Source organism: Shewanella sp. GutCb (assembly GCF_002836135.1).
Lineage (GTDB): Bacteria > Pseudomonadota > Gammaproteobacteria > Enterobacterales > Shewanellaceae > Shewanella.
The window spans coordinates 57,077-114,747 of record NZ_PJBL01000020.1; the positions used below are offsets into that span (position 1 = coordinate 57,077).

The 57,671-nt window shown below is 43.7% G+C and carries 55 protein-coding genes (2 of these 55 running past the window's edge); 42 read left to right on the forward strand and 13 right to left on the reverse strand.

Going from position 1 to position 57,671, the window contains the following annotated elements:
- The 10 genes from mlaE to CXF86_RS12150 all read left to right on the forward strand — a co-directional run.
- A protein-coding gene (gene mlaE, locus CXF86_RS12105) for a lipid asymmetry maintenance ABC transporter permease subunit MlaE (protein WP_101092604.1) crosses the window boundary here: on the forward strand, positions 1–91 show its 3' portion. The gene continues 695 nt to the left of window position 1, outside the view; 91 of the gene's 786 nt are visible here — the last part of the coding sequence; its start codon lies off the left edge, out of view; the stop codon is at positions 89–91.
- 61 nt (positions 92–152) lie between these two features.
- The gene (gene mlaD, locus CXF86_RS12110) at positions 153–623 is read left to right on the forward strand and encodes an outer membrane lipid asymmetry maintenance protein MlaD (protein ID WP_101092603.1); all 471 of its coding nucleotides are present in this window, start codon (positions 153–155) and stop codon (positions 621–623) included.
- Between the two features lie 17 nt (positions 624–640).
- Entirely contained in the window at positions 641–1,315 is a 675-nt protein-coding gene (locus CXF86_RS12115) for an MlaC/ttg2D family ABC transporter substrate-binding protein (RefSeq protein WP_101092602.1), read from the forward strand.
- Positions 1,315–1,608 (forward strand): STAS domain-containing protein, encoded by a 294-nt coding sequence (locus CXF86_RS12120; protein ID WP_101092601.1) that lies wholly within the window; start codon positions 1,315–1,317, stop codon positions 1,606–1,608. The genes CXF86_RS12115 and CXF86_RS12120 overlap by 1 nt, the downstream gene beginning before the upstream one ends.
- A gap of 13 nt (positions 1,609–1,621) precedes the next feature.
- Positions 1,622–1,873 carry a BolA family protein gene (locus tag CXF86_RS12125; RefSeq protein WP_101092600.1) on the forward strand — a complete coding sequence of 84 codons (252 nt, stop codon included), beginning with the start codon at positions 1,622–1,624 and terminating at the stop codon, positions 1,871–1,873.
- A 21-nt stretch (positions 1,874–1,894) separates the two neighbouring features.
- Positions 1,895–3,157, forward strand: coding sequence for a UDP-N-acetylglucosamine 1-carboxyvinyltransferase (gene murA, locus CXF86_RS12130; protein WP_101092599.1), 1,263 nt, complete (start codon positions 1,895–1,897; stop codon positions 3,155–3,157).
- 148 nt (positions 3,158–3,305) lie between these two features.
- The gene (locus CXF86_RS12135; protein ID WP_102039136.1) at positions 3,306–4,700 is read left to right on the forward strand and encodes a sensor histidine kinase; all 1,395 of its coding nucleotides are present in this window, start codon (positions 3,306–3,308) and stop codon (positions 4,698–4,700) included.
- The gene (locus CXF86_RS12140) at positions 4,700–5,338 is read left to right on the forward strand and encodes a response regulator (protein WP_101092598.1); all 639 of its coding nucleotides are present in this window, start codon (positions 4,700–4,702) and stop codon (positions 5,336–5,338) included. The genes CXF86_RS12135 and CXF86_RS12140 overlap by 1 nt, the downstream gene beginning before the upstream one ends.
- Before the next feature lie 192 nt (positions 5,339–5,530).
- Entirely contained in the window at positions 5,531–7,219 is a 1,689-nt protein-coding gene (locus CXF86_RS12145) for an Ig-like domain-containing protein (protein WP_102039137.1), read from the forward strand.
- Between the two features lie 212 nt (positions 7,220–7,431).
- Complete coding sequence (locus CXF86_RS12150) at positions 7,432–7,620, forward strand: hypothetical protein (RefSeq protein ID WP_102039109.1); 189 nt, start codon at positions 7,432–7,434, stop codon at positions 7,618–7,620.
- 299 nt (positions 7,621–7,919) lie between these two features.
- On the opposite strand, the gene degS is transcribed toward CXF86_RS12150, so the two are convergent.
- The 3 genes from degS to CXF86_RS12165 form a co-directional block, all read right to left on the reverse strand.
- Complete coding sequence (degS, locus tag CXF86_RS12155; RefSeq protein ID WP_102039110.1) at positions 7,920–9,005, reverse strand: outer membrane-stress sensor serine endopeptidase DegS; 1,086 nt, start codon at positions 9,003–9,005, stop codon at positions 7,920–7,922.
- A gap of 301 nt (positions 9,006–9,306) precedes the next feature.
- Positions 9,307–10,665 carry a DegQ family serine endoprotease gene (locus CXF86_RS12160; RefSeq protein ID WP_102039111.1) on the reverse strand — a complete coding sequence of 453 codons (1,359 nt, stop codon included), beginning with the start codon at positions 10,663–10,665 and terminating at the stop codon, positions 9,307–9,309.
- A 186-nt stretch (positions 10,666–10,851) separates the two neighbouring features.
- A complete protein-coding gene (locus tag CXF86_RS12165) occupies positions 10,852–11,202 on the reverse strand; it encodes a ZapG family protein (protein WP_101092594.1) in 351 nt (116 codons plus the stop codon).
- Positions 11,203–11,367: 165 nt separating this feature from the next.
- Between CXF86_RS12165 and zapE the strand changes: the two genes are divergently transcribed.
- The 9 genes from zapE (at position 11,368) to CXF86_RS12210 (ending at position 22,330) form a co-directional block, all read left to right on the forward strand.
- A complete protein-coding gene (gene zapE / locus CXF86_RS12170; RefSeq protein WP_102039138.1) occupies positions 11,368–12,477 on the forward strand; it encodes a cell division protein ZapE in 1,110 nt (369 codons plus the stop codon).
- A gap of 326 nt (positions 12,478–12,803) precedes the next feature.
- On the forward strand, positions 12,804–13,235 hold the full coding sequence (rplM, locus tag CXF86_RS12175; RefSeq protein ID WP_101092593.1) for a 50S ribosomal protein L13: 432 nt from the start codon (positions 12,804–12,806) through the stop codon (positions 13,233–13,235).
- Between the two features lie 14 nt (positions 13,236–13,249).
- Positions 13,250–13,642, forward strand: a complete 393-nt coding sequence (rpsI, locus tag CXF86_RS12180) for a 30S ribosomal protein S9 (protein ID WP_101092592.1) — start codon at positions 13,250–13,252, stop codon at positions 13,640–13,642.
- Between the two features lie 477 nt (positions 13,643–14,119).
- On the forward strand, positions 14,120–14,308 hold the full coding sequence (locus CXF86_RS12185; protein WP_101092591.1) for a DUF2065 domain-containing protein: 189 nt from the start codon (positions 14,120–14,122) through the stop codon (positions 14,306–14,308).
- 66 nt (positions 14,309–14,374) lie between these two features.
- Entirely contained in the window at positions 14,375–15,670 is a 1,296-nt protein-coding gene (locus tag CXF86_RS12190; protein ID WP_102039139.1) for an adenylosuccinate synthase, read from the forward strand.
- 466 nt (positions 15,671–16,136) lie between these two features.
- Positions 16,137–16,760 (forward strand): tetratricopeptide repeat protein, encoded by a 624-nt coding sequence (locus CXF86_RS12195; protein ID WP_101092590.1) that lies wholly within the window; start codon positions 16,137–16,139, stop codon positions 16,758–16,760.
- Positions 16,761–16,800: 40 nt separating this feature from the next.
- A complete protein-coding gene (rnr, locus tag CXF86_RS12200; protein WP_102039112.1) occupies positions 16,801–19,263 on the forward strand; it encodes a ribonuclease R in 2,463 nt (820 codons plus the stop codon).
- Complete coding sequence (rlmB, locus tag CXF86_RS12205; protein ID WP_102039113.1) at positions 19,264–20,013, forward strand: 23S rRNA (guanosine(2251)-2'-O)-methyltransferase RlmB; 750 nt, start codon at positions 19,264–19,266, stop codon at positions 20,011–20,013.
- A 226-nt stretch (positions 20,014–20,239) separates the two neighbouring features.
- The gene (locus tag CXF86_RS12210) at positions 20,240–22,330 is read left to right on the forward strand and encodes a prolyl oligopeptidase family serine peptidase (RefSeq protein WP_102039114.1); all 2,091 of its coding nucleotides are present in this window, start codon (positions 20,240–20,242) and stop codon (positions 22,328–22,330) included.
- A 188-nt stretch (positions 22,331–22,518) separates the two neighbouring features.
- Here CXF86_RS12210 and CXF86_RS12215 read toward each other — a convergent pair whose 3' ends face one another.
- Positions 22,519–23,262, reverse strand: coding sequence for a DUF481 domain-containing protein (locus tag CXF86_RS12215; RefSeq protein ID WP_101092586.1), 744 nt, complete (start codon positions 23,260–23,262; stop codon positions 22,519–22,521).
- 359 nt (positions 23,263–23,621) lie between these two features.
- On the opposite strand from CXF86_RS12215, the gene rpsF reads away from it, so the two are divergent.
- Genes rpsF through rplI form a run of 4 tightly spaced genes read left to right on the forward strand, consistent with a single transcriptional unit; the run spans position 23,622 to position 25,073 of the window.
- Entirely contained in the window at positions 23,622–24,041 is a 420-nt protein-coding gene (rpsF, locus tag CXF86_RS12220) for a 30S ribosomal protein S6 (RefSeq protein ID WP_101092585.1), read from the forward strand.
- An 8-nt stretch (positions 24,042–24,049) separates the two neighbouring features.
- On the forward strand, positions 24,050–24,355 hold the full coding sequence (gene priB, locus CXF86_RS12225; protein ID WP_101092584.1) for a primosomal replication protein N: 306 nt from the start codon (positions 24,050–24,052) through the stop codon (positions 24,353–24,355).
- An 11-nt stretch (positions 24,356–24,366) separates the two neighbouring features.
- A complete protein-coding gene (gene rpsR / locus CXF86_RS12230; RefSeq protein WP_005497284.1) occupies positions 24,367–24,594 on the forward strand; it encodes a 30S ribosomal protein S18 in 228 nt (75 codons plus the stop codon).
- A 26-nt stretch (positions 24,595–24,620) separates the two neighbouring features.
- Positions 24,621–25,073, forward strand: a complete 453-nt coding sequence (rplI, locus tag CXF86_RS12235; protein ID WP_101092583.1) for a 50S ribosomal protein L9 — start codon at positions 24,621–24,623, stop codon at positions 25,071–25,073.
- A gap of 299 nt (positions 25,074–25,372) precedes the next feature.
- On the opposite strand, the gene CXF86_RS12240 is transcribed toward rplI, so the two are convergent.
- The gene (locus CXF86_RS12240) at positions 25,373–27,592 is read right to left on the reverse strand and encodes a S46 family peptidase (RefSeq protein ID WP_101092582.1); all 2,220 of its coding nucleotides are present in this window, start codon (positions 27,590–27,592) and stop codon (positions 25,373–25,375) included.
- 122 nt (positions 27,593–27,714) lie between these two features.
- Between CXF86_RS12240 and dnaB the strand changes: the two genes are divergently transcribed.
- The 3 genes from dnaB (at position 27,715) to CXF86_RS12255 (ending at position 31,650) form a co-directional block, all read left to right on the forward strand.
- Complete coding sequence (dnaB, locus tag CXF86_RS12245) at positions 27,715–29,121, forward strand: replicative DNA helicase (protein ID WP_101092581.1); 1,407 nt, start codon at positions 27,715–27,717, stop codon at positions 29,119–29,121.
- A 93-nt stretch (positions 29,122–29,214) separates the two neighbouring features.
- A complete protein-coding gene (alr, locus tag CXF86_RS12250) occupies positions 29,215–30,291 on the forward strand; it encodes an alanine racemase (protein ID WP_101092580.1) in 1,077 nt (358 codons plus the stop codon).
- A gap of 69 nt (positions 30,292–30,360) precedes the next feature.
- Positions 30,361–31,650 (forward strand): BamA/TamA family outer membrane protein, encoded by a 1,290-nt coding sequence (locus CXF86_RS12255; protein ID WP_257985341.1) that lies wholly within the window; start codon positions 30,361–30,363, stop codon positions 31,648–31,650.
- A gap of 170 nt (positions 31,651–31,820) precedes the next feature.
- Here the strand turns inward: CXF86_RS12255 and CXF86_RS12260 are convergent, their stop codons facing one another.
- Positions 31,821–33,998 carry an OmcA/MtrC family decaheme c-type cytochrome gene (locus CXF86_RS12260; protein ID WP_257985342.1) on the reverse strand — a complete coding sequence of 726 codons (2,178 nt, stop codon included), beginning with the start codon at positions 33,996–33,998 and terminating at the stop codon, positions 31,821–31,823.
- Between the two features lie 403 nt (positions 33,999–34,401).
- On the opposite strand from CXF86_RS12260, the gene CXF86_RS12265 reads away from it, so the two are divergent.
- The 5 genes from CXF86_RS12265 to CXF86_RS12285 all read left to right on the forward strand — a co-directional run bounded on the left by CXF86_RS12265 (position 34,402) and on the right by CXF86_RS12285 (position 38,652).
- Positions 34,402–35,361 (forward strand): LysR family transcriptional regulator, encoded by a 960-nt coding sequence (locus CXF86_RS12265; RefSeq protein ID WP_102039117.1) that lies wholly within the window; start codon positions 34,402–34,404, stop codon positions 35,359–35,361.
- A gap of 1 nt (position 35,362) precedes the next feature.
- Positions 35,363–36,313 (forward strand): LysR family transcriptional regulator, encoded by a 951-nt coding sequence (locus CXF86_RS12270; RefSeq protein WP_102039118.1) that lies wholly within the window; start codon positions 35,363–35,365, stop codon positions 36,311–36,313.
- Positions 36,314–36,790: 477 nt separating this feature from the next.
- Positions 36,791–37,774, forward strand: coding sequence for a tRNA dihydrouridine(20/20a) synthase DusA (gene dusA / locus CXF86_RS12275; RefSeq protein WP_101092575.1), 984 nt, complete (start codon positions 36,791–36,793; stop codon positions 37,772–37,774).
- Positions 37,775–38,008: 234 nt separating this feature from the next.
- Positions 38,009–38,317, forward strand: a complete 309-nt coding sequence (locus CXF86_RS12280; RefSeq protein ID WP_101092574.1) for a hypothetical protein — start codon at positions 38,009–38,011, stop codon at positions 38,315–38,317.
- Positions 38,318–38,451: 134 nt separating this feature from the next.
- Positions 38,452–38,652, forward strand: a complete 201-nt coding sequence (locus CXF86_RS12285) for a PspC domain-containing protein (RefSeq protein ID WP_101092573.1) — start codon at positions 38,452–38,454, stop codon at positions 38,650–38,652.
- A gap of 184 nt (positions 38,653–38,836) precedes the next feature.
- Here the strand turns inward: CXF86_RS12285 and CXF86_RS12290 are convergent, their stop codons facing one another.
- The gene (locus CXF86_RS12290) at positions 38,837–39,574 is read right to left on the reverse strand and encodes an enoyl-CoA hydratase-related protein (protein WP_101092572.1); all 738 of its coding nucleotides are present in this window, start codon (positions 39,572–39,574) and stop codon (positions 38,837–38,839) included.
- 35 nt (positions 39,575–39,609) lie between these two features.
- On the opposite strand from CXF86_RS12290, the gene CXF86_RS12295 reads away from it, so the two are divergent.
- Genes CXF86_RS12295 through CXF86_RS12305 form a run of 3 tightly spaced genes read left to right on the forward strand, consistent with a single transcriptional unit; the run spans position 39,610 to position 41,826 of the window.
- On the forward strand, positions 39,610–40,089 hold the full coding sequence (locus tag CXF86_RS12295; RefSeq protein WP_102039119.1) for a copper chaperone PCu(A)C: 480 nt from the start codon (positions 39,610–39,612) through the stop codon (positions 40,087–40,089).
- A 13-nt stretch (positions 40,090–40,102) separates the two neighbouring features.
- On the forward strand, positions 40,103–41,074 hold the full coding sequence (locus CXF86_RS12300; protein ID WP_102039120.1) for a DUF2333 family protein: 972 nt from the start codon (positions 40,103–40,105) through the stop codon (positions 41,072–41,074).
- Positions 41,075–41,076: 2 nt separating this feature from the next.
- Positions 41,077–41,826 (forward strand): TIGR04219 family outer membrane beta-barrel protein, encoded by a 750-nt coding sequence (locus CXF86_RS12305; protein ID WP_101092569.1) that lies wholly within the window; start codon positions 41,077–41,079, stop codon positions 41,824–41,826.
- A gap of 71 nt (positions 41,827–41,897) precedes the next feature.
- On the opposite strand, the gene CXF86_RS12310 is transcribed toward CXF86_RS12305, so the two are convergent.
- Positions 41,898–42,335: a TIGR02444 family protein gene (locus tag CXF86_RS12310; protein WP_102039121.1), complete on the reverse strand. Its 438-nt coding sequence runs from the start codon at positions 42,333–42,335 to the stop codon at positions 41,898–41,900.
- A 52-nt stretch (positions 42,336–42,387) separates the two neighbouring features.
- On the reverse strand, positions 42,388–44,298 hold the full coding sequence (locus CXF86_RS12315; RefSeq protein WP_101092567.1) for an ABC transporter ATP-binding protein: 1,911 nt from the start codon (positions 44,296–44,298) through the stop codon (positions 42,388–42,390).
- 161 nt (positions 44,299–44,459) lie between these two features.
- Between CXF86_RS12315 and CXF86_RS12320 the strand changes: the two genes are divergently transcribed.
- Positions 44,460–44,669 (forward strand): YheV family putative zinc ribbon protein, encoded by a 210-nt coding sequence (locus CXF86_RS12320; protein ID WP_101092566.1) that lies wholly within the window; start codon positions 44,460–44,462, stop codon positions 44,667–44,669.
- Positions 44,670–44,797: 128 nt separating this feature from the next.
- The gene (locus tag CXF86_RS12325; RefSeq protein WP_102039122.1) at positions 44,798–45,478 is read left to right on the forward strand and encodes a DUF3313 domain-containing protein; all 681 of its coding nucleotides are present in this window, start codon (positions 44,798–44,800) and stop codon (positions 45,476–45,478) included.
- Positions 45,479–45,521: 43 nt separating this feature from the next.
- Here the strand turns inward: CXF86_RS12325 and CXF86_RS12330 are convergent, their stop codons facing one another.
- Complete coding sequence (locus tag CXF86_RS12330; protein WP_180961058.1) at positions 45,522–46,901, reverse strand: DsbA family protein; 1,380 nt, start codon at positions 46,899–46,901, stop codon at positions 45,522–45,524.
- A 358-nt stretch (positions 46,902–47,259) separates the two neighbouring features.
- Here CXF86_RS12330 and dbpA point away from each other — a divergent pair, with 358 nt between their 5' ends.
- The 6 genes from dbpA to CXF86_RS12360 all read left to right on the forward strand — a co-directional run bounded on the left by dbpA (position 47,260) and on the right by CXF86_RS12360 (position 55,335).
- A complete protein-coding gene (dbpA, locus tag CXF86_RS12335) occupies positions 47,260–48,636 on the forward strand; it encodes an ATP-dependent RNA helicase DbpA (RefSeq protein ID WP_101092621.1) in 1,377 nt (458 codons plus the stop codon).
- A gap of 172 nt (positions 48,637–48,808) precedes the next feature.
- Entirely contained in the window at positions 48,809–49,951 is a 1,143-nt protein-coding gene (locus tag CXF86_RS12340) for an HDOD domain-containing protein (protein ID WP_101092563.1), read from the forward strand.
- 520 nt (positions 49,952–50,471) lie between these two features.
- Positions 50,472–51,689, forward strand: a complete 1,218-nt coding sequence (locus CXF86_RS12345; protein WP_101092562.1) for an aspartate aminotransferase family protein — start codon at positions 50,472–50,474, stop codon at positions 51,687–51,689.
- A gap of 135 nt (positions 51,690–51,824) precedes the next feature.
- Positions 51,825–52,844 carry an arginine N-succinyltransferase gene (gene astA / locus CXF86_RS12350; RefSeq protein WP_101092561.1) on the forward strand — a complete coding sequence of 340 codons (1,020 nt, stop codon included), beginning with the start codon at positions 51,825–51,827 and terminating at the stop codon, positions 52,842–52,844.
- A 9-nt stretch (positions 52,845–52,853) separates the two neighbouring features.
- Positions 52,854–54,314: a succinylglutamate-semialdehyde dehydrogenase gene (gene astD, locus CXF86_RS12355; protein ID WP_101092560.1), complete on the forward strand. Its 1,461-nt coding sequence runs from the start codon at positions 52,854–52,856 to the stop codon at positions 54,312–54,314.
- Positions 54,315–54,537: 223 nt separating this feature from the next.
- Positions 54,538–55,335, forward strand: a complete 798-nt coding sequence (locus CXF86_RS12360) for a DUF1338 domain-containing protein (protein WP_101092559.1) — start codon at positions 54,538–54,540, stop codon at positions 55,333–55,335.
- A 130-nt stretch (positions 55,336–55,465) separates the two neighbouring features.
- Here CXF86_RS12360 and CXF86_RS12365 read toward each other — a convergent pair whose 3' ends face one another.
- From CXF86_RS12365 to CXF86_RS12375, 3 genes are all read right to left on the reverse strand, one after another.
- Positions 55,466–56,797: an ATP-binding protein gene (locus CXF86_RS12365; protein WP_102039124.1), complete on the reverse strand. Its 1,332-nt coding sequence runs from the start codon at positions 56,795–56,797 to the stop codon at positions 55,466–55,468.
- Positions 56,794–57,468, reverse strand: a complete 675-nt coding sequence (locus tag CXF86_RS12370) for a response regulator transcription factor (RefSeq protein ID WP_102039125.1) — start codon at positions 57,466–57,468, stop codon at positions 56,794–56,796. Before CXF86_RS12370 ends, CXF86_RS12365 begins: the two co-directional genes overlap by 4 nt.
- Positions 57,469–57,565: 97 nt before the next feature.
- Positions 57,566–57,671, reverse strand: partial view of a PepSY domain-containing protein gene (locus tag CXF86_RS12375; RefSeq protein ID WP_102039126.1) — the final stretch only. It continues 233 nt past the right edge of the window; 106 of the gene's 339 nt are visible here — the last part of the coding sequence; its start codon lies off the right edge, out of view; it ends in the stop codon at positions 57,566–57,568.

A 57,671-nucleotide genomic window follows, 5' to 3' on the forward strand; every position in this document is an offset into this window, starting at 1 on the left:
CAGCCGAGCAACAACCCAAACGGTAGTGCAGTCTAGCTTGGCGGTGTTGGCGTTAGATTTTTTGCTGACAGCGATGATGTTTGGCAGCTAGCGTAAGATTGCAAGCATGTTAATTATTGTTTAGATTTATTGAATAGAGTGGTAAATGAGTTATGTTGACACGGAAGATTGAGGTGTTAGTCGGCCTATTTTTATTGTCTGGATTGGCAGCGTTTTTAATATTAGTTTTCAATGTTGCCAATGTAGAAGTAAAAACGGGTGACAGTAGTTATTCCCTCCACGCCAAATTCAGCAATATTGGCGGTTTGAAAGTGCGTTCTCCAGTGAAGGTAGGTGGCGTGGTGGTTGGCCGAGTTAGTGCCATCACTTTGGACCCAGAAAGATTGGTCCCTATCGTTACGCTCTCGATGGATAAGCGCTATCAGTATTTCCCAGAAACGAGCACGTTATCGATCTTAACATCCGGCTTATTAGGCGAGCAGTTTTTAGGGCTGGCCCCAGGTTTTATGGATGACGATGTTGAGATGTTAGCCGATGGTGACAGTATTGACGATACCCATTCGGCATTGGTATTAGAAGAACTGATTGGCCAGTTCTTATATAGTGCAGGTTCAAAAGATTAGCGGTAGGAGTAATGGATATGTTGAATAAATTTTGTCGCGGATTGATGCTGGTTACAGTGGCGTTTATGAGTCTTAGCGTGCAAGCGGCTGATACCGAAAATAGTACCGATGTTGAGATAGATAAAACGAACCCTTATACAATGGTTGAGGCTGTTTCTAAAAAAACATTTGCGCGCTTTAACCTAGATAGGCAGTTGATTGCTGATAATCCTGAGCATTTAAAGGTTATTGTTACCGAAGAGTTGATGCCGTATATCGATTATAAATACGCCTCTTATAAAGTGTTGGGTCAGTACTTACGTGACACTACAAAAGATGAACGTACTCGCTTTGTTGAGGCTTTTAGAGGTTATTTAGTTTCAACGTATGCACAAGCGTTTACTGAATATACAGATCAAACGGTTAAATTTAATCCTGCTAAAGATTTTTCCGGCGAGAAGATGGTCAACGTTAATGTTAGGATCATCGAGAAAGGGCGCCCTGAAATCAAGTTACAGTTTAGAGCTCGGCGTTTAAAAGATGATACTTGGAAAGCATTTGATCTTGTTGCCGAAGGTGTTAGCTTATTATCTTCAAAGCAATCAGAGGTCACTAACTTGGTTCGTCAAAAAGGCATCGAAGCAGTGATCGAGATGCTCATTGAGCGCACAGCGACTCATATTGATTTAAACCCGAGTGAGCAGGCCAACTAGTGGCAAGCTTTCAACAGCAAGGTATTATTTGTGCGATTAGCGGCCGCTTAGATCAAGATGCCGTAATCAGTCTATGGAATGACAGACGTTGCTTATTGGATGTCGACACTGCTTTTTTACAGTTATCGGACATTGAATATTGTGACAGTGCTGGAGTGGCATTTTTACTCGAATTAGTCAGTGTTTTTGCCGCAAAAGGTGCTAGCTTGAAGTTGATTTCAGCTTCAGAGCAGCTTAAGAAATTTATCGTATTATATGATTTAAACGACTTCTTTTATGAAGAAGCACAGTAAGGTGAATAGTTCCATGGAATGTAAAGATATAGAAGCGATCCTGTTAGAAGCATTATCCTTAGAAGAAGTAAAAGTGACTCAAGAAGGGACTCATTACAAGATTGTCGCCGTCGGTGATTGTTTTGACGGGATGGGGCGCGTTAAGCAGCAACAGACAATTTATGGTCCATTAATGGCTCACATTACTAGCGGTGAGTTACACGCTATTACGATTAATGCATTCACGCCAACACAATGGAAGCGTGAAAAAGTCTTTAATATGTAATTGCTGATTTAGAGAGTTAATGTGGATAAATTAAAAATTGAAGCGAGCAATGCGCTTGCGGGTGAAGTTGTCATTTCAGGCGCCAAAAACGCGGCTCTGCCAATTCTAATGGCGGGTGTGTTAGCTGAGACAGACTTTAATGTATCTAATGTTCCTAGTCTTAGGGATGTTAATACCAGTTGTGAATTATTACGCTGCTTGGGTGCCGAAGTCACTCGCTCAGGCGATGATAAAGTGTGTATCTCAACCACCAATCTTAATGAGTTTTGCGCCCCTTATGAATTAGTTAAAACGATGCGTGCATCGATATTGATTCTAGGCCCTTTACTTGCTCGATACGGTAAGGCTGATGTGTCTCTGCCCGGTGGTTGTGCTATTGGTGCCCGCCCGGTGAATTTGCATCTGCAAGGCTTAGAGCAAATGGGTGCCAAGATTGAAGTCAAAGAGGGCTATATCAAAGCTCGTGTTGACGGTCGTCTTAAAGGCGCCCATATCTTTATGGATATGATCAGCGTCGGCGCAACCGAGAACTTATTAATGGCTGCTGCATTAGCTGATGGCGAAACTGTTATCGAAAATGCAGCACGTGAGCCTGAAATTGTAGATTTAGCCAATTGCTTGATGGCAATGGGGGCAAACATCGAAGGCGCTGGTACCGATACCATTCGCATTCAAGGTGTTGAGTCGCTCCAAGGTTGTGATTATCGCGTGATGCCGGACCGCATCGAAACCGGTAGCTTTCTTGTGGCCGCAGCGGTGACTCGCGGAAAGATTCGTTGCACTAAAGCGGACCCTAAATCGCTTGAAGCGGTACTGGCTAAGCTTGAAGATGCAGGCGCAAAGATCACTACCGGTGATGACTGGATTGAACTTGATATGCAAGGGCAGCGCCCTAAAGCAGTCAATATTAAGACGGTGGCTTACCCTGGCTTTCCAACTGACATGCAAGCACAATTTTGTGTGCTTAATGCATTAGCAGAAGGTACCGCAACCATCACTGAAACCATTTTTGAGAACCGCTTTATGCATGTTCCAGAGCTGAGCCGTATGGGCGCAACAATGGAGCTAGAGGGTAATACCTGTATTATCCACGGCATTGAAAAGCTAAATGGTGCACAAGTGATGGCAACCGATCTACGGGCATCAGCCAGTTTAGTGATTGCAGGGCTTGTTGCTGAAGGAACAACGATTGTTGACCGTATCTACCATTTAGATCGCGGTTACGAGCATATTGAACAAAAGTTCAAAGGGCTTGGTGGACACGTTGAACGGGTAAAATCATAAACTGATTGAGCTTAGCTTTACGAAATAAGAACCATTTAGGCGTTATCGCTTAAATGGTTTTTTGTTTTATGAACTAGCGCAAATTAACGAGAGGCTAAATCAGAACAAGATCAACACATGGCTATCTTTACAATGTTATGTTATCGCTATGCCTATTTTTGTCACTTTTAATATCTATCTATTCTACGGCCTAGTTTTTTTCTCTATAGGTTGCGCTGTCGTATTCCGAAATTTTAGATATAGCCAGCTTAAAGTTGCTCCTACCCTGTGGGCGTTGGCCATTTTTGGGTTTTCACACGCCTTCCATGAGTGGTCCGAACTGTATATTATTATTTTTTCGCATGATATTGGGCAGCAGTATCAACTACTGATCCAGTGGCTCAGCCTTGCTAAGCTACTCTTATCCTATATCGCGTTAATGGTGTTTGCTTGGCAAATACTGAGTATTACCACCAAGCGGGTTGCTATGGTTGGGCATGGGATCATTCTGTCGATATTAATTAGCTATCTATGGCTGATTATTCCAGACCTGCATGATCTGGCAGCCAACAACACTGGTTTTGCTGAAGCGAGTCAATATACCCGTATATTAATTGGTTTTGGTAGTGCCTCTTTAGCGGGCATTGGCATGGCCGTTTATGGCAATAGCTTACGTCAAGAGAAGCATCACTATGGATTGTACTTTGTGATCAGTGGGGTTGGCCTACTGATATACGGTGTACTCTCAGGACTCGTACCGACAGATTCTCATCATAGTGTGCCGGTGTTGCGAACCCTCGCTGGCGGCTTGATTTTAGTTGCACTGTTTAAGGCGTTAAAAGTCTTTGATTTGGAAAGAGAGCAAGTAACCGCAGCCAAGCTTAAGCGTGCTCTTGAGGCTGATAAATACAAAGCGATAGGTCGATTAGCAATGGGAGTGGCGCACGAGATCAATAATCCATTGGCCTCTTCAACACTCGCGCTAGATCTTTGGCAGCGGAAGAACCCTGAACATTTTAGTTCTGAAGGGGACTACTTGAATCGAGCTAGACTGGGTATTGAGCGTGCTTCATCTATCAGTAAAGAGCTATTGAGCTATGCTCGGCCCGCGTCAGGCATACGCGGCAATGTTGCGATTGAAGATATATTAAATAGCGCTGTAAAGTTGTTGGCTCACCGCTGTAAGCATCATGAGATCCAGTTGAATTGTGCAGCTCATATTTTTCTCTATTGTGAAAAAATTAAATTAGAAGAGTTAATCATCAACTTACTTTGTAACGCGTTAGATGCATCGCAGCTTCGGCAAAGAATAACAGTTGATGTTACCGAGGTAGATACTCGGGTCATTATTACTGTCAAAGATGTCGGCTGTGGTATGAGTAAAGAGGGGTTAGCTCGTGCTACAGAACTGTTTTACTCCAGTAAACCAGTCGGCAAAGGCACTGGGTTAGGGTTGGCTATTTGTGAGCAAATTACATCATTACATAACGGGAAAATGAATATTGTGAGTGAGTTAGATAAAGGTACCACTGTAGAGTTAGTCTTTTATCGGGAGCTCTGCTAATGATCTCTATTCTACTGGCCGAAGATGATAACGAACTTAGGCGTAACATGGTTGAACTGCTTGAGCTTGAAGGTTACCGGGTAACGGCAGTTGAGAGCGCTGAAGCTGCAATTGCAGAAAGTGAACTACAACACTTTGATATCGCGCTATTAGATCTCTTGATGTCGGGGATGACTGGCGTTGAAGCTATATCGAATTTACGCCATCAGCAGCCTTTTATTGCCATCGTGATTATTACCGCTTATGCAACGGTTGATACTGCAGTTGATGCGATGAAAAAGGGGGCTGATAGTGTGATGACTAAGCCTTTTAAGAGCCAGGAACTCATTGTGACCATTAAGCGTAGCTTAGCGGAAAAAGAGATGCTTAAAAGCCGTTCTGATCTCGACCCTGATCTTGTCTACAGCGCGCTGGCTAACCCATACCGCCGCAAGGCATTAATAGCACTGGCAGCCCATCAAGCCTTGAAATTTATGGATTTGTGTCGTTTGGTCGAAATGGATGACCATACCAAGTTTAACTTCCATCTACGTCAATTAAAAAAGGCTGGCCTTGTTATGCAAAATGAGAAGAAGATCTATATTCTGACAAATACAGGTCAATTTGTTTTACAACATCACAACTTATCTGAAGATTAAATATAGTTAATAAATAAGACGTTAGATACATTCTGATAACAATAGTTCACAACTTGTTAATTCTAGTGAACTCTAGTTATCTATCTCTTTAGTAGTAACTCTTCAATACTTGACCCATGTCCATAGAGGCTATCAATCGCCAAACAGATTTATCTCGGCGATATGAATATGAGCAATGTTGAGGATGAACTTATGAACGCACAAATCCCATGTAAAAAGCTACTACTCGCCAGCATGATAACCATGTTGGTTGCATGTGGTAGTGATAATGATGATACCACCCCACCTGTAGAGAATACTCCACCTGTTGCCGTCGCTGATGCCGCAAATGTCCTTGCATCAGCAGTCGTGACCATCGATGTATTGGCAAACGATACCGATGCTGATGGCGATTCGCTAACTATTGTTTCTGTTGATTCAGGTAGTGCCGTTATTAAAGATGGCAAAGTTGACTTTACCGCAGGCAGCGATGCCGGTGAGGTGAAGTTTAACTACACCATCACTGACGGTACTGATGAAGCGTCTGCTGTTGTTACCGTTACTGTTGAAGCACTGCCAGAGCCAGAAGTATTAGCTTATGTTGGTTCGGCATCTTGTGCTAGTTGCCACAGTGGCAAACATGAATCTTTTGTTAAGACTGGTCATAACTTTAAGATCATGAAAAACCCTGGAAATGATGCTCCTGTATTCCCATATACCCCAGCAACAACCATTATTGGCGCTATCGATCTATTGGTCGATTCAGTACCCAATAATGTTTTAGGTGCACCAACAAGTTATGACGAAGTCACATATACAGTCGGTGGTTACGGTTGGAAAATGCGCTGGTTAGACAAAGATGGCTACATCGTTACCGGTAAAGATGTGCAATACAACATTCGAAACTCTGCCGGAGAATTGAATATTCCTGATAATCATCCAGGCGATGCGGATGTTATGGGCAATTACAAGGATACCGAGTTCAATGTTCAATATAGCTGTGGTAACTGTCATACAACGGGTTGGAAGCGCACGACTGATGTAGCTGGTGGCGATACTCGCAGCCCATTACGCCAAGATGACTTACCGGGCATGAATGGTACTTTTGCTGAGCAAGGTGTGCAGTGTGAGTCTTGTCACGGTGCGGGTAGTTTCCATGTTAAGTCTCCTTCAAAAGACAATATCACTAAGATTGCGGTCGCACGTATTACCGATGATTTCTTAGCTGAAGATATGGCTTACGGTAAGGCTGTTACTTGTGCCGAATGTCATACACGTGATGGTGAGAAAGATTACCCATCGTTTGTGAGCCATTACAACGAAGCCTTCCCTGATGGCAGCAAAGTCGGTGGCCGTATTATCTCTAAAGGCGGTTTATCAAAGCATCACCAAACTGCCGATGAGATGTTAGGTGTCGTTCCTGAAGATTATGGCACTTATAAAGCGGGTGACGAAATTGGCCCTAAGAGTGGCATGGCATGTACCTCTTGTCATGATTCTCACAAGTCTACCTTGAATGCAGATAGTGCTGATGGCCTGCACACTGGCGCAGTGAAAGAGTGTACAGCTTGTCACAATGCTACCGAAGGTCCATTGAAAACAAAAGAGTTCGCTCAGAATACTCATGCCGCCGCTCCTCATGCCGCCGCAGCATGTACTGACTGTCATATGCCGAAACTGGCTAAGAGTGCAGTTAAGACAGCACCAAGACAAGGTGGAGGAGCTACGGTATTTGGTGATGTGAAGTCTCACTTGTTCACTGTCGACCTAGACCCAACAGCAAAGCAGTTCACCGCCGATGGTAAGTTCCAAATGCCTTGGGCAACCGCTGAGTTTACTTGTGGTAACTGTCACGAAAAATATACAGAAAGAGCAGCTGCACTACCTAAAATCCATAAGTAGTCAGTAAGCTTACCTTTATTATCCCTGCCAAAAGCCGCTCTATTTCATCATTAGAGCGGCTTTTTCATGTGTTGAACTTCTGCTTACCCACCCACTTAAGATAAACAAAGGTTAATATACTAGAGCGTACTCCTTTAACTCATTTTGCTATGGTTAACACTAAGCGTTGAAGAAGGGTTCATGTAGAGTTGACTAAAAGGGAGCTGAGATAGATGAAATTATGGCAAAGAGTGGGCTTATTACTACTGCTAATATTGACTGCGCTGGCGTGTTACGCCGTTGGCTTTGCATCAGGCGCTAAAGGGGTACTGATCTTAGGTGTGGCTTTAGAGATCGCATTCTGGTTTGGCTTACTGCAAAAGAAACCGCAGCAGCTACCGAAATCCACAGCAGCTAATTGAACTTACTTGGAATTAAGTTATACCGCTCCGATTCAATATCAGTTCGGCTTTTTCCCTTAATGAAGAGCTGGACAATATATAGAGATAAGCTCACTTCGCATAACCATTGCGATATATCCATTTCTGCCTTGTATTGGCTACAGGTGGGAGTGATTATCTCGTCAATGCGCTTTTGGCGCGGTGTAGTATTGAAAATGCTTGAGGTTTCTGAACTGAACCGATATTTATTGAGATGGCGTTGAATAGTGACAAAAAAGCCTGCATTAAGCAGGCTTGTTATGGGTCAAGGAGGTTAGCGGTTACTTTTTGTTGTGAACTGGCTTCTCATCAATTATCACTGGTACATCGTAAGACTTACCTTCGCGAATAATGGTGATTTTAACTTCCATACCAGGTTTTGTTTCAGCGATTCTATCCATCAACATCTCAACGCCCGGTATCGCTTCACCTTGATAATGCGTTATTACATCACGGATTTGCAGTTGTGCTTTTGCCGCCGGACCGGCTGGGTCGATACTTGTCACTAGTACACCCGTTAAGTCTGGAAGATTAAGAATTTGTGTCATCACGGGACCAACCGCTTCACCACTAATACCTAAAGCACCACGAATAACGCGGCCATCTTTAACCAACTTACCCATAATGCTGTGAGCCAGTTTGATGGGGATTGCAAAGCTAATACCGTGAGTACCACTTTCTTTACCAACCTGAAAAGCCGCGGTGTTAATACCGACTAATTGGCCGGTAGTATCAATGAGTGCACCACCCGAGTTACCCGCATTAATCGCAGCATCAGTTTGTAGAAAATCAAGGTAACCAGAACTGAGTCCATTTCGACCCGTTGCACTAATAATGCCTTGGGTAATGGTTTGGCCTAAGTTGTAGGGGTTACCAATGGCCAATACGACATCACCCACTCTTGCTGGTACCTCGAGTCCAAGTGGCACGATAGGAAGATTATCGCCCTCGACTTTTAATACCGCTAAATCGGTTTCGGGATCGCTGCCAACCACTTCAGAGGTGAATTTTCTACCATCTTGCAACGCGACGACAATTTCGTCGGCTTGTTTAATGACGTGGTAGTTGGTAAGGATATAACCCTCTTTGCTCATGATAACACCTGAGCCCAATCCTTGTAATGAACTGGGTTTAAGCGGTTGTCTTTGATCAATGCTGAGGCTATAAATATTGACAACAGCGGGTGCCGCTCGGCGCACTGCGGTTGCAAAAGATAATTCGTTGCTGCTGGTTACCGCACGGCTCATTAAGCCATTAGTGAGGCTTTGCCCGGTAATTAAAGGCATCACAATAATGATAACCACAGCCATGATAAGGCCAAATGCTATGGCTTTACCGACATATATAAGAGTGTCTTTAATCATCATATTGGGAGTTAATACTGAAAAGATGAGTTAGATTAACATGTTTATACCCACCCTACCTGAAAATGCTGGATTCAGTGGGAATTTAATGGGCTTTAATCAAGGCATTGATTGCTACTAATGGTTGTTCCCTTAGTAAAATCGATAACACAGAGTAAAGCCCATTAAAACCCATCGCAGAAGGCCTCTGAAACGAGCACCTTCAAGTAGGATGGGTATATATTAAACACGCATACGAAAGCACTTTGACCGACAATAAAATAGCCGAGTATATTACTCGGCTATTCAGTTTACGCTGATGAACTTAGCGAAGGATCAAATATATGCTGGTGTTGTCTCGTTGTATTTTTAACGCGACAGAGCCTTTCTGCTCTTCAAACACTGACTTGAGTGATTTTAGGTTTTTCACTTTAGTGCGGTTTACACCCACAATAACATCACCTTTTATCAAACCACTCGCCGCTGCTGGTGAGCCCTGAGCTACATCGGTAATCGCGACTCCTGATGAGGCATCAGCATTTTCAAGTTTTGCACCTTGTAACATTGGGTGTACTGCCCCTGCGGCGGCTTCTGCTGTTTGGGTTGATTCTCCGAGTGTTGCGGTCACGGACTCTTCATCACCGTCACGGATCAGGCCAAATTCAACTTTGCTACCGGCGCCCATAGTGGCAACTTTGGCGCGTAGTTCTTGGAAACTCTTAATCTTGCGACCATTAACACTGGTAATAATGTCGCCTACTTTTATGCCTGCTTTGTCTGCAGCACTGTCTGGCATGACTTCATTAATGAAACCACCGTGCTGGGTGTCAATGCCAAAGCCTTTTGCCAGCTCACTGGTAAGGTCTTGACCTAATACCCCAAGTACGCCACGACGCACTTCACCATGTTCAATAATTTGGTCCACTAGGTTGTTGACCATGTTTGATGGTATCGCAAAACCGATACCAACGTTGCCGCCGCCTGGAGCGACAATCGCGGTATTGATACCGATGAGGTCACCATTTAAATTAACTAATGCCCCCCCGGAGTTACCACTGTTGATAGCTGCATCGGTTTGAATAAAGTTCTCAAGCATTTCAATGCCAAGGCCACTTCGGCCCATCGCACTGACAATACCCGATGTGACGGTTTGACCAAGACCAAACGGATTACCAATGGCTACCGCAAAATCTCCTACTTGTAGCTCGTCGGAGTCAGCGCGCTTAAGGGCTGTGAGGTTTTTGGCTTCGATTTTTAATAGGGCGATATCTGATTCGGTATCAGTACCAATGAGTTTTGCTTCAACTTCGCGGCCATCAGATAATCCGATAAGGATTTCATCAGCGCCCTCAATAACATGGTTATTAGTAACAATATAACCCTCTTTAGCATCGATGATGACGCCCGAACCTAGTCCTTTAAATGGACGCTCCTGTACTTGTTCTCTTGGTGCGTTAGGGCCAAAGAAATAGCGGAATGCATCAGGGACTTTTTGCTTAGAAACATGCGTGCCTGACACTGCTACGGCGACCACTGCTGGCGTCGTTTTATGTAACATAGGAGCTAAACTCGGTAAGAGTTCACCGCCGACGGCAAGAGGGATTGCGGCCTGAGATACAGTGGGGGCTAGCATTAAAGAAGCACTTAAAAAGGCTGCTGAAAGTAAGGATAATTTAGTCTTCATTTATACGTTGCTCCAATTTCGTCAATACTAATGTTTGCACGGTTCGGCACTGGTTTATCTTTAACAAAAGGTGAATGCCATGCAAATCATATAATCTGTTTTATATCATTCGTTATTGAGTCGGACTCAAGCGAGTATCAAAAAGTTCATCAATGATTAACAAAGGTTAATTTATCGATACATTCTCTATAGTGATGCAGTCTTTTCAGTATAGGTGCTATCGGTTGCTACGCTGCGGTTATCTACAGGCGCTAAATCAGCTAGATGTTTATCAGTCGTTGGGGAGGTTAATAAGCTCGCAGATGTATTCCATTGCTGGTTAACCTTATTGACTAGGTGGGTAAGTTCCGAGAGTTGTTTATAGTGGCCGTCAAAGTGATCTGATACTTCTTGCTTATATTGGTAAAGTTCCAGCTGAGTTTGCTCTAGCTGTTTATTTTGACTTTTGTCTTTATTTTTTATAGTTAAAACGGTATGCCCAACGTAGCCAAAAACGCTGCCTATAACGAAGGCTGCAAAGGTTAATGCCCATTCCATATTGACTCCAATGACGACTTTAAAAAGAGAGATGCTGCCAAATATACATGGCGGCTTTCGGCCGTGGTACTATTTACTGAAATAGTTTAATTATAATTAATCACCAAACAGTCCTGAACGGCTGATTTGTGTTTGTTCCTTACCTACAGATAGAGAATGATTTACGTGTCGCATTTAACTCCTTGGCAGCATTATCAACAAGATTTAACTCGAGATGACTTTTCCCACGACGTTGCACAAGAAGAAGCGGTAAAGCAACTGCAACGAGTGTACGACGATCTTATCGCACTGAATAGCCAAGGACGCAGCAAGAGTAAGCTGTTTTCTCTATTTGGGACAAAATCAAAGCAAAGTGTACAAGGGCTCTATTTATGGGGCGGAGTGGGTCGCGGTAAGACGTATCTAATGGATACCTTTTTTGATTCTCTTCCGGGTGAAAAAAAGCTGCGTGCGCATTTCCATCGATTTATGCATCAATTACATATTGATTTGGCACAGCTACAAGGGCAACGTGATCCGCTGGTCATTATCGCTAAAAAAATGGCGACACAATATCAAGTGATCTGCTTTGATGAATTCTTTGTCTCTGATATTACTGACGCAATGTTGTTAGGATCCTTGTTTGAATCCTTGTTTGCTGAAGGCGTCGCCTTAGTCGCGACGTCTAACATCATCCCTGACGAACTGTATCGCAATGGTCTGCAGCGGGCTAGATTCCTACCCGCGATTGCTGCTATTAATAAGTATTGCGATATTTTAAATGTCGACTCAGGCATTGATTACCGACTAAGAACACTTGAGCAAGCTGAGATCTATCACTCACCATTAGATGCACAGGCTGAGCAAAACTTACAAGAGTATTTTGCGAAGTTAGCCCCGGAATCTGAGATCTCACAAGAAGGGGTGCTAATTGATGGCCGCGTCATTGAGATCCGTCAGCAAGCCCAAGGGGTATTGTTGATTGATTTTAGAGCGTTATGCGATGGCCCGCGCAGCCAACGAGACTATATGGAGGTTGCAAGACTTTACCATACGGTGTTGCTCAGTAACGTAGAGCAGATGGGCGAGCATTTAACCGGTGATGACATTGCACGTCGATTTCTAGCGATGGTAGATGAGTTTTATGAGCGTAATGTTAAATTAATTATTTCATCGGCAGTCTCTTTAGAGGAAATCTATACTAAAGGCTTACTGAATTTTGAATTTAAACGTTGTCGTTCCAGATTGACCGAAATGCAGTCCCACGATTATTTGGCGTTAGAGCATTTACCTTAAGTTTGAAGCCAATCACTCGCTGCTTTTTAACTTGATTATTTGTCTCTAAAACGACCTTATTTCCTACGTTATGAAGCGATCAGAGGGTCATCTGCAGCCTTGATAGATGAAACGTTTAAAAAGAGATAAGAATTTATCTAGAAATTAGGTGATTTTTAACTCATCTTTGTCTATAATCCGCCACCTGCCCTCGTTATCCACCACTCTAGGTGGAAGTTGTAAAGCCTAATTCTTTGCTCGAAGGGGCGGGGAAAGGCATTTTTTGTGTTTTTGCCAATAATGGCATTAGCATGTGAGACAGAATTTTAACATTGGGTTTTTGTAAAATGAAGACTACTTTTACTGCTACACCAGAAACAGTCACTCGTGATTGGTTCGTCGTTGACGCCGAAGGTAAAACTTTGGGTCGTATCGCTACTGAAATAGCTTCTCGCCTACGCGGAAAGCATAAGCCAGAGTATACGCCTCATGTTGATACTGGTGACTACATCATCGTTATTAACGCTGAGAAAGTTACCGTGACTGGAAACAAAGCCAAAGGCAAAGTTTACTATTCACACTCTGGTTTCATCGGTGGCATTAAGCAGATAACTTTTGAGAAGCTGCAAGCTCATAAGCCTGAAATGATTATCGAAAAGGCTGTTAAGGGTATGCTACCTAAAGGCCCATTGGGCCGTGCCATGTTCCGTAAGCTTAAAGTTTACGCTGGTACAGAGCATAACCACGCTGCACAACAACCTCAAGTACTTGATATCTAAACGGGATTATAGCAATGGCTGCAACTCAATACTACGGCACTGGCCGTCGCAAAACTTCTACTGCTCGTGTATTCGTTAAAGTAGGTACTGGTAACATTATCGTTAACCAGTTACCTCTAGACGAATATTTCGGTCGTGAAACTTCTCGCATGGTTGTTCGTCAGCCTCTAGAGCTAGTTGAAATGACTGACAAGCTAGACATCATGGTAACTGTTAAGGGTGGTGGTAACACTGGCCAAGCAGGCGCTATTCGTCACGGTATTACCCGTGCGTTGATGGAAATTGACGAGACTCTACGTCCTTCTCTACGTGCTGCTGGTTTCGTTACCCGTGATGCTCGTAAAGTTGAGCGTAAGAAAGTTGGCCTACGTAAAGCACGTAAGAAGCCACAATTCTCTAAGCGTTAATTTTCGCTTTCAGAATTCAAAAAGCCCAGCTATATGCTGGGTTTTTTATTGCCTAGAAATTACCGCTTTGCCTAATCACAATACTTATCAACTTAGTCTGCTTTTTCGAGCGACTCTTCATTCAGGTTGTTGCTTTTACACGTCCTGAACGCTTTCATTTGTATCGGCAAATAAAATCCCTCCGCAATGCACTGGCTAAACCTGTGGCAGATAACGGCTGAAATACGCATGTGCAGCTTTTACGTTGCCATATGTATGGAAGCTTGCCTTTTTGGCTCAGCACACACGACAGCACTATTGAGAGGGATTTTGATTAGCTTATTTGGCTTGTCGGTTATTACGACATTTATCTGAGGTCACACTTACTATAAGATGGCTGAAGAGCAACTCGGTAATCATAGTGGCTAGAGAAGCTGGCTATTAGGAGAGGTAAAGTGCTTTATATTCTTCAGTGTTCGGTACAGGAAATACTTTGTTATGTCTTTTGAGTTAATCATGCTTGCGTTAGGTTTAGTGCTCATCATTGAAGGAATTGGCCCCTTATTATTTCCCAATCGTTGGCGAGCGTATTTAAAAGAAATTTCCAATCAAAATCAGCAGCTTTTGCAACGTTTAGGTGGCTCTTTAGTCACCGTTGGTGTGATTATATTGATTATTTTTTCATAAAATACTTGCCTACCGCCCCTATAGATCTGCTAAAATCCCGTTTTAACCACTACCGTGCAGCAAATAATGGGCAAAAACGTTGTAGTTCTCGGCACCCAATGGGGTGACGAAGGCAAGGGTAAGATAGTAGATCTTCTTACCGAACAGGCTAAATATGTCGTTCGTTACCAAGGTGGCCACAATGCGGGTCATACTCTTGTTATCGATGGCGACAAGACCGTTCTTCATCTTATTCCATCAGGGATCTTACGCGATAATGTAAAATGCATTATTGGTAACGGCGTGGTGCTTGCACCTGACGCACTGATGACTGAAATTAACATGCTTAAAGAGCGTGGCGTACCTGTAGAGGAACGTTTATTAATTTCTGAAGCATGTCCTCTAATTCTTCCATTCCATTGTGCATTAGATATGGCCCGCGAAAAAGCGCGTGGCAATAAAGCTATCGGCACGACGGGTCGTGGAATTGGTCCAGCATATGAAGATAAAGTATCACGTCGCGGTTTGCGTGTAGGCGATCTGTTTAATGCAGAATTGTTTGCAGAGAAACTGAAGGAAGTGATGGCTTATCATAACTTCATGCTGACCGAATACTACAAGTGTGAAGCGGTAGATTACGAAGAGACATTGAAAGATGCTCTAGCAATTGCTGATTACTTGAAGAGTATGTGCGTCGACGTTTCTGAGCTTCTTGATCAGGCACGTAAAGCCGGTGAGCCAATTCTATTTGAAGGTGCTCAAGGCACGTTACTCGATATTGACCATGGTACTTATCCATTTGTAACCTCTTCTAATACTACCGCAGGTGGTGTTGCTACGGGTTCTGGATTTGGTCCTCGTCATCTAGATTACGTTTTGGGTATCATGAAGGCATACACCACTCGTGTTGGTGCAGGTCCGTTCCCTACGGAATTGAAAAACGAAATTGGTGACTACTTAGGTACTAAGGGTCATGAGTTTGGTGCGACTACAGGTCGTAAACGCCGTCCAGGTTGGTTAGATGTTGTCGCGATGAAGCGTGCAGTTCAAATCAACAGCGTAAGCGGCTTCTGCTTGACTAAACTAGATGTTCTAGACGGTCTTAAAGAAGTGAAGATTTGTGTTGGTTATGAGTATCCTGATGGAACTGTAGCAACTACAACACCGCTAGCAGCAGAAGGCTATGAGCAGGTTACGCCTGTTTTAGAAACTCTGCCTGGTTGGAGCGAAACAACTTACGGAGCGACTACTGTAGAGCAACTGCCACCGGCAGCAATCAACTACATTAAGCGTTTAGAAGAGTTGCTAGAAACGCCGATTGATATTATCTCAACGGGTCCGGATAGAAACGAGACCATGATTCTAGTGAATCCGTTTAGTTAATAAGAAGAGGCCGCGTTTAGCGGCCTTTTTATTAGCGGTTATTGATGTTTTACCGTCGTCGATAGTCTGTTTCGGTAAGGCCATGTATTAGTTGTTCTCCACAAATATCCTCCTGCACAGCGAAAATAACCTAATAGCACGGCCATTCTAGTTCGGTTAAATATCTCTATTATTTTACGACAATAATGCGTTATTAGCTTTTCCCTTAGCTCGCTCATCATCGCTCAAGACTGGTACTGCATTGATTATTCGCTATCATAGAGAGGCGAACAAAAGCTAAGTTCGAAAGATAAATAGCCCCCAGAGACTAATATTTAAAACCGCGTAATCAGAAATGGTTAATGTGCAGTTAGTACTCAAGAAATGCGGTATACTGCCGATGAGAAAAGACAGATGTGCTTAGAATTTGCTTTTAACAGACTCGATATTTAGTGCTTGAATTAACCCACTGTCATTGAGAGACCTTATGCTGCGTTATGTATTAATTATTGTATTATCGATAATTTCTTTGCCTAGTCTGGCGACTCCGAAAGCGGTAGACGTCTATACTCAAGAGCAACTTGTTGATTTAATTCGTACCAAAAGCTATTTAACCCAAGTTAAAGGCGATGACTGTCAAATTGTAGAAGATATTGAAGCAAGAGCTGAAGTGCTAAAGCAGCCTTTGTATCAGTATCTTTGGGCTGAAATGCTCAATCATGGGATCTGCGTAAAGGCCAATCCGCCGCGTGGGATCTCGATGTTAAAAACCTCAGCAGAGCAAGGCAGTGCTGAAGCCATGGTTAGAATGGCAGAGTATTACCATGACGGTAAATTCGTCATGGAAGATAAAGAACGTGCTGTGCACTATGTGCTACCAGCAGCCGCGACAGGTGATTTACCTGCGCGAATGATGTTGGTTCGGTTATTTGGTGAAGGCTATGGTAGCCCCCGCGATTATGAAACTGGTTTTCATTGGCTATACAACGAAGTTTTTAGCGATGAAACGGTACAAACCGAAGCAACCAATTTGTTAAAGGTGTTAGAGGCAAAAATGCCGCCCAGCGCAATAGCTAGGGCAAAGAAAGAACACCTGAGAACGCAACAATAAGCATAGCTGAGAGCAGCCATGCCAATAATTTGGAAAATGAATGATACAAGATCCGCATATTAAGCGAGAGCAAGAAAACTACGAGAACCCGATCCCAAGTCGCGAGTATATTTTAGAATACTTACGCTCTCAAACGTCACCCCTTACCCGTGAACACATTGCAAACGCACTTAAAATCGAAGGCGAAGAACAGCTAGAAGCTATCCGTCGTCGTTTGCGTGCAATGGAGCGTGACGGTGAACTCGTATTTACTCGCGGTAAATCATATGGCTTACCAGAAAGAATGGATTTGCTAACAGGCACCGTCATAGGCCATCGCGATGGCTTTGGATTCTTAAAGTTAGCAGAGGGTGGAGACGACCTTTATATTAATAACCGTGACATGATGATGTATTTTCACGGTGACAAAGTACTGGCACAAAAAGCAGGCGTTGACCGTAAAGGGCGTCGTGAAGCTAGAATTGTACGTTTAGTTGAACAACGGAGCGCCGCACTTGTTGGCCGCTTCCATCTTGATGCTGGTATGGGCTTCGTTATCGCTGACGATCGTCGTGTCACTCAAGAGATACTGATCGCTGAAGAAGACCGTTTAGGCGCGAGACAAGGCGATATCGTTGTTTTAGAACTCACTCGTCGACCTGGACGCTATGTTAAAGCGGCCGCAAAAGTGACCGAAGTACTTGGCCAGCAAATGGCGCCGGGCATGGAAATTGAGATAGCACTACGCAATTATGACTTACCACACGAGTGGTCTGCACTGATTGAAAAGAAGCTTAAAAAGATCCCTGATGAAGTGACCGACGCGGACAAAGAAGGTCGTGTCGATCTACGTCAATTGCCTTTAGTCACGATTGATGGTGAAGACGCGCGAGACTTCGATGATGCAGTGTACGCCGAGAAGAAAAAGTCAGGTGGCTGGCGCTTATGGGTAGCCATTGCTGATGTGAGCCATTATGTGCGCACAGAGTCTGCATTAGACAGAGAAGCCCGTTCACGTGGCAACTCGGTTTACTTCCCATCGCAAGTGATCCCGATGTTGCCAGAGAAGATCTCTAATGGATTATGTTCTTTGATGCCAGAGGTCGACCGTCTTTGCATGGTTGCTGAGATGACCATCTCTGCCGCTGGCAAGTTATCAGGATATAAGTTTTACCCTGGCGTTATGCACTCTCATGCCCGTCTAACCTATACCCAGGTAGCGGATATGCTTGAAGGCGGTGAGGTGAGTGATAAGCTTAAACCTATCTTCCCTCATCTGCAGACACTGCAATCTCTGTATCTGACATTAGATGGGATTCGTGCAGACCGTGGTGCCATTGCTTTTGAAACCACAGAAACGCAGTTTGTATTTAATGAACAGCGTAAAATCGATAAAATCATACCGCGAAATCGTAATCAAGCGCATAAGATCATTGAAGAATGCATGATCTTAGCCAATGTTGCCTCTGCTAAGTTTGTTAAAAAGCACAAAGGTGAGGTGTTATATCGCGTACATGAATCACCATCGGAACAAAAGCTAACCAACTTTAAGGATTTCCTTAAAGAGCGTGGCTTGACGATGGAGGGTGGACTCGAGCCGACACCAAAAGATTACCAAGCGGTAATGGAGCAAATTGCCGACAGACCGGACGCTGAGCTTATTCAAATAATGTTACTGCGTTCAATGAAGCAAGCAACATATACCCCCGATAACGAAGGGCATTTCGGTCTAGCATTGGAAGAGTATTCGCACTTTACTTCACCAATACGCCGTTATCCTGACTTGATTTTGCACCGAGTGATCCGTTACTTGTTAGCAAAAGAAGAGGGCAATCTTGCCGACCAGTGGACTGCTGACGGTGGTTTCCAATACAAGATTGAAGAACTTGATCAGCTGGGTGTTGAGTGTTCTACCACAGAGCGACGCGCAGATGAAGCCACTCGAGATGTGAGTGATTGGCTCAAATGTGAGTTTATGCAAGACCATGTTGGTGACACGTTTGAAGCCGTTATCGCATCCGTGACTCACTTTGGTATGTTTGTACGCCTCAATGATCTATTCATCGACGGGTTAGTGCATATCTCTAGCCTTGGCAGTGATTATTATCAGTACGATAATATGCGCCAACGCTTAGTGGGTGAAGCATCTGGACAAGTGTATCAAATTGGCGATACGGTCACGGTAAAAGTGGCGGCCGTCAACCTCGATGATCGCCAAATCGACCTGATGATGGAAGGTGACTCTGCTGGTGGGAAACGCCGTAAGCCGAGTAAGCCAATGACCGCCAGAGAGCGCGTCAATCGTGAAGGCGCTAAGATTGCCGATAAAGAAAAGAGCGCTTCTAAAGGCAAGCGTACAAGTGGTGGTAGAAGTGGATCCAAAGCGACATCGGGTTCAAAATTTGCAACCAAAAACAAATCAAGCAGTGGTAGCCAAGCTCCCACGACTAAGACCAAAGCTTCAGCAACAAAGTCTTCGGCTAAAAAAGCCAAGCCAGCGAAGCGTAAAACGAGTAAGAAATAGATGAAAAAGCAAGATATTACCTTTGGTTTGCATGCCGTTGAATCTGTATTACAGAATAGCCCTGAGCGTGTTATCGAAATGTGGGTGTTACAAGGACGCGATGATAAGCGACTGACTCCGATATTAGAAATTGCAGCGGAATGGGGCGTGACAATACAGTATGCGTCACGTAAAGCGTTAGATGATAAGTCTGCTGGCGGTCAACACCAAGGTGTTGTGGCTAAAGTCAAAGTAGCCAAAATTCTCAATGACAGCGATCTCAATGCGATGTTGGAAGAGACCGAAACACCTTTCTTATTGATTTTGGACGGAGTAACCGATCCACACAATTTGGGTGCTTGTTTACGTAACGCCGATGCTGCAGGTGTACAAGGTATTATTGTACCGAAAGATAACTCTGTTGGTTTGACACCTGTTGTCAGCAAAGTGGCTTGTGGCGCCGCTGAGATTGTTCCGTTATATCAAGTGACTAACTTGGCGCGAACCATGCGTAGTTTACAGGATAAAGGTATATGGATTATTGGCGCGGCAGGTGAAGCTGATTGTGAGCTTTTTCAAGCAAGTCTAACGGGCCCTATTGCTATTGCGATGGGCTCAGAAGACAAAGGCCTTCGCCGTCTAACACGTGAGAGTTGCGACACTTTAGTGTCTATTCCTATGGCGGGTAGTGTTTCAAGCTTAAACGTGTCAGTGGCGACAGGTGTCTGCTTATTCGAAGCGGTACGTCAACGTCTTACTAAGACTAAGTAAGCAACCTATTACGGTCTAGTTTTCCGTATAAGCGCTTAATATTAAATGCCGATGGGGTTTGTGCCTCATCGGCATTTTTGTATTTGGATGTTTTCAAATTAGACTGATTTGCTCGTGATGGTAGAAGGGTGACAGAGTTGAGCATTGGTTTTTATTTAATTGCTATTTAACTTTAATACAACATGCAGTAACTTAGTCGGACTCACTAGAAGAACAGGATGCCTTAATGCGAAATCCAATTTTATCCTTATGCGTGCTAAGTTCAATTGCCGCTGCAGCCCCGACTTTTGCTGAAGAAGATAAATACCTATGGTTAGAAGATGTAGAGGGCGCGAAGCCTTTGGAGTGGGTTAAGCAACAAAATGCTATCTCTGCGAAGGAAATCAAAGCCTATAACGGCTTTGATGGATTAGTCAGCAACAGTTTAGCGATTCTGAACAATAAGGAACGCATCCCGTATGCAAGCCGCATGGATGGCTTTCTTTATAACTTTTGGAAAGATGAAAACCACGTGCGTGGTATTTATCGTCGAACGACGATGGAAGAGTACACCAAGGCTGAACCCCAATGGGAGACGGTGTTAGATATTGATGCCTTAGGCAAGGCTGAAGGCGTTAAGTGGGTTTATAAAGGCATGAGTTGTCGTTATCCCGATTATGACCGTTGTCTGGTGTCGCTATCACGCGGTGGAGCGGATGCAGTTGAGGTACGGGAGTTTGATTTAACGAGTAAGTCATTTGTCGATAAAAAGCAGCAGCCCTTTGCCTTAGATGAAGCTAAATCTAGTGTTAGTTGGATAGATAAAAACACCGTTTTTGTTGGAACTGATTTTGCTGATGGCAACAGCCTTACCGATTCAGGCTATCCTAGAGTGGTTAAGCAGTGGCAGCGAGGAACACCTTTATCTGCTGCAAAAACTATTTTTAGCGGTGATAAAACATCAGTAGCAGTCTCCGGCTATGTCATTTATGACGACAAAAAATCGCTACAGTTAGTATCTGAAAGCCTTACTTTTTATACCGCGCAGCACTATGCATATCGCAATGACAAACTCATTGCTTTGCCATTGCCAATAGATACGGATATTAAAGGCTATTTCAATGATCAGCTTTATATCGAACTTAAAAGTGACTTAACGATAGCAGGTAAGACTTTTAAGCAAGGCGCTATTGTTTACACGGATCTCGATAAGCTTATCGCTCAGAAACCAGAATTTAGTGTCTTGGTTGAGCCAACTGCAACAGCTTCAATTTCACAAGTACGATTCACTAAAAGCACCATTCTTATTACTTGGCTCGATAACGTTAAAAGTAAGTTGATGCGTTACGTGCAAAAGAAGGGTCAATGGCAAGCCGAACAAGCCCCATTTGCAGTAAACGGCACATTGAGTGTGTTTGGTGGTGAAGATAACAGTGATGAGGTTTTTGTTGATTACACCAGTTTCTTGGAGCCAGCAAGTCTGTATTTGTTCGATAGCAACAGCATGAAGGCTAAAAAAATAAAGGCAATGAAACAGCAGTTTGCTGCTGATAAGTTTGAGACTAAGCAATATTTCGCTATATCAAAGGACGGCACTAAAGTGCCTTATTTTGTGGTCATGGCTAAAAATCTGACGCTAGATGGCACTAATCCAACATTACTTTATGGCTATGGCGGTTTTGAAATCTCATTACGCCCATCATATTCAGCAACCATCGGTAAAAATTGGCTTGAGCAAGGCGGCGTATATGTCTTGGCTAATATTCGCGGTGGTGGTGAATATGGCCCCGCATGGCATCAAGCAGCACTCAAAGAAAATCGCCATAAAGCTTATGAAGATTTTGAAGCAATAGCGCAGGATTTAATTGCCAGAAAAATCACCTCAAGTAAACATTTAGGGATCCAGGGGGGCAGCAATGGCGGCCTACTCATGGGCGCGGCGTTTACACGTAAGCCAGAGCTATATAATGCGGTAGTTTGCCAAGTGCCGTTGCTCGATATGAAGCGCTACAATAAATTGCTCGCGGGTGCGAGTTGGATGGGCGAATATGGCGACCCTGATATCCCCGCTGAGTGGGATTATATTAAAGAATTCTCGCCATACCATAATTTAAAGGCGAACACGGCTTACCCTAAAGTGTTCTTTACCACTTCAACTCGAGATGATCGTGTTCATCCCGCGCATGCGCGTAAAATGGTGGCGAAAATGGAAGGTATGGGGATAGACGTGTTGTATTACGAAAATATAGAGGGTGGTCATGCCGGGGCGGCAGATAATAATCAAGCTGCTGAATTAAGCTCAATGGTCTATGCCTATTTAATGCAGCAACTTAGGTAGTCTGGACGTTAAGCCATTCAGCTAGACGATACGAGTAAAAAATAATCTTAATGAAGCTGATTATGTTTTTACTCGTATTGCTCACACTTTGGGATAGCATTATTGTTTGCTTTAATGAATCAGATCGACGTTGATTTTCTACATTGATAACGTCGAGCCGCAACTTAAGTACTCAAGCCGTCACATCATTATTGAAAGGTATAAAGTAAATTAAAGGTAGTGATGGTATCTGTTTGTTTTGAGCCTTCTGGCACCACCTGAGTGTATTTGATATTGACACCAATCTTGAACGCCCAATCTTGAAAAAGAGTATTTTTGTAGCTCATATCTAGGGTTAGCGTGTTGTTATCTTCACCCGCTTCTGACGTCAAATCTGCATTCAGAGTCGTATATTCTTGTAGTTTTTGCTCAAACTTTGCCGCAGTACGGAGAATGACATCTTTATTTGCATCTGGCTCTGGAATGCTATCGGTGGCGATAGGCAAGTTATATCGATAACCTGGACCCACTTCTAAGCTTAATGTTGTACTAGAGTTGGCGATGGCATCGAAACCATAACCACCTGATATTGTTGATATACGTGTATAACTACCAAATTTATCCCAGGTAAAATCACCTCGACCAAAAACATAGCCACTATAGAATTTATAACTTGATTGAAGTTGTAGCTCATACTTTTCAGAGGTGGTCTTTTCATCATCGGCGGCAAAGTAGGCTTTAAAAGTACCTTCTTGTCGTGTCGCGTCCGTGTCATAAACAATTTTTGTTCTGCCGTTAAAGCTGCTCGATTGAGTGTTGCCCGTATTGAGTTGAAAGCCCGCTTCAATTTCAGCGGTTAAGTCACTTGGTGGCTCTTGATAGTCAGGCGGAACAAGTGCAAAGGCTGCTGGGGAGCAACAAAGAGCAAAGGCGGTAGTGAGGATTCTAGGCATTATTATTATTCTTGGTGTGTTGCTTTAGGTTGAAAGTAAAATCATGCAATGCGACATCATACCTAGAATCAACACTAGCGCAAACAAGATTCCAGCTTGAGATTAATGCCTATCGAATGAATGACTCCATTATTTGTCCTAAAGCTTATATATCCCCATAAACAACGTTACTTGACATACATAACAGGGCTTTTATGGCTAATTAGAGAGGAATAGGGGAATAAGGTGATTATTGCTTGAATTGTGCCGCTAGTTTATGTAAGATTCCGCGGCTTAAATCAGTCACTTTAATTAGTTCCTTGCCTCTATTAGGTTTGACTGAGCCAACAACGAGGCTAGATAACCGTAAGGAGCAAAAAATGCGTCATTATGAAATCGTATTTTTAGTTCACCCTGATCAGAGTGAGCAAGTGCCAGGTATGATCGAGCGTTACACTGGTATAATTACCGAAGCTGGTGGCCAAATCCACCGTTTAGAAGATTGGGGCCGTCGTCAATTGGCTTACCCAATCATCGAGTTGCATAAAGCTCATTACGTTCTTATTAACGTAGAAGCTACTGCAGAAACGGTTGAAGAGCTAGAAACAGCTTTCCGTTTCAACGACGCTGTTTTGCGTAGCATGGTTATGCGTACTAAAGCTGCCATGACTGAAGCATCTCCAATGGCTAAAGCTAAAGACGAACGCGATACACGTCGTTCATCTGAAGAGCGTGCACCAGCACCTCGCGCAGAAGCTACTGAAGAAGTTAAAGAAAGCGCTGAAAACACTGCTGAGTAAGTTTTTTTGTGACCACAAACCATTTTGTATTAGCAGGAACCATTACGCGTTCTAGACGATTTGATAGTCCAGCAGGCATTGCCCATACGGTATTGATGTTGGAACACAAATCTCAACGTTACGAAGCAGAAATGTTACGCAACGTTTATTGTCAAATTCAAGTTGTGTTGAGTGGTGAACGCTTTAATAGCGTTACAGAAAATCTGAAAGCCGGCGTTGAAATCCAAGTCGAAGGTTTCCTTAATCTGCAACAGAGCAGAAATGGTCAAAATCGTTTGGTTTTACACGCCGAAAATGTCGAATTGAAAACTTAGGAGACTGTCACATGGCACGTTATTTCCGTCGTCGCAAGTTCTGCCGCTTTACTGCAGAAGGCGTTACCGAGATCGATTACAAAGATATCGTTACTTTGAAGAACTATATCACTGAAAGTGGTAAAATTGTTCCAAGTCGTATCACTGGTACAAATGCTAAATATCAACGTCAACTAGCTCGCGCTATCAAGCGTGCTCGTTATCTTTCTCTACTGCCGTATACTGATTTACATCAGTAAACTGCATTAATTTAGAGGAATATAAAATGAACGTTATTTTACTTGATAAAATCGCTAACCTAGGCAACTTGGGTGACCAAGTTTCTGTAAAATCAGGTTACGCACGTAACTTCCTTTTACCACTAGGTAAAGCTGTTGTTGCTAACGCTGCTAACACTGAAGTCTTTGAAGCACGTCGTGCTGAATTAGAAGCTAAGTTAGCTGGCCAATTAGCTGCTGCTACATCTCGTGCAGAGATCATCAATGCACTTGAGTCTGTTGTTATCGCTTCTAAAGCTGGTGACGAAGGCAAGCTATTTGGATCTATTGGTAACCGTGACGTAGCTGATGCAGTTACTGCTGCTGGCGTTAAGCTTGCTAAAAGCGAAGTACGTCTACCATTAGGTGCATTGCGCAACACTGGTGACTTTGAAGTTGAAGTTCAACTTCATACTGAAGTTAAAGCTATTGTTAAGATTTCTGTTGTTGCAGAAGCTTAATATATTGCATTAATACCTTTTGGTATTAGCAAAGTTTTAATTTAAAACACCGCACTAATTTGATTAGCGCGGTGTTTTTTTATGTCTGAAAAGCAGGAAAAGCAGGAATAGCAGGAAAAGCAGGAATAGCAGGAATAGCAGGAATAGCAGGAATAGCAGGAATAGCAGGAATAGCAGGAATAACAGGAATAACAGGAATAACAGGGAAAGCGAGAAGAGTAGGGTGATGGAATGATTGTTGTGAATTAAAAAGGCATATCAGCTGCGCTGTATATGCCTTTTTTCAGTTTTATATTTGTTTAATTTCTAACTAAATCGAGCTCTTCGATTAAGTTGTCAGCATGATCTACTTCATCCATCATCCACAGTATGTATCGAATATCGACATGTACCGCTCGGGTAATTGTTGGGTTGAAGAACCAGTCTTTGGTAATGGCTTCGTAAGTCGAGTCAAAGTTAAGACCGACTAGCTCGCCTTTGCCGTTAAACACCGGTGAACCTGAATTACCACCAGTGGTGTCGACACTTGATAAGAAGTTGACGGGGACAGAGTTAAATTGTTCTGGCTTGTCTAAGCATGAGAATAGTCGGCATAACCAAGAAGCGGGATCTTGATAAACATTCTCTACTTTATGACTACCATAACGCTGTTCTTCAATCGCTTTTAATAGCTTAGCCGGTGCATTGAAAGGCTCGATGCCGGTACTTTTGGCTGGGATCCCTTCTAAGCGAGTAAACGGCTGCTTGTAGAGCGCATCTTTAGACTGGTATCCATCAACCATCCCGTAGGTGATCCGTAGCGTGCCGTTGGCATCAGGGTATACTGGCCAGTTATTTGATTTGTAGTAGGCGATAATGGCTTTCATGTAATCAGGACGTGCCATTGATAGCTGACCCGCCATTGTTTTTGCTTCCTTTTCGGCTGCCATATTTTTCTCATATAATGAGACTGCAAGGCGAATAAAAGGGTCAGCACTGGTTTCGAATACGCTTGCGTCAGCATCCATCCAAGCAAGTCGCTTCTGTTTATCCGTTAACGATGTTAGTGCATAAAGTGCATCCAATTTTTCAGACAATGTGATTTCAACATCCCCTTCATTTAGTGCTGCATCAAGTTCGCTAACACGAATATCTTGGTTTAGATAAGCTTCTAAGTCTTGTAACCATAGTGTTTTATCGACGCTAATGGCAAAGCTCGAATCAAGGCGTTTTAGGCGTGCTTTAAACATCTTCATGTCACGCTGTTGATAACCTTCTTCGCGCTTAGCATCGGGCTTGGTTTTCTCTTTTGCCAAACGGTACAGCTTGTTAGCGGTATCGAGTAGCGCGCTGCTTTGAGCACTGTCGAAATAGTAACGTGTTTGACGTTGTTTACGCTGCTCAACCAGTAAGGTTTCGAGCTCATCAAACTGAGTTTGAAAAGACATGTACGTTTTGTCTTGCGCTAACCAAGCTTTAAAATTATCTTCACGGGCTTGCTTAATGCCTGCTATATCGGTGGCTTTAAATCCATCGAGCAGTCCGTTGTACTTTTTCATACGGTTGGCCATGCCTGCAAGCTTACCCGCATATTTAATCTTAACGTCGTTATTCGCGGCGCTCATCGCTTCAATGGTATCGATGCGTAGCTGGTAGCGTGCTGCGAGTGTGGGGTATAACCAATCGCTGGCAAACTTGAGTTCACTTGTTAAGCGATAGCGGCTGGTTGAACCTGGATAACCGGCGACAAAAACACCGTCGCCAGCTTTAACACCGTCGGCGTTGATTTTTAGATAGCTCTTTGGCACATAAGGCACGTTGTCTTTGTTGAATATCGCAGGTTTACCATCTTTACCAACATAGGCACGTAAGAAGGTGAAATCAGCTGAATGGCGTGGGTATTCGTAGTTATCGATGTCACCGCCAAAAGCCGCGGCACTTTCTGGTGGCGCATATACCAAACGAACATCTCGTATAATGAGCTGTTTAGTGAGGTAGTATTCTAAGCCATTGTGAAAGCTTCGCACTGAGCAGCGATAGTTGTCATCACTTTCACACTCTTTAACCAGTGCCTTGCGGTTGGCTTGAATGTTTTCAAAGCGAACCAGTGGATCCTTGCCGATATCTTTTTTTACCTGTGCAGATACGTCGGTTACGGCTTCAGTAATATAAAGACGTTCATTAGGACCTGCAGTCGGTTCTTTATCTTTACTGCTTGCTAAAAAACCATCCGCGAGATAATTATGTTCTTTTTTACTGTTATATTGAATCGCGCGGTAGGCACAATGATGGTTTGTGACAACTAAGCCTTGGGGCGAAACAAAACTGGCGGTACAATAGCCCAAACCGACAACAGCGTTCATAGGGTAGCTCGTGAGATCCGCTAGCTGTTTAGCGGGAATATCAATACCACGTTCGCTAAGTTTGTCAGCGATTGAGGGCATTTGATACGGCTGCCACTGTCCTTCATCGGCCTTAACCACAGAGGATGACAACATCCCTGTAGAGAGAGCAATAGCGGCAATCAATGCATTGCGCATGTTCTTTCCTTATTTTGTTATTGTGTGTTTTTTACCTGCAGGTCGAATGTTGTTAATTGCCTGCTCTGCTTGAGCCCGTTTTATACCACATTTTGCCTAATCGTTGGAATTTTGGAGATTTAATGTCACAGCAACGCCCCTTTAAACCTAAAGCAAAGCCCAGAGATCTGCAGATGGATGCGCTAAAGATGCCACCGCATTCAATTGAAGCAGAGCAATCTGTTTTAGGTGGCTTGATGTTAGATTCTGATGCATGGGACAGAGTTGCTGAAGCCGTCGTTAAAGAAGATTTTTATTCTCGCGCTCATGCAACGATTTTCACGGCGATGGAATCTTTAGTGAGTGCCGGTAACCCTATCGATTTGATCACGGTTTCAGAGCAGTTAGAGCTCACCGATCAATTAGAAGATGTCGGCGGCTTTGCTTATATTGGTGAAATTGCCAAGAACACGCCGAGTGCCGGTAATATTCACTCTTACGCTGACATTGTGCGTGAGCGTGCCGTCGTTCGCGACATGATTAAAGTGGCCAATGAAATTGCTGACGCCGGTTTTAATCCTGAAGGGCGTAACTCGGGTGAACTACTTGATTTAGCTGAGACAAAAGTATTTAAGATTGCTGAGCAGCGCGCTAACGCTAACGAAGGCCCTGAAGACATAAAAAGCATTCTGGAAAAAACCGTCGATAAAATTGAAGAGCTATACAATAACCCGACCAACGGTGTCACCGGGGTGTCGAGCGGTTTCGGCGAACTCGACAAAATGACAGCAGGCTTCCAGTCGGGGGATTTAATTATTGTCGCAGCGCGTCCTTCAATGGGTAAAACCACGTTTGCGATGAACTTGTGTGAGCAAGCGGCATTGAATGAAGATAAACCCGTGCTTATTTTCAGCTTGGAGATGCCGTCAGAACAGATCATGATGCGTATGTTGGCATCACTTGGACGAGTCGATCAGACCAAAATTCGTACCGGCCAGTTAGATGATGATGATTGGGCACGTGTATCGTCCACTATGGGCATCATGCTTGAGCAAGGTAAGATGTATATCGATGATGGTTCAGGTTTAACACCTACCGATGTGCGAAGCCGAGCAAGACGTGTTGCGCGTGAATATGGCGGGCTATCGATGATCATGATCGATTACCTCCAATTGATGCAGGTTCCCGCACTGAAAGATAACCGTACTTTGGAAATTTCTGAGATTTCTCGCTCACTAAAAGCTTTGGCGAAGGAGCTAGAAATCCCCGTTGTAGCACTATCACAGCTAAACCGTTCATTGGAGCAACGTGCTGATAAACGTCCAATTAACTCAGATTTGCGTGAATCTGGTGCAATTGAGCAAGATGCGGATTTGATCATGTTTATTTACCGTGACGAAGTGTATAACGATGATTCTGAAGATAAAGGCACCGCAGAGATTATTATTGGTAAGCAGCGTAACGGCCCAATTGGGCGTGTGCGGTTAACATTCCAAGGCCAATACTCTCGTTTTGATAATTATGCTGGCCCACAGTTTGAAGAAGATTAAATCGAGTTTATAAAAGCTTTTATGCAACACAATTAACTACAATAGAGCCTCATTGAGGCTCTTATTTTTTGATTAGATACAACAAGGTTACTCTTGAAACCATTCCCACGAGCAGAAATCAGCCGTAAAGCGCTCAAGCATAATTTAGCGCGGCTACATGAGTTAGCACCGTCAAGCAAAGTCATGGCGGTGGTTAAAGCTAATGGCTATGGTCATGGCTTACTTAATGTTGCCCAATGCTTAGATGATGCCGATGGTTTTGGCTTAGCTCGCTTAGAAGAAGCGTTAGCGCTACGCGCCGGTGGCGTAAAAGCCAAACTACTCTTGCTCGAAGGCTTTTTTAGGGTGGGCGATCTGACAACGCTAGTGGAACATAATATCGATACTGTGGTGCATCATGAATCTCAGCTTGAGATGTTAGAAAGCGCTGCTCTGGCAAAACCGGTGACCGTTTGGCTTAAAGTCGATAGCGGAATGCATCGTCTTGGTTTTTCTCCTGAACAGTTTGATTCAACTTATCAAAGGCTATTAGCCAATGATAATGTTGCCAAGCCTATTCATTTAATGACGCATTTTGCCTGCGCTGATGAGCCGAATAATCCGAGTACGGCAGCGCAACAGAAAGTGTTTGACGCGTTAACGCAAAATTTGCCTGGAGATCGCACTTTAGCCAATTCTGCTGGCACACTTTTCTGGCAGCCAAGCCAAGCAGACTGGATTAGACCGGGGATTGCACTTTATGGTGTGTCACCTGTTTTAGGGGATTTAGGCACAAAGCACGGATTGATCCCCGCGATGGATTTAGTATCGCAATTGATTGCAATTAGAGACCATAAAGCGGGCGATCCAGTAGGATATGGTAGCTTTTGGACTGCGGAAACAGACACCAAATTGGGTGTCGTCGCGATAGGTTATGGTGATGGTTATCCGCGTAATGCTCCGCTTGGCACACCAGTGTTGGTGAATGGGCGTGTGGTGCCGATTGTGGGCAGAGTGTCGATGGACATGCTAACGGTTGATCTTGGTGTCGATGCAAAAGATAAAGTGGGCGATCTTGCTGTCTTATGGGGGAAAGATCTGCCCGTTGAAGAGGTCGCTGAACATATTGGTACCATAGCCTACGAGCTCGTCACCAAACTTACACCTCGAGTCGCTGTTTGCCTAGATTGAGCAAGTAACAAATTTATGTGCTGCTGTGATGAGGCCGGATGCCCATCATCGGTGTGAAGATGTCTTAAATTGAAAATACATTCATTAATTCCCGCTGCAATGTTGTTGATGCAGCCAATGGCATTTGCCAACCCTATTATAGAAACAAAGCCGCAAATTCAATCGGCTAATACTACCGATACACCATCAGAACCACCGCAAGCTGACTTAGCCGTTGCAACGCCACCCAGTGCCGAATTCGTCGCCGTGCCGTTTGCGTTCTCGTCTGAATCGCTGAGTACCGCATTGGGCGGAGCCGTGGTAGTGAAGCATGCTGGCCAAGTACAAGCCTCTATATTGGGCATTGGTTTATACAGTTCTAACGACAGTTGGGTGACCTATTTAAGTGCACGTAATTATCAAATCCCTCAAGTCGATAGCTGGCTATTTTCGATAGAAACCTATCAAGCCCAGTTTAAAGAGGGGATCTATTATCTCTCTGAATTGGCAGAACTCAATCAAGGGGCGAGTCAAGAGGCTGATAAAGTCGTTACCCTTGGTGATGAGTCATACACTCGATTTCATGCTCAATATGTGTTGCCTTGGGGCCGAGGCGTTAATGGTGCCGCCCGCAGTCTTGCAAGATCTACTGAAGCAATTAAGTGGAACCCGTTAACATCGGGTGTGACGAGCATTAAAGTCAGTCCATTTGTGCAAACGCGCGAGCTGCAAGGCTATGAGTATTTGCCACAAAAATCCCAAGGTGTCGCATTAGAGCTCGATTGGGATAATCGTGACAATGGTCAAAATAGCACTCAAGGTGGCCAAACAAGCCTCAAGTTCAGTCGAGACTTTGGCTCTGAAGAGCGCAGCAGTTGGACAACCTGGGAGTTTGAACAAAGTGCATTTTTTGCCATTGGGGCTAGTGATTGGTTTGCTAAGCAGATCATGGCGTTTAACTTCTACTTAGCTGACACGCCAACTTGGAATACACAAAGCGGCGATAACTATCATCGCCCGCCGACATTCGCTGGGATCAGTTTAGGTGGTTTTGACCGCTTACGAGGCTATGCCAGTAAGCGTTTTACCGGACGCTCGGCGGTACTTTATTCCGCCGAGTACCGAATTCAGCCAAGATGGCAGCCGTTACAAGAGTGGCCCGTGTTTAACTTATACAATGTACCTTGGTGGCAATGGGTTGCATTTGCCGAGGCAGGGCAGGTTGCCGATGAGTTTAATGCAGAAGCGTTGCACGATGACTTAAAGTGGTCAGCGGGTATTGGCGCAAGGTTTGAAGTCGAAAGTGTTGTCGTTAGAGCTGAGCTGGCTTTTGGCAGTGAAGATCGTCAATTCTGGGTGATGGTGAATCAGCCCTTCTAAAGCAAAGGTGTTAATGGCGGTATTTGATGGCTTTCTATCGAAGTCATTTCTCAGGGTAGTTGCTCTTGAATACACAAAAAAGGCACCCGAGGGTGCCTTTGGCTTTTGCAGGGATAAATCGTTAGAGTAAACCTAGGGACAAGTTAGGACTCTGTTGTTACTGGGACTGCTTATAAAGTAAATCCATGATGCTCCATTACTTTTTCCGGGCTGTGGCAAGTCGCACAGGCTTCTTTCGCATCTTTTGCGTTACCCGCATCATTGACATCAACAATATGCTCGGCATCTTTATTGGCACCGAAATAACCACCATTGCTGTTGATATGAGACATTGCTGAGTCAGACAGGTACTTCTGGTGACAGCTCATACACGCTGCCGCATCAGGAGAGGCATACCAAGTTTCAACAACTTCATCAGCAGCCGGGCTTTGAGTGCTAGGAATCGCATGAGCTTGACCTGCATTACGGCCTAACTCAAAACCATACTTAAGACCACCATAACCTTCTACAGCCGAGTGACACGTTGTACAATCAGTCTTAAGGATTGTGCCGCTACCACCGTGACCATTATCATGACCTTGCGCTTTATGGGCTTTGTACATGAAGCTTGTTGATTTAAGTAAGTCAGCACCATTGCTGGCTTTGCCATTACCTTTAAGGCTCTTATCGTTAGTATGACAAGCGATACAGTTCACACCATTTGAATCATGGTAGAACTCATAGCTATGACAACCATGACAAGAGGCAGTATCGACAATCGAACGACGTTCGCCGACAACGGCTTCAGCATTGGCTAGCACAGTGCGATAAGCAGGGGTTTGAACATAAGCTGGGTAGGCGTTTTCAGCATCACAGCCAGTACGCTTGTCTGTTCCTTCTTCAAAACACACTTTAAGTACGGGGAGTACTTCTAATGAACGTGAACCGATGTCAGTTGGGAAGTTAATGGTCACAGCTACACTCACTGTGTTATCAGCATTCCAAATCGCTTTAGTCTCATCTTTAATATCGATGCGACGTTGGCTATAGGGTGCTTGATTGTAATCAGGGTAATCTTTTTCTACATCCCAGCTCACGACCATGTATGGCTTACTATAACCTTGCTTATAGACTTCATCTTTAGAGGCTAACTCACCATTCGCATCCATCACTTTCATGTCAAACTTAATCAGATTAGCAGCATCGATAGTCACATTCATCACTTCAACACTGTAATCTTTAGCCGCTTGGTAAGGCTTAGCAGCTTGTGCATGCACTTCGACACTATGACAATCGGTACAAACCAATTCAGGGTTCTTATCTGACTTATGCTGTGCAGGTGAGTCTGTATGGCAACCCGTACATGCGTTTGCATTCGCATTGGTAAGCCACAGATCTTTGTCTGCTAGTTCTTCATCTTGGACATGGCAAACTGCACAGTCCATAAAGGGTTTAGTTGGGAAAGCAGGATAATCGAATGCATGATCGCCACCGTAGCCAGCGATGGTATAAGGCATAGGAACAACATTACCTTCGGCATCTTTACCTTCACGCTCAGGTCCCATATGGATAGCATGCAGCATATGGCCTAATTCAACAGAAACATCATTTGGATCAGAGACGATTCCGTTATGGCATGACTGGCAATTTTCAAGGTCAAGTCTGCGACCACCGTGAGCCTTTAAGCTGTCTGGTTGGTGACAGGTGTAACACGTTTCAAGTGTTACTAACTCGCGAGTCTCTAGACCCTCGGTCGCATTAGTCGCTGGGATCCAGTCATAGTGCGCGTTCTCTGCCAGCTCGTGACCAGAGGCATACTCAAACTGCATCTCGATAGCAATACGCTGCGTCAATTGAGGGTCGAAAACGACTCCTGCTGGATCGACGGCGGTGGTGAGATTAGTGTTAAACGTATAGGTATAGGCGCCATCTTTATGATCGACTAAACACTCCTCGCAGTTTTTTATTTGCTCAAAACCTTGCTCAAAGGTAGTGCCTGTATCGTTTGTAGTCTCATTTAATAGTGAGATCCACTGCTTTAGATCTGATCCTTCATTCGTTTTTAGCTGGGCTAATGAGAAACGGAAATCATGAAACTCATTTTTTGCGCTTAGACCATAAAGTCCAATGCCTTCTTTATTTTCAAGATCGAAATCAAGGGTAATGATACCGTCAGCATATTTAGCATTACTGATTTCAGCAATTGCCTCTGCAGCCATATCGATATGTAATCCAGAGGTCCCGGGAGCACCCGGTCCTCCTGGCTGTCCATCTTCACCATTATTACCATCTTCACCATCTGAACAGCCTGAGATTAGAAATGCGGAGCTAATCAACAGTGCTAACGATGCTTTTTTTGTTGTTATCATCATACGTTCCTTAAAAGTAACCACTTTTGGTTGTTAAAATGTTAAAGATTTTGGGTGGTTGTGGATATGAGGTCGGTCACTGATACGGAATGACGTTTTACAGTCGATATAACTGCTTTAGGCAGTATTTATTGGTTTTTTAGTTTGGCCTGCTATTGAATTATTAGTTTATTGTATTTTTAGTGGGGTGTTTTTCGGTGTGTAACTCCGATATGCGTTAGATGGAAATGTGAAATTCGCATGTTGCAAATCTGAAACTGTCGCTTTCATTGATTTGGGTATGTAAGTCACAGAATTGAGGTGTAACGAAGTAAAGGTCGCAAACTTTGAGCGTGCGTATAGCTGAGCTATAAATATGCGGCTAAATTAGTAAACACTGTGTTAATGAGTATTCAGAGGCTGAATGAATAAATTAAATACCAACAGTTTATTTGATATTCAAGTATTTGTTTTATTGTACGAATCACTAAATGCAACAATTGTCAGTCAGGTACTAGGTGTTCCCGCTTCCAAAGTCAGCCGGAGCTTAAAATCGATTAGACATTCTTTGGATGCACCGCTATTTATTAGAAAACAGCAGGGATTTGAAAGAAGCAGCTTTGCTGATGATATATATCCTAAAATGAAAAAAATAGTACAGCTGGCCAAAAAATGCGCAGAAATTGACATTGACCAAGATAAAGCGAGAAAACGAGAGTTGATCATTGCTTGTCCTCCAACCTTGTCGCTGAATCTTTTACGCCATTTACAAAAAAGAGCGTCTGCAGAAAATGAAGACTATGTATTCCATATTAAATCCTGTAACAGCAACATCGGAGAGTTATTAAAGCAGCAGCGCGTTGATATAGCCGTCACGTATAGCGCTTATAACACTGAGCAGTTATCTTCAACGTTAATCGTCAAGTCAGACGCCTACGTCATGGTTGCGAGGCATGGTCACCCACTTTTGACTGCAAATCAGCCGTTGCTACTGAGTGACATCATCGATCATCCATATATTAGTTTTGCGGGTAATGAACAGGAAGACATTACTGATCCCCTTGAATGTTATGCCCTCGATACTAATAGTGACTTAAATGTAGTTGCAAAAGTGTGTTTACTTGCGGACTTAATGCTGCAATTGGAACACAGTAATGCCATAGCACTTTTATGTTATAAAGATGCAATTGAGTTTCTATGTCAGCGAGGTGATATAGCAGCGTTAGAGTTGGACGATTCTATCTGTAAGTTAATTAATCAACGAAGTGGGCGCTATCATCACTATATTACCCAAACAAGAAAAAGTTCGTTAATACCCAATTGGTTAAGTCATGAAATTCAAACTTATATAAAAGGTAATATGACATTGCCGGCTGGAGGTTGATATGAATAAACTGAGTAATATTAGCATCAGTACGATAGAGATATTTTGCCAGTTATATATCAAGGGGAGTACTAAGGTTGTTGCAAATGACTTATCGTTGTCGCAGCCCAAGGTCAGCCGTGCGCTGAATTCGCTGAGAGTGGTATTTGATGACCCCCTTTTTGTACGAAAAAATAACCAGTTCATTGCAACTGAGCTGAGTCACCGTTTACATGCTTCGTTATCGGAAATCCTACAGTGTAGTCGCTCTATCGAAAGTGATGCTATCAAAAGCTCATCGCCCGTAGAGCCAGCAATAATCATTAGTACCGTACCTCAATTGGAAATAGGACTTGCGCAGAAAATTATTAAGGATGCGGCGGACAACAACCAAAATCCTAATATTCCCATATCAACCACAGCTTGGTCAGAGCAGAGTGAGCAGCAACTCATTGATGGTGAGGTTGATGCGGCAATCTGCTTTAGGCCATCAATTCGAAAAGAGGTGTTATCAAAACCAATTATTCAACACCGAGGGGGGTATTTAATCGCCCATTCGCAGCATCCGGTTTGGGATGATTTGACGATTGATAATATGATCAACTTCCCCATTGTTAAGCTTGTTACTATGCCATTCCCTGCGAATAAATCGCCACTAGGGGCTTATGCCATAACACAAGGCAAACCTATGCAGGTGTATGCAACGGCTCCCGACCTTGGTAGCGCCGCGAGTAGCTTACTCCATTCTCATGCGGTTATGATTGTTGGCGTTAAATGTGCTGTCGATTTTTTAGCGAGCATTAAGGGCCTACATGCCCAAAAAATAGATTACTCAGAGGATAAAAGTTTATTAAAAGGCTTTAGCTATCCAACGGTTTACTTATGGCTTAAGCGTGCCATTGACGGAAAAGTCGTGGTACCCCTGTGGTTACAGCAGACCTTAGAAGCGTATATCATCAAGTCCCATAAATAGTTACGTAGCAGCCTACAATGATAATCTGGCAAACATTCAAGCGACTCAATTAATGATTAAACTCTTTAATGGATTGCAGACATCAGCATTTAAAGAGGCGCTAAGCTAGCGTTCAATGTGTTAACGCCAACCTCTGTATATAGATAGAAAAGCTCAGCATTACTGGGCTTTTGGTGTGCGTTGAGAGTGCTATAACGTATTTTAGTCGTGTTTGGGTGACGCTAGTGTGCATGCTCATCGTGGACGATAGATTAAGACTATGTTGCCAATGTTGGCACTTATACTTAGCGCTTATAGTTGATTTTAAGCACGACGAGCTTGTTGTAACTATTTGATGTTTATGTTTCATAGTGAATGCAATATCTGTTTGACTACGACTGCATGCTGACAAAGTGCGCTTAACTCTGTCGTTTTAATAGCTGACAGTGTAAAATGCGCGCCCGAATCATCTCTTGTTTTCGTTTTATTGGTAAATATATGCAGACCCAACTTAACCGTACCTTCTCTATCGCTCCCATGCTTGATTGGACTGACCGTCATTATCGTTACTTTGCGCGGTTAATGTCGTCTGAAGTGCTGCTATACACTGAAATGGTGACAACGGGAGCAATAATTCACGGTCGTGGTGACTACCTTGCATATAACGAAGAGGAGCATCCTATTGCATTGCAGTTAGGGGGCTCGAATGCAACTGACTTAGCGACGTGTGCAAAATTGGCCGCGGAACGAGGATATGATGAAATCAACCTCAACGTGGGTTGCCCATCCGATCGGGTTCAAAGCGGTCGTTTTGGTGCTTGTCTAATGGCAGAGCCGACATTGGTTGCTGAATGTATCGATGCGATGAAGCAGGTTGTCGATATTCCGGTGACAGTGAAGACGCGTATTGGTATTGACGAGCAAGATAGCTACGAGTTCTTAACGCAATTTATTGATACCGTAAAAGCGGTAGGTTGCAATGATTTTATCATTCATGCCCGTAAAGCGTGGTTGCAAGGCTTAAGCCCTAAAGAAAACCGCGAGATCCCTGAGCTAGATTATGAGCGTGTTTATCAGCTAAAACGTGATTATGCTGATTTAAGTATCAGTCTTAATGGTGGGGTTAAAACACTTGCTGAGTGTAAAAGCCATCTTGAGCAACTTGATGGTGTCATGGTTGGGCGTGAGGCTTATCAAAATCCCTATATCTTGGCAGAAGTCGACCAACAGTTATGTGGCCTTGATAAGCCAGTGCTCAGCAGAGATGCTGTTTTAGAGAAACTACTTCCTTATATAGAGAAACATCTGCAAGCGGGCGGACGCCTCAATCATATCACTCGCCATATCATTGGATTGTTCCAAGGCGAAGTTGGCTCACGAGTATGGCGTCGTTATTTAAGTGAAAATGCACATAAATCTGGTGCAGGTATAGAGGTTATAACCCAGGCTAGGAAAGAGATGGAAGCGGTTGTCAGCCTTTAATTAGCCTTAAATTTTCTCCTTTAAAATGTCTTGTAGTGAAATTCACCAGTGCGTGGTGAGTTTCACTAACGTTAGCTATCCCTCATTAAACTCCCTATCGTGTTAATGTTACTAAAAACCCACTCGTCGATAATTATTCCTTTATATTCAAAATCTTAACTTGTTAATGAAAAGTTGGCACGCCACTTGTATTAGTCTATGTGCAATCAGGCGAAACTCGAAAAGGAATCCATTATGTTTAATTCTATTGTAATGAAAACGGTAAAGACCTCTGTATTAACTGCTGTATTGTTAGGTGCTAGTGTTTCTGCTCAAGCGGAAACGTCGTTGGTCAGTGAAGTGGCAAACAGCTTAGAGCAAAACATTAGCGCTCAAATGCAAGATATGGTCAGTAAAGCACAAACAGAACTGAGTCTTTCCATTCAGTCTCAAATGTCAGAAATGATGTTCGAATTAAGCAGTGATGAAGATTTGAAAGCTGAAATGCTTACCGCCGAAAAGGTTGAAAAATCACTGGTCACAAGCGCACTAATTAAGGACTAATTATGTGGTATATAGCTCAGTTCATGGGGTTGTTACTACTGCCAGTTGTGAGTTTAGCGATATTTGCTTGTATTATTTGCTCGCTGCAGTGGCATAAATTAAAAGATTAATTTTGAAGTTAAATGGAGTTTTAAATGGCTAATTTTATTAACAGGTTAAAAGATCCTTCGTCATTGGTATGCGGCGTTGCAGCGGCAATGGCAGATAAGTTCGACTGGTCATGTTTATGGACCCGTGTGGTATGTGCACTGGCGGTTTTTTGTAACCCTGCAATGGGATTGATGATCTATTTTGTGTTGGCCTTAGTGTTACCTAAGTGGGAAAAACCATGCTAATACAGGCGCATCTATATAAAGAAGTCGATAGTACGACTTATGGATTGATACGTCGTGCCAATACGGACTACAGCAATTGGATACTAGGTGAGATGATTTGTTATTCAAGAAGGTATGCTCGCTAAAATCGATATTGATATAAGCAAGCATACTTTCTGACATTTTAGCTTATTTAGGCTACGAGCTATTTCTTTAGAAATGCAGCGAAACGAGATTTTGCTTCATCACTTGCCAGCCTAGTACCAAACTCAACCAATTCTTTTTCCATCTGCGCTCTTATTTCTTCTTTGTTATAACGCATTAACTGCTTGGTTGTTTGTAGTGAAATAGGCGGTTGCTCTGCCAACTTCTTTGCTTTATTCAGTGCATATTCAAAAATATCTTCCGTTGCAACAACTTCGTTAATAAGCCCATATGTGTGTGCTGTTGCTGCATTAAAGCTTTCGCCCAACATCAGAAGTTCAGCGGCTTTCACATGGCCGATAACTTGAGGCAATAGCAGACTTGCTCCAGCTTCAGGCACAAGTGCTAGTTTGACAAATGGCAGTTGGAATTTAGCGGTGGTATCGGCATAGACCAAATCGCAATGTAATAGCAAGGTTGTACCAATGCCAACCGCTGCGCCAGTAACGGCAGCGACGACCGGTTTTTTTAAATCAAGTAGGCAAAATAGGAATCTGAAAGCGGGGTGTTTCACACCTAAGTTACTATTTTTTAAAAAGTCAGCAATATCATTACCAGAAGTAAAACACTCAGCTTGACCACGAAACATAAAGGCTCGAATTTCATTGTCCGATTCACCTTGGATAAGGTATTCTGTTAGCTGTGTATACATTTGAAGGTTGAGCGCGTTGCGCTTGTCTGGACGATTAAACGTAATAATACGTACCCCATTATCGTCCTTAATCTGAATAGTACTCATTCGTTATGTCCTCATGTTGCGAATTAGATTTTAAAATGGAGTTTAAGACATTGAAGCAAATATTCAAACAACTGTTTAACCTCACCCTGCTGAGCTGTTTCTCGTTTACGGCTTTTGCGCAAGTGGTGCTTGTTGATGGTTACGTTCGTGCAATGCCGCCAAGCGTGCCCAATACCGCTGCTTATATCACTTTAGAAAATCATGGACCGGCAACACGGCTTATTGCTGTTGAAGCGCCTTTTGCGAAAGAAGCGCAACTGCATACGCTTATTGATGAAGATGGCATGATAAAAATGCGCCAAGTTGATGGCTTTGACATAGACTCTCATGGCAGCTTGGTACTCTCTGAATCGGGAAATCACATCATGTTGTTGGGATTGGTCGCGCCCTTAGCCGAAGAGAGCAAAGTAGATTTAACTCTCAGGTTCGCAGACGGTAAACAGCAAGTGATTTCGCTGCCCGTTAAAAAGCAGGCTAGCTCCGCAGAGTCTGAACATCAACATCACCATCATTAAGGAGTAATTGTTAATGAAAATGACCTGGAAAAAAGGCGTAGCGCTAGCTGCTTTAATTTGTTTTATTGGTTACCTTATCGCTATTTGGTGGAGTGCTGAACCTGATGTCATCGAACAAGAGGTTTATAAGCAAGATAATGGGCGCCAAGTAATTGGTTATGCCACGACAACATCGCTTATCTTAACGGTTGAGGCATTGCTGGATAAACCTGGCGGCTGGTTATCGAATGACGTCACACCGCCTTCAATCTTGATGGATAATATGCCCGCATTTGAATTTGGTGCGATTGAACAGGCTAGAGATTTAGCGCTGATTATGCGTAAAGAGTTTAGCCGTTCTCAGTCTCAGTCAACAGCTGATAAAGATCTACTTGCCGCGCATTCAAAGCTGAACATTGAGCACACGAGTTGGTTGGTACCCAGTGCTGAAAGTGAGTATCGCGATGCCGTTAAGCTGTTGAAGCTCTATCGCGCTCGAATGATTGCGTCAGAGAATCCAGATGCGCAGTTCTATGCCCGAGCAGACAACCTAAATGAATGGTTGAAAGAGATCCAAAAGCGCTTAGGCAGTATGTCGCAACGACTGTCAGCGAGCGTTGGCCAAGAAAGGCTTAATACCGATTTATCAGGTGATAGTGCAGCAAAGCAATCAACACCAGGTTATATCGCGCAAGAAATTAAGACCAGTTGGTGGAAAATTGATGATGTTTTCTATGAAACTCGTGGGGCAACATGGGCGCTGCTTAATTTCATGAAAGCGGTTGAAGTTGATTTTGCAGATGTACTGAAGAAAAAGAATGCTCAAGTGAGTTTTCGTCAAATCATTCGCGAACTTGAAGAAACACAACAATCCGTTTGGAGCCCATTGATCCTTAATGGTTCAGGCTTTGGGGTTGTCGCTAATCACTCATTAGTGATGGCAAATTATGTCTCCCGCGCAAATGCCGCGGTTATCGATTTAACTAACTTATTAACTCAAGGTTAACTATGAAAAAAACATTATTGGCGTGTGCACTATTAGGTTCTTTAGTAGGCACTTCTGCTCATGCTGCTTCTGTTATTGGTTTTAAAGTAGGTGGCGATTACTGGCAAGCTGATACCAGTGGTACTTTCGCTGAGAAGGGCCAACCACAGCAAGAGTTTAACCATAAAGATTCTTCACAAGGTAGCATTTGGCTTGCGATTGAACATCCTATCCCGCTAGTGCCAAATGTTAAGATCAGACAAAATAGCCTGAGCGCGAATGGCAGTGCTAACGTGACGAACTTTGAGTTTGGTGGTAATACTTATACTGGCGATGTGACGACAGACTCAGATTTAAGTAACACAGATTTCGTACTGTATTATGAAATATTAGATAACGACATCGTTTCACTTGATCTCGGTGCTGCTTACAAGAAGATGGACGGCAAATTCCGAGTCAATAATAGCAGTAATAATGGTCGAGAAAACTCTCAGAAAAATATCGATAGCGGTATTGTGATGGGTTATGTCGATGCACAGGTAGGCATTCCTGGCCTTGGCCTTTACGGTTTTGCCGATGTGATGATGGGCGTTGATGAGTCAAGCGTTTACGATTATTCAGTGGGTCTTGGTTGGAACTTTGATGGTACTGCGTTGGACTATCGTATCCGTGCGGGTTACCGTGATTTTAAGTTTGATGTAAATGGCTTTGACGGCGTTACAGCAGATATGCAGTTCAAAGGTTACTTTGCCGGTGTAGAATTGGTTTTCTAAGTTTCGTTAAAATTTAAGTAAGCTAATAAAAATGCCCGTCGTTGAGATGGGCATTTTTTATATGTAAACGGTTATATTTTTAATGATGGGTAGTGCTCACTGCACAGATTAAACAGGGCTAAATAACCGGTTAGGTTACTGCCGTCGCCTTGGCATACGAGTGTGTTTAGGCTGCGTAAAATCAGCCTTTGAGATTTACGTTCAAGCATCAGTTCCACGTCCAGCATTTGCTGGTATTCAGCTTTTTCTAGGCATGACTTACTTAGGCGGCGCAGTTTACGGTAGGGTAAAAGTACTCTAGCTTCCCACTTAAATGTGTCTTGTTGTAGAGTTTGCCATTGCGTGGCTGACAGCAAGTACTCTTGGGTGTCTAACCAAAGTGCGAGCAGCAACAAGTTCACATTGACCTGATGTTCGTCCTGTAAACGAAGGCATTGTTGTTGGTGTTTGAGGTAAATGTCGTCGCAGTCTTGCCACAGGCTCAAGTCTAATGTGTTGAGAAGTGTCATGATTACCGTCCATTAAAAAGGGGCTTAATGCCCCTTTATGTTATGTAAATCGTTAGAGTGAAGCTCGGACTATTTGTTCCATCTTTTCAATTTCTTCTTGAACTTCTAACCACTCCATTTCGCTCTCTTCTAACCCTTGAGTGAGTGTGGTTCGCTCACTGAGGACTTTAGTCAGTTTTGTTTTGTTGTCAGCGTCATAAAGGCTGCTGTCTGCCAGCATCTGCTCTAGTTCACCTAAGCGGTCATTTGCCTTTTGTTGCTCTTTCTCAAGCTTTGTTTGGACTTTCTTCATCGGAGATAGCTTTTGTCTTAACTCCGCTTCCAAACGCTTTTGCTGTTTTTTGTCTTGAGTGGGCTTAGCTGTTGTCCCTGTATCGTCTTTGTTTGCGGCCTTAGCAGCATCAAGTAACCATTGATGATAATCGTCCAAATCCCCTTCAAAGCTTTTAACTTCACCTTGATCCACTAGGTAGTAATCACTGCAGCTAAGACGCAGTAAATGTCTATCGTGCGATACAATAATCATTGCACCTTCAAATGATTGTAGCGCCATAGTGAGCGCATGGCGCATCTCTAAATCTAAGTGGTTGGTGGGTTCATCAAGTAGCAATAGGTTAGGGCGTTGCCACACCAGTAGCGCCAATACTAAACGCGCTTTTTCGCCACCGGAGAAGGGGCGCACAGGTGCAACAGCCATATCACCGTTAAAGCCATAACCGCCAAGAAAGTTACGCAACTCTTGCTCTTTTGTATTTGGTGCGAGGCGTGCGAGGTGTTGCAATGGCGTATCGTCTAAGCTCAGAAACTCTAATTGATGCTGTGCAAAGTAGCCAATGTTTAGCCCTGGGTTAGTTTCATATTTACCTTTCATTGGCGACAGCTCGCCGGAAAGCAGCTTAACTAAGGTTGATTTACCGGCACCATTTCTGCCGAGCAAACCAATACGTGCTCCTGGCACTAGGTTTAGTTGCACCTTTTTAAGAATTTCTGTCTCACCATAACCAACAGACACTTGTTCCATGGCGACCAGCGGATTAGGCAATGCTTCAGGCTCTCTAAATGACATATGAAAAGGGCTATCAGCTTGTGATGGCAATAGTTCTGCCATGCGTTCAAGCGCCTTTAAACGGCTCTGGGCTTGTTTTGCTTTACTGGCTTTGTATCTGAAACGATCCACAAATGTCTGCATATGCGCACGTTCTTTCTGCTGACGTTCATAGGCAACTTGCTGCTGCGCCATACGCTCGGCACGGACATGTTCAAAGGCGGTGTAGTTACCTTTGTAGTAATTCAATTTTTGATGTTCTACATGGACGATTTCATCAACAATGCCGTCGATAAAGTCACGATCGTGACTGATCAAAATTAATGTACCTTGGTAGGCTTTAATCCAGCCTTCCAACCAGTACATGGTATCTAAGTCTAAGTGGTTGGTGGGTTCATCAAGTAGTAATAAGTCTGAGCGGCATAATAGTGCTTGGGCTAAGTTTAAGCGCATGCGCCAACCCCCCGAGAAACTTTTTACTGGGTTAGACTGTTCTGCTTCGCCAAAACCAAGTCCAGCAAGTAAACTGGCTGCACGGCTACGAATCGCATAGCCGCCTATGGCCTCTATTTTACCGTGTAGTAGGGCAATCTTATGCCCGTCGTCAAGCTCTTGGGCTTGCAGCAATTGAGCTCCAAGCTCACGATATTCAGTATCACCGTCAATCACATATTCAATGGCTGCAACATCCAGTGCGGGTGTTTCCTGGGCGACGGTTGCTGTTTGCCAACCAGACGGCATACCGAAGTCGCCTTTGTCTAAACTTATCTTGCCTAGAATTAGCGCTAGAAGTGAGGATTTTCCTGTACCGTTAGCACCCACGAGACCGACTTTATGGCCTGGATAAACGGTTAATGAGGTTTCATCTAGCAGGATTTTAGACCCGCGAACGAGTTGAGCTTGAGTGATGGTGATCATTTATGCCGGCTTGAGTCTGAGTGAAAGCAATTATTGCTGGGGATAATAGCCCAGAATCTAGTCTGGCGGCTATGACCAAGCTGCGAAAACTGTCGCTATGGTTCGGCTTATTTGTGCTTTTGTGGCAAAATGGCACGAATTTACCCTTAGGGCTCTAATTGATGACCACCACCACGAAGAAAGTAAAGAAAAGATTTGTTGCAGGTGCAAAGTGTCCGAAGTGCCAAGCGAAAGAATCTATCGTGCTATTTAAAGAAAATGGTATTGAAACCGTTGAGTGTGTTGAGTGCGATTATCGCGAGCAGCAAACTGATGAAAAAATCGTTAAAAAAGCCACCGGTGCGGTGATTGGTGTCTTTAAACCTGAATAGCCAATAGCGGGTCAGTATTAATGACTATACACGTGTGTATTTATCTGTACATTTGTTTTGTTGTCGTTTAAACTTTGCGCGGTATATATGGGCTACTGCTTATATTGAATTGTTTATTAGGAAACAAAATGAATATCGCTCGCTTGGTTGTTATAGGTTGCATGTTATTGCTGGTGGGCTGTGGAACAGTTCAAGATTACCGAAAATCGCAAATGTTCAGTACGTTTGAGGATTTCAGAGCTGGACCAGAAGGTGGTAGCGACTTAGTTTGGGCGCAGCCTAATATCAAAAGCGTGGCGGATCTTAATCAGATTTTAAACCGTTATGACAATGTTATCGTCGATCAGGCTTGGTTACTGCTTGATGATAAGGACAGATATGACGGGCTCGATGATCAAGACATTGTCGAGGTGTCTAAATACCTTATGGATAAAATTAAGGAGAAAGCCAGCAACCGCTTTACCTTGGTCGACAAGGCAACCGATAAAACCCTGAGAGTGAGTGTCGCGCTAACTAATATTGAAACACCTAACCCCATTCTGGCAGTGACCAGCAGTATCATGCCTGTTGGACTCGGCATTTCGAGTATCTCTAAAATAGTGACTGGCGAGCATACCAACGTCGGCAGTGCCACGATTGAGCTTATGATTAGCGATGCCAAAACTGGCAAACCCATCGTCGCGGTGATAGATCGTAGGGGCGGAAACAAAGATCTAAGCACCATGATTGATTCGACCGACGATGCTAAAGATGCGATAAATTGGTGGGTTGAACGCTTGAGTAAAACCTTACGTGGTGAAACGCTCTAAGCGTTAAATTTCTGCAACCATTTAAGCCATCTTTGCCAACGTCTTAAAGACGTTGGCTTTGGATAAACTGCTCAATTCTTGCCAACCTATCCTGGCCCCACACGCTTAGTTGTTGGCTAGAGTCTTGTTGCTTACCGCCATGTTGAATACTTCCTGCTAGGATATTGCTTTGGTAACTAAAACTCGGTACTCCCCAAAGGCCGAGTTGCATCATCTCATCAAGATTGTGTTGTGCCCATTGGCGCCAGCTTGATAGCTTTAGTAAGCTCTGCGCATGTGGCCAATCTAAGCCACTCCGTTCGACGATTATCTTCAACCCTTTATCGGTATCGCTATGTAATCCTTGGCTGTTGACTGCTCTTGAGTAATTTAATAAGTACTCCGTTCCTTTGCCTTGCGCCTCGGCATATTCAAATAGGGCGTAGCAGCGTTCAACTCCCAGCCCTAAAGGATCGGCGACTTTACCGTAATCGATATTTAAGCGGCATGCTTCGCGTTTGGTGTCATGAAATATATACATCTTCTTTGCGTTTGGTACCGCTAAACCGCGCATCACCATCGGCAGAACAGGCTTGATGGTGAGAGGGATTTGATATTTATTGGCGAGTAATACCGTTTGCTCTAAACCCAAGTGGGAGTAAGGGCTGCGTATTGAAAAATATAGCGTGAGTCTTTTGTTATTTTGGTCATAGTTTGGAGTCTCGGCTTGTTTCAATGTGGATGTAGCGTCGAGTTTCAATCTTGTTTTGGTGAATATGGGCTGCAAAGGCAATTTGTACAAGCTAATCAAGCGTTGCTCTAAATAGGCTAATCTATCAACTCCCCAATACCATTCTCCAGCATAATGGATCGTGCCCGTTTGATAGTGTCCAAGTTTTTGTATTAAAACACTGTTGCGGCTTAAGCTGGTTTTCTCTTGGGGGCTGAACTGGAACGTTTTTTTACGTTGAGGGCGGTTTTCATCTTGCCAGAAATCGGCAAATATTTTGACTAAATGATGTATATCGGCTGCAGTCGACCCACAGGCAAGTAGCGCTTTTGTCGCGACGACTTTGTCAGATTGATGATGTTCAATACCGCTGTTAACGGAGTCAAAGTAATACAGCTTGGCTAAATACTGACAGTCTGATACGGCATTTTTTTTCCACAAGACGGGTTCAGGAAAGGCATTATCTGGGACTGATATTAACGGATAAAATACAATATTGAGCGGCATTGATGACCCGTAGCACGGTATAAAATGCGCTAGCGCTTGCAGCAGGATATAGCTGTAAGGGTCATCTATTTTGATAAACACTTTGAGACTGTGAGGTTGACGTAGCAGCTTACGTTTAAACTCAAACAGATATCGTTTGCAGTTAAGTGACGTATCACTGGATAAGCACTGTGCAAGATATGGCATAAGCGATGTTTTAACAGACATGATAGTTGATTGACCCTTAAAAGTTAGTTTTAACATAAGGGGCAAAGCCTTAAAGGTAAAGCACAGGGTTTAATCTACTGCTACGCGCAGTATTTGTTGCTGCAAAAGCGTGGGAATGCTGCATCTATTGTAATAACTGCTACAATAGCGCGCTATAATAGTTAGCATTCATCATCGACATTTTAAGCCTTGTGATTTTAAGGCTCTTGTCACTATATTTTATTGCTGTTGAGAATCGGCCAAACCGCCGACGGTATTGAACTGGTGAGATAAACTCTGCCAGCAATGAGCTTCATTCTCGCGGTAAATACTTAGGAAAGAAACTTTGACTCAATCAGTCCTCGACACCGATGGCCAAGTGCCGTTTTCAACCCTAAAGCTCAAAACTGAGCTACTCGACAACTTAACCACAATGGGTTTTGAGTCGATGACACCGATCCAAGCTCAGAGCTTACCAGCGATCCTTAATGGGGAAGATGTCATTGGCCAAGCCAAAACAGGCTCGGGTAAAACAGCCGCATTCGGTTTGGGTCTGCTGCATAAATTGGACGTTAAGCGATTCCGCATCCAGTGTTTAGTGATGTGTCCAACACGAGAACTGGCTGACCAAGTGGCCAAAGAGATCCGTACGTTAGCCCGCGGTATTCACAATATTAAGGTGTTGACTCTTTGTGGTGGTGTTCCTATGGGCCCACAAATTGGTTCGCTAGAGCACGGCGCGCACATCATTGTGGGTACTCCAGGACGTATTATCGATCACTTAGATCGTAACCGCTTAGATTTAGATAATGTGCACACCTTGGTGTTGGATGAAGCTGACCGTATGTTAGATATGGGCTTTCAAGTTGAACTTGAAGCCATTATTGAGCAGATCCCTGTTGAACGTCAGACATTACTTTTCAGCGCAACATTCCCTGATCAGATTAAGTCTATTGCCAATACGATTATGTTCAAACCTGTCATGGTTAAAGTCGCTTCGACGCATGAAACAAGTACGATTGACCAACACTTCTATGAAGTGGGTAATCCTAATGACCGTATGCGCGCACTAAAATTGCTGTTACTGCAGCATCGTCCAGATAGTGCTGTGGTATTTTGTAATACCAAGCGCGAAACTAAAGATGTTGCTGCGCAGCTGAAGAACGACGGTTTTAGCGTAGTGGCACTGCATGGCGATCTCGAGCAACGAGATCGCGATCAAACGCTACTGCAGTTCGCCAACAAAAGTGTGTCTATTATGGTGGCAACAGACGTTGCGGCACGTGGATTAGACATTGACGCGCTTGATGCTGTGATTAACTACCAGGTTGCTTTTGACACTGAAGTTCACATTCATCGTATTGGTCGTACTGGACGTGCTGGCAGTCAAGGCGCCGCATATACGTTTTATAACGATGAAGATGGATATAAAATTGCGTTGCTTGAAGATTATCTTGAGCGCGATATTGTCAATGAAGCGCTGCCTGCTGAGAGCTTACTCGACACTTACCCTACTCAACCAAGCATGATCACGTTGCAAATCGAAGGCGGTAAAAAGCAGAAGTTGCGTCCAGGCGATATTTTAGGAGCACTTACGGGTGAAGATGGCATTGATGGTAGTGAAGTTGGTAAAATCAAAATCACTGATTATCGTGCTTACGTCGCGGTTAATCGTAAAGTCGCAAAGCGTGCGTTGCATAAAATTGTTAATGGTAAATTGAAAGGGCGCACATACCGCGCTTGGGAAATGAATTAACGAACTCGACGTAATTCGACTTCAGATTAAATACTCAATTAGTTAGCTGTTGAGCCGATAAAAATCCAGAGAGATCTGGATTTTTGTCTATGTGGAGACGGTGAATGGACGGCGAGGTTGTATTGCCGTTAGTTGCTGTTGGTAGAATCGATATTTTGGGATAGGTTAATCAGTGGCGATTTCGGTAGCGGGTGGAGTAAAACCCGGCAAAATCATAGAGATAGAACATAGGCTGCAAGAGTTACTCATTGTTGGCAAAGGCAAACCTGTCTCTATTCCTGATGAGATCCACGCAGAGCTTGAAGATGATGCTAATAAACTCGAAATTGAAAGAGACGCTATTCGAGCACGAATAGAGAAGCAGAATAAAGCCCAAGCGTTGTACAAGGTTGTTTCGGCCCAACTGATTACCAGTGTTAACCGTGCTATTGAACATCAGTTGTCGTCGCCAGAGCTGGTACTTGAGCATTCTAAGCTCGATGAAAAGCAAATCCTCTTACTTGAGCTACTGTATTCAAAGCGGGTTGATCTGTCACGTATACGCCCGTTAGTCATGGACTTACCTTGGTTACAGCGTGACTTAGTTAATATGATCAATAGTCCGATGTTTCGGCATCGTCGGCCGCAAACTTCAGACATTCAAGTGACTGATATCAAACTCGTGCTTAACTACATTGGTATTGAAAACCTGCAAGCGTTAATCCCCTATTTTTGCCTGCGTTACCTCATGCCGAGTGGTCAGCCTCAACTGTTGTGGGTGACTCGTAAACTATGGCGTTACAGCGTTATAAGTGCGATAGCGGCTCAGGCCTTAGTTGAGTTACACAATAAGGACCGCGCTTTTGCCTACAGTTGTAGCTTGATGAGTCAGCTTGGAACAACTTGCGTTATTAGCAATTGCGCTAAGATGTTTGATGCTACGTTGGGGAGTTGGTTGAGAGAAGCCAGTGCTAGCGGAGATAAAGAACTTTATGATGCAATCATGGCAACTGAGTTTCCGGCGATTGATGTTTATCAGCAAGCGTTAACGCACAGTGGTCCGCTCAATTGGCAGTTACTTAATCAGCTGAGTTTTGAACAGAGCCGTTTAACCAAAACGTTTAAAGCGATTGATGAGAGTCTTAAATATGCCGATCTTGATGAAGATTCAGCACTTATCGAAAGAGCTAACTGTTTTGCGAGGGTCTATCTATTAAAAGAGGCGGGTAATATTACCTCCCATGAATGCCGTTTAATGTACGATTACTATGAAATCTCCGAGCAAGAGTTGATCCGTTTGAATGGAAAAAACTATCGTAAATTAGCACTGTTTTAAGCCCGCTATAACGAAGAGTGCTCATTGTACAATCGTAGACTCATTCTCCCATGTTAATTAATCTCATTGAACATCGAATAGCCGTCCAAACATCCGCTAATTTCCGCCACTAAATAGTATACAATTATTTATCATTTAGACTCTTTTGGTTAGTTAATCAAATCTTGGTCAAAAAACTGTCTAATTTACGCTAACTCAGCCTATATACGCCATTTCGGTGAACTAGTTATGCAGTAATGCTGAATATTTAGTATTCAGAGGCGCTAGATAACTTTTTTATGACTAATTATGCTTAAACCCCCGCCATATACGCTTTGATAATTCTAAATCTCAACTCTTTATGCACTATAAGGCGTATTTGGTCCGATGAAGGTTGTGAAAAACTGGTATTTTGATCACGTTTTCGCTAATAATGTCTTCCTAGCAATACAAGCAACCGCGATGTCACCTATAAAAGATAAAGACATCAAGCGGAATACGACGGCTTTATCGCGGTCGATAATTTGAAAGGATGGAAGGAATGAGCGTTAAAATGAATCTTACACGTGCCCAGTTTGACGAAGTTATGGTGCCTAACTATGCGCCTTCAGCAGTAATCCCAGTGCGTGGCGAAGGTAGCCGAGTTTGGGATCAAGAAGGTAAAGAGTTTATCGATTTTGCTGGTGGTATTGCCGTTAACTGTTTAGGTCATTGTCATCCTGCTTTGGTTGGTGCGTTAAAAGAGCAAGGCGAGAAGCTTTGGCATCTATCTAACGTCATGACTAACGAACCTGCTCTTGAGCTTGCCACTAAGCTTGTTGAAGCGACATTTGCTGAGCGTGTTTATTTTGCTAACTCTGGCGCTGAAGCCAATGAAGCTGCACTTAAGCTAGTTCGTCGTTACGCGATGAATAAGTTTGGTGCTGAAAAAGATCAAATCATTGCATTTGATAAAGCATTCCACGGTCGTACTTTCTTTACGGTAAGCGTTGGCGGTCAAGCGGCTTACTCTGACGGTTTTGGTCCAAAGCCACAGAGCATCACTCATGTCCCATTCAATGATATTGCAGCACTAGAAGCGGTCTTTTCTGATAAGACTTGTGCAGTAATGATGGAGCCACTACAAGGTGAAGGCGGCATTATCGATGCTGATCCTGAGTTTCTAACAGCCGTGCGCGCGCTTTGTGATAAGCACAATGCATTGCTTGTATTTGATGAAGTTCAAACGGGTGTTGGTCGTCTAGGCGAACTATACGCTTACATGCGTGGCGATGTAGTACCAGATATTCTGACAACCGCTAAAGCATTGGGTGGCGGATTCCCAATCGCTGCGATGCTGACAACCAAAGAAATTGCTGAGCACCTTAAGATAGGTACTCATGGTTCAACTTACGGTGGTAATCCACTTGCTTGTGCTATCGGTAACGCAGTACTAGATGTGGTAAATACTCCAGAAGTCTTGGATGGCGTTAAAAAGCGTGAGCAATTGCTGCGTGATGGTCTGAGCAAGATCAATGACAAGTATGATGTTTTCTCTGAAGTCCGTGGCCAAGGCCTGTTGCTTGGTGCCGTGGTAAACGAAAAGTATCAAGGACGCGCTAAAGAGTTTTTAGTGGCAGGAATTGAAGAGGGTGTTATGAGCCTAGTGGCTGGCGCAAATGTTGTGCGTTTCACACCTTCACTCGTGATCCCTGAAGCTGACATCGCTGAAGGCCTAGCGCGTTTCGAGCGAGCTGTCGCTAAAGTAGTCGCAGCCTAAATTGGCAAACGAAGCGCTAGGTCACCTTAGCGCTTCTTTTTTGTCTTTAGGATACTTGATAGCTGCAGTGTCAGTATTGCCTGTTAAAGGCAATGCCTACCTGATAGCGACAAGTGATAGTGAGGAAACTCCTAGATGTTAATAATACGTCCAATCCGATCCACTGATTTTGACGCGCTATATCAAATAGCCGAAGAATCAGGACATGGATTCACATCTTTACCTGTAAACGAAGATCTTCTTAGACGCAAAATTGCGCGGGTTGAAGCTTCGTTTGAAAAACAAGTCGATAAGCCGTTTGATGAAGGCTATTTAATGGTGCTTGAAGACACAGAAACCAGCGAAGTCGTTGGTACTTGTGGTATTGAAGCGGCTGTTGGTATGGAAGATGCGTTCTACCATTACCGTCTTGGTACAGAGGTTTACCATTCCGAGCAAATTGGCGTGCGCAATGAAGTCGAGACGTTAACCTTATGTCATGACTATACTGGCGCCGCAGAGCTATGCACTTTGTTCTTGCGAGGAAGTTACCGCAAGAACAACAATGGCCGTATGTTGTCCCGAAGCCGTTTTCTCTTTTTAGCACAGCATGCCGCGCGTTTTGGCGAAACTGTGATTGCTGAAATGCGTGGCGAGAGCGATGACGAGGGTAACTCGCCTTTTTATGATTGGTTGCAAAAGCACTTTTTAGGCATTGATTTTATTGAAGCTGATTATTTATCAGGCCTAGGACAAAAGGCATTTATGGCGGAAATGATGCCAAAAAATGCAGTTTACGTGTGTTTATTGCCAGAAGAAGCGCAAAAAGTTATTGGTGAAGTACATGCCAATACTCGACCCGCGCTTAATCTATTGCAGGCAGAAGGTTTCAGATGTCGAGGTTACGTCGATATTTTTGATGGTGGACCCACCGTTGAATGTAACCTGCATGATATTCGCTCTATACGCGAAAGCCGCCTGTTAACGGTGACCATTGGTGATGCTCCAGCAGATGCACCAAGCTATATCGTTTCAAACACCCAACTCGCAAATTACCGCGCTACAGCTGCAAATCTAGCTGTATCAGAAGACAATGACAACGTGATCTTAGACGCTGAAACTGCTGCAGGCCTTATGGTTGCAGACGGTGAGCAGATCCGTGTATTGGCCATGTAGGAATAGAATATGACACAATTTATTGAAGGTAAGTGGATAGCAGGTTTAGGTCACGATGTGACATCAATTAACCCTGCAAACCAAGAAGTCATCTGGACAAGTAAAACGGCAACTCCAGCGCAAGTTAATACCGCGGTTGATGCTGCGCGTAACGCGCAATTTGATTGGTTTATGCTGGGTTTTGAAGCGCGTTTAGCGATTGTTGAAGCATACCGTGATCAGCTAGAAGCCAATAAGGCCGATATGGCTGAAGTGATTGCCCAAGAAACGGGTAAGCCACAATGGGAAACCGCAACAGAAGCGGGCGCTATGATCGGTAAAATCGGCTTGTCAGTGGCCGCTTATAATAAGCGTACGGGGACGTCTGAAAGTGAGATCCCTGCAGGACGTGCTGTATTGCGTCACAAGCCACATGGTGTGGTTGCGGTATTTGGCCCTTATAATTTCCCTGGTCACTTGCCTAATGGCCATATTGTACCTGCGCTACTTGCGGGTAACACAGTGGTATTCAAGCCATCAGAATTAACCCCTAAAGTGGCAGAGCTAATGCTTAAGCTTTGGGAAAAAGCAGGTCTACCTGCTGGCGTGCTTAACCTTGTTCAAGGCGAAGTTGAAACGGGTAAGGCGCTTGCGGCTCATCCACAAATCGACGGTTTGTTCTTCACGGGGAGCTCGCGTACGGGTCACATCTTGCATCAGCAATATGCCGGTGAACCAGGCAAAATCTTAGCACTTGAAATGGGGGGTAATAACCCACTTATTATTAAAGGTGTTGAAGATACTAAAGCTGCAGTACATGACATTATTCAATCTGCTTATATCTCATCAGGTCAGCGTTGCACTTGTGCTCGTCGTCTATACGTTGAGAAAGGTGCGCAAGGTGATGCACTGCTTGAACAACTCGCTGCCGCCGTTAAAAAGATTCAAGTGGGTGCGTGGAATGCACAGCCACAACCATTTATGGGCTCTATGATCTCAGAGTCTGCCGCAAAAGGCATGGTTGAAGCACAGCGTAACTTAGTTAACTTGGGCGCAGCTCCACTTGTTGAACTCACTCACCTAGAAGCGGGCACTGGTCTGGTTTCACCGGGTCTGATTGATGTGACTGATGTGATTGAGTTGCCTGATGAGGAGTACTTCGGTCCACTACTTCAAGTGATCCGTTATAGCGATTTTGATCAAGCAATCAAGCTGGCTAATGCTACTCGCTATGGTTTGTCTGCCGGTATACTTGCTGATAACCGTGAAGATTATGACTACTTTTTAGCGCGTATTCGTGCCGGTATTGTTAACTGGAATAAGCAGATAACAGGTGCGTCAGGTGCGGCACCATTTGGTGGCGTTGGTGCATCGGGTAATCACAGAGCTAGCGCATTTTATGCCGCTGATTACTGTGCATATCCAGTGGCTTCTGTTGAAGCGGATGCAGTGAGTCTGCCGGCGAAATTGAGCCCAGGCTTGAGCATTTAGTTTTAAGGTAAAGGGAAGAGCTTCGGGGCACTTCTTTATATCAAAGGCTTTGCTGAATCTGTTAAAGCCTTTGAGCAAGTATCAACAACATTTGATACGACGCAAATCTAGCAAGCATTAGTAGCTCTTACTTACCAACCTAGGTGGAGCTGCTAAATCCCTCAAATGTGTACAGCCGCGTGACATAAAAAACAATAAGCACGATGGCGTAAAGGAGTTAACGATGCACACTAATGTAAACGCGTTATTTGAAGCACTTTGGCAAGATTATATTGAGATGGCACCCTCTGCTGCTAAAGTTCATCAGTTACTTTCTAAGGGCGAGAAGATCATCAATGATCATATTGCACTGCGAACGTTTAATATCAGCAAGGTTAACCTTGACGTACTCGCTGCACATTTTGAATCAATCGGTTATGTCGCTTGTGGTGATTATAAGTTTGAAGCTAAAAAGCTTAACGCTAAGCATTTTGAACATCCTGATAGCACTCAGCCAAAGGTGTTCATCTCAGAGTTGTTGGTCGAAGAGTTTAGTGATGAACTCCAAACGACCATTAAAGGCCTAATTGAGCAGGTAGAACCAACGGCAACGACTGCCGATAATTTCCTGTATTCTGGACGCCATTGGGCGCTTGATTCTAAGACTTATGAGTCGTTATTAGCTGAAAGTGAGTATGCAGCTTGGGTTGCGGCATTTGGTTACCGAGCTAACCACTTTACGGTTTCAATTAATCATTTACCCAACTTTGATACCATTTTTGAAGTGAATGACGCACTAAAAACTGCCGGTTTTGTCCTTAATGCTGCTGGTGGTGAAGTGAAGGGCAGTGCTGAAGTGTTGCTCGAACAGTCGTCAACGATGGCAGATAAGCTTCAAGTTAGCTTCTCAGACGCTGTGGTTGAGATCCCTAGCTGTTTTTATGAGTTTGCTATACGTTATCCAAAAGCTGACGGAGAGCTTTACACAGGCTTTGTGGCTGCGTCTGCCGATAAGATTTTTGAAAGTACTAATGTGAATTAAATCGTCAATTTGGCCATTGGCTCAATGGTGAACTAAACAGGGTGCTAGATTTTTAGCATTAGACACAAAAAAGCCGGAGTCAATCCGGCTTTTTTGTGTCTAGATTTTACGGCTGATAAAGCCATTGGCATTAAACCGAAAAATGCAGTGTCACTTTAAGACCGGATAAAGATAAGCTGTGTTGAAATTGCAATACAATCTTATATTGTTCGGCAATATCCTTAACAATCGATAGTCCGAGTCCGTGGCCCATGGTGGCTTCATCTAAACGTTTTCCCCGATGAGTCAATAGCGCCAACTCTTCTGTTTTCACTCCTGGACCATCATCTTCAATACTGACAATGAGCTGCTGATCATGATTGCTGATACATACTCTAATTTCAGTGTCAGCCCATTTAAACGCGTTGTCTAATAAGTTACCCAGTAGTTCCATGCCATCTTCGCGATGCATGGGGAGTCGTCTGATGTCTGCTGGAATATCTAAGCGGCAATTGATGGTCTTAGTGCGATGCACTTTTTTTAGAGTCTGCACCAGATCTTCAATATCTTTAGGTAATTGCATTTGCGCCGCCGGTAACATATCACCGGTTATACGCGCTGCAGCGAGCTTTCTCTCAATCATTTTATGCACTAGATCGAGTTGTTTTTGTAATGCTTCTGCAGAATCAGGATCTTTTAAGCCTAATACTTCAACTTGTTGCTGCATGACCGCTAGCGGCGTTTTAAGCCCGTGGCTTAAGTTGCCTAAATTATTGCGACTACGCTCAATCTGCTTACTCGAATACAGTAAAAGCTCATTATAGTTCGAGGCTAATGGTTGCAATTCTAAGGGGATGGTATTGAGATCGAATGAAGATATTTCGCCTTCACGTAACCGAGCCAAAGTATCTTTCATTTGACTGACGGGTTTAAAGGATTGACGCAGCACCAAAAAAATCCCCATTATCATTGCCATCAACATAACAAGATTGACGATAAGCTTAGTACCATAAATTTCTGAGACTATTTTGCGACCAATACTTAAGTCTTGCGCTACGGTGAGTGTGGCATTGAGCCCTGAAGTATCAGAATTAAGACCTATCGATAACAGTTGAATATCATGATTTTGTGGCCCCTTGGTCTGCCATGCTCGCGTCTCCCCCTCTTTTAAGTCGGCAACTTCTAAGCGTTGATCCCACAGTGACCGCGATCTTAGCTCCTGCTCTGGCAGATCAAGTTGATAGTAGCGACCTGAATAGACGGGTTTATAGAAATTTGAAAGTTGGGTTTGATCAATGCTGAGGCTGCCGTCCTCGATGTGAGTGGCGAGTAATACTTGTTGAAGATCTTCTTGCAGCCTTGCAATAATCGAATCATGGAAGGCTTGGCGTAGCATGGACTCGAAAAAGACCAGCGCCACTATTGTGGCGATAACAACTAAGCCTGTTAACCACAGGCTTAGTTTGCTACGGATGGATATCATTGCACCACGCCGTGAAAAATATACCCCTGGCCGCGACGTGTTTCGATAGCGGTTTTACCCAATTTTTTACGAAGGTGAGTGACGTATACTTCAACAACATTACTCTCTTTTTCGTCGTCAAATTGATATAACTTATCGGTGAGCTGCGCTTTTGAAAGGAGTTTTTTAGGTGACATTAAGAATATCTTTAATAGCCTAAATTCCATTGCGGTTAGCTCAAAGGTATTTTCACCTATAGTGACAGATTGCTGTCCTTCGTCTAAAGCAACGCCAGCATAAGTGAGCTGTTTGTTAGGTGAGTTGGCTTTACCATGAGCACGTTGGATCAACGCTTGGATCCTGACAAGTAGCTCTTGGGTATGAAAAGGTTTACCTAAGTAGTCATCAGCGCCAGAGTTAAAGCCTTCGACTTTCTCATGCCATTGGCTCCGCGCAGTTAGCATGATAACCGGTGTATGTATGCCTTGTTCACGCCAGCGCTCGAGCAACTCAAGGCCATTACCGTCAGGTAAGCCAATGTCAAGGATCACGCAATCATATTGGGTTTCATTCATTAGATAATCAGCTTCGCTAATCTTGTCGGTAGCATCAGTGACATAGCCTGCTTGCTTAAGCTGTTTTAGCAGTTCTTCAACAAGTAGGGTGTTATCTTCAACAAGGAGTAATTTCATAAAGTGTGCTCTCAATCGTGCCTGTAGCGTTAATCGCGCTTAGCTTTTGACTGGTAATGTTAACTCAAAAGTAATGCAAAGCTATGTGTTTTATATATTACAGTGTTTCTGCAATACAACGACTTGGCATTTTTGCTGGGTTAGTGAGTTGTCCGTTACGTGCATTTAGGATCAGATCTACAATCTCACCATTTGGGTTGCGA

What these genes read in the sequence shown, in the direction of transcription:
- mlaD (WP_101092603.1), top strand. Translation starts at nt 153, where the DNA reads ATGTTGACACGGAAGATTGAGGTGTTAGTCGGCCTATTTTTATTGTCT.
- CXF86_RS12115 (WP_101092602.1), top strand. Translation starts at nt 641, where the DNA reads ATGTTGAATAAATTTTGTCGCGGATTGATGCTGGTTACAGTGGCGTTT.
- CXF86_RS12125 (WP_101092600.1), top strand. Translation starts at nt 1,622, where the DNA reads ATGGAATGTAAAGATATAGAAGCGATCCTGTTAGAAGCATTATCCTTA.
- CXF86_RS12135 (WP_102039136.1), top strand. Translation starts at nt 3,306, where the DNA reads ATGCCTATTTTTGTCACTTTTAATATCTATCTATTCTACGGCCTAGTT.
- CXF86_RS12140 (WP_101092598.1), top strand. Translation starts at nt 4,700, where the DNA reads ATGATCTCTATTCTACTGGCCGAAGATGATAACGAACTTAGGCGTAAC.
- CXF86_RS12145 (WP_102039137.1), top strand. Translation starts at nt 5,531, where the DNA reads ATGAACGCACAAATCCCATGTAAAAAGCTACTACTCGCCAGCATGATA.
- CXF86_RS12150 (WP_102039109.1), top strand. Translation starts at nt 7,432, where the DNA reads ATGAAATTATGGCAAAGAGTGGGCTTATTACTACTGCTAATATTGACT.
- degS (WP_102039110.1), bottom strand. Translation starts at nt 9,005, where the DNA reads ATGATGATTAAAGACACTCTTATATATGTCGGTAAAGCCATAGCATTT.
- CXF86_RS12160 (WP_102039111.1), bottom strand. Translation starts at nt 10,665, where the DNA reads ATGAAGACTAAATTATCCTTACTTTCAGCAGCCTTTTTAAGTGCTTCT.
- CXF86_RS12165 (WP_101092594.1), bottom strand. Translation starts at nt 11,202, where the DNA reads ATGGAATGGGCATTAACCTTTGCAGCCTTCGTTATAGGCAGCGTTTTT.
- rplM (WP_101092593.1), top strand. Translation starts at nt 12,804, where the DNA reads ATGAAGACTACTTTTACTGCTACACCAGAAACAGTCACTCGTGATTGG.
- rpsI (WP_101092592.1), top strand. Translation starts at nt 13,250, where the DNA reads ATGGCTGCAACTCAATACTACGGCACTGGCCGTCGCAAAACTTCTACT.
- CXF86_RS12185 (WP_101092591.1), top strand. Translation starts at nt 14,120, where the DNA reads ATGTCTTTTGAGTTAATCATGCTTGCGTTAGGTTTAGTGCTCATCATT.
- CXF86_RS12190 (WP_102039139.1), top strand. Translation starts at nt 14,375, where the DNA reads ATGGGCAAAAACGTTGTAGTTCTCGGCACCCAATGGGGTGACGAAGGC.
- CXF86_RS12195 (WP_101092590.1), top strand. Translation starts at nt 16,137, where the DNA reads ATGCTGCGTTATGTATTAATTATTGTATTATCGATAATTTCTTTGCCT.
- rnr (WP_102039112.1), top strand. Translation starts at nt 16,801, where the DNA reads ATGATACAAGATCCGCATATTAAGCGAGAGCAAGAAAACTACGAGAAC.
- rlmB (WP_102039113.1), top strand. Translation starts at nt 19,264, where the DNA reads ATGAAAAAGCAAGATATTACCTTTGGTTTGCATGCCGTTGAATCTGTA.
- CXF86_RS12210 (WP_102039114.1), top strand. Translation starts at nt 20,240, where the DNA reads ATGCGAAATCCAATTTTATCCTTATGCGTGCTAAGTTCAATTGCCGCT.
- CXF86_RS12215 (WP_101092586.1), bottom strand. Translation starts at nt 23,262, where the DNA reads ATGCCTAGAATCCTCACTACCGCCTTTGCTCTTTGTTGCTCCCCAGCA.
- rpsF (WP_101092585.1), top strand. Translation starts at nt 23,622, where the DNA reads ATGCGTCATTATGAAATCGTATTTTTAGTTCACCCTGATCAGAGTGAG.
- rpsR (WP_005497284.1), top strand. Translation starts at nt 24,367, where the DNA reads ATGGCACGTTATTTCCGTCGTCGCAAGTTCTGCCGCTTTACTGCAGAA.
- rplI (WP_101092583.1), top strand. Translation starts at nt 24,621, where the DNA reads ATGAACGTTATTTTACTTGATAAAATCGCTAACCTAGGCAACTTGGGT.
- CXF86_RS12240 (WP_101092582.1), bottom strand. Translation starts at nt 27,592, where the DNA reads ATGCGCAATGCATTGATTGCCGCTATTGCTCTCTCTACAGGGATGTTG.
- dnaB (WP_101092581.1), top strand. Translation starts at nt 27,715, where the DNA reads ATGTCACAGCAACGCCCCTTTAAACCTAAAGCAAAGCCCAGAGATCTG.
- CXF86_RS12260 (WP_257985342.1), bottom strand. Translation starts at nt 33,998, where the DNA reads ATGATAACAACAAAAAAAGCATCGTTAGCACTGTTGATTAGCTCCGCA.
- CXF86_RS12265 (WP_102039117.1), top strand. Translation starts at nt 34,402, where the DNA reads ATGAATAAATTAAATACCAACAGTTTATTTGATATTCAAGTATTTGTT.
- CXF86_RS12270 (WP_102039118.1), top strand. Translation starts at nt 35,363, where the DNA reads ATGAATAAACTGAGTAATATTAGCATCAGTACGATAGAGATATTTTGC.
- dusA (WP_101092575.1), top strand. Translation starts at nt 36,791, where the DNA reads ATGCAGACCCAACTTAACCGTACCTTCTCTATCGCTCCCATGCTTGAT.
- CXF86_RS12280 (WP_101092574.1), top strand. Translation starts at nt 38,009, where the DNA reads ATGTTTAATTCTATTGTAATGAAAACGGTAAAGACCTCTGTATTAACT.
- CXF86_RS12285 (WP_101092573.1), top strand. Translation starts at nt 38,452, where the DNA reads ATGGCTAATTTTATTAACAGGTTAAAAGATCCTTCGTCATTGGTATGC.
- CXF86_RS12290 (WP_101092572.1), bottom strand. Translation starts at nt 39,574, where the DNA reads ATGAGTACTATTCAGATTAAGGACGATAATGGGGTACGTATTATTACG.
- CXF86_RS12295 (WP_102039119.1), top strand. Translation starts at nt 39,610, where the DNA reads ATGGAGTTTAAGACATTGAAGCAAATATTCAAACAACTGTTTAACCTC.
- CXF86_RS12300 (WP_102039120.1), top strand. Translation starts at nt 40,103, where the DNA reads ATGAAAATGACCTGGAAAAAAGGCGTAGCGCTAGCTGCTTTAATTTGT.
- CXF86_RS12305 (WP_101092569.1), top strand. Translation starts at nt 41,077, where the DNA reads ATGAAAAAAACATTATTGGCGTGTGCACTATTAGGTTCTTTAGTAGGC.
- CXF86_RS12310 (WP_102039121.1), bottom strand. Translation starts at nt 42,335, where the DNA reads ATGACACTTCTCAACACATTAGACTTGAGCCTGTGGCAAGACTGCGAC.
- CXF86_RS12315 (WP_101092567.1), bottom strand. Translation starts at nt 44,298, where the DNA reads ATGATCACCATCACTCAAGCTCAACTCGTTCGCGGGTCTAAAATCCTG.
- CXF86_RS12320 (WP_101092566.1), top strand. Translation starts at nt 44,460, where the DNA reads ATGACCACCACCACGAAGAAAGTAAAGAAAAGATTTGTTGCAGGTGCA.
- CXF86_RS12325 (WP_102039122.1), top strand. Translation starts at nt 44,798, where the DNA reads ATGAATATCGCTCGCTTGGTTGTTATAGGTTGCATGTTATTGCTGGTG.
- CXF86_RS12330 (WP_180961058.1), bottom strand. Translation starts at nt 46,901, where the DNA reads ATGTCTGTTAAAACATCGCTTATGCCATATCTTGCACAGTGCTTATCC.
- CXF86_RS12345 (WP_101092562.1), top strand. Translation starts at nt 50,472, where the DNA reads ATGAGCGTTAAAATGAATCTTACACGTGCCCAGTTTGACGAAGTTATG.
- astA (WP_101092561.1), top strand. Translation starts at nt 51,825, where the DNA reads ATGTTAATAATACGTCCAATCCGATCCACTGATTTTGACGCGCTATAT.
- astD (WP_101092560.1), top strand. Translation starts at nt 52,854, where the DNA reads ATGACACAATTTATTGAAGGTAAGTGGATAGCAGGTTTAGGTCACGAT.
- CXF86_RS12360 (WP_101092559.1), top strand. Translation starts at nt 54,538, where the DNA reads ATGCACACTAATGTAAACGCGTTATTTGAAGCACTTTGGCAAGATTAT.
- CXF86_RS12365 (WP_102039124.1), bottom strand. Translation starts at nt 56,797, where the DNA reads ATGATATCCATCCGTAGCAAACTAAGCCTGTGGTTAACAGGCTTAGTT.
- CXF86_RS12370 (WP_102039125.1), bottom strand. Translation starts at nt 57,468, where the DNA reads ATGAAATTACTCCTTGTTGAAGATAACACCCTACTTGTTGAAGAACTG.